At 67.1% G+C, this 57323-nt stretch carries 51 protein-coding genes and 2 pseudogenes (1 of these 53 running past the window's edge); 22 read left to right on the plus strand and 31 right to left on the minus strand.

All coding sequences use genetic code 11. The features are described from left to right. Window positions 1-254: 254 nt before the first annotated feature. From thpD to CDO44_RS18685, 6 genes are all read right to left on the minus strand, one after another. Window positions 255-1187, minus strand: a complete 933-nt coding sequence (gene thpD / locus CDO44_RS18660; protein WP_087781989.1) for an ectoine hydroxylase — start codon at window positions 1185-1187, stop codon at window positions 255-257. Between the two features lie 121 nt (window positions 1188-1308). Continuing rightward, window positions 1309-1707 carry an ectoine synthase gene (locus tag CDO44_RS18665; protein WP_087781798.1) on the minus strand — a complete coding sequence of 133 codons (399 nt, stop codon included), beginning with the start codon at window positions 1705-1707 and terminating at the stop codon, window positions 1309-1311. Continuing rightward, a complete protein-coding gene (gene ectB / locus CDO44_RS18670; protein ID WP_087781799.1) occupies window positions 1704-3023 on the minus strand; it encodes a diaminobutyrate--2-oxoglutarate transaminase in 1320 nt (439 codons plus the stop codon). The genes CDO44_RS18665 and ectB overlap by 4 nt, the downstream gene beginning before the upstream one ends. Before the next feature lie 151 nt (window positions 3024-3174). Further along, window positions 3175-3708: a diaminobutyrate acetyltransferase gene (gene ectA, locus CDO44_RS18675; RefSeq protein ID WP_369824695.1), complete on the minus strand. Its 534-nt coding sequence runs from the start codon at window positions 3706-3708 to the stop codon at window positions 3175-3177. Between the two features lie 67 nt (window positions 3709-3775). Continuing rightward, the gene (locus tag CDO44_RS18680) at window positions 3776-4303 is read right to left on the minus strand and encodes a MarR family winged helix-turn-helix transcriptional regulator (RefSeq protein ID WP_087781990.1); all 528 of its coding nucleotides are present in this window, start codon (window positions 4301-4303) and stop codon (window positions 3776-3778) included. A gap of 156 nt (window positions 4304-4459) precedes the next feature. Next, window positions 4460-6712, minus strand: a complete 2253-nt coding sequence (locus CDO44_RS18685) for an acyl-CoA dehydrogenase (protein ID WP_087781801.1) — start codon at window positions 6710-6712, stop codon at window positions 4460-4462. Between the two features lie 136 nt (window positions 6713-6848). On the opposite strand from CDO44_RS18685, the gene CDO44_RS18690 reads away from it, so the two are divergent. After that, a complete protein-coding gene (locus tag CDO44_RS18690; RefSeq protein ID WP_087781802.1) occupies window positions 6849-7922 on the plus strand; it encodes an exonuclease domain-containing protein in 1074 nt (357 codons plus the stop codon). Between the two features lie 64 nt (window positions 7923-7986). Here CDO44_RS18690 and CDO44_RS18695 read toward each other — a convergent pair whose 3' ends face one another. After that, entirely contained in the window at window positions 7987-8190 is a 204-nt protein-coding gene (locus tag CDO44_RS18695) for a hypothetical protein (protein ID WP_087781803.1), read from the minus strand. 105 nt (window positions 8191-8295) lie between these two features. Here CDO44_RS18695 and CDO44_RS18700 point away from each other — a divergent pair, with 105 nt between their 5' ends. The 4 genes from CDO44_RS18700 (at window position 8296) to CDO44_RS18715 (ending at window position 11239) form a co-directional block, all read left to right on the plus strand. Then, complete coding sequence (locus CDO44_RS18700; protein WP_087781804.1) at window positions 8296-9327, plus strand: NADP-dependent oxidoreductase; 1032 nt, start codon at window positions 8296-8298, stop codon at window positions 9325-9327. 41 nt (window positions 9328-9368) lie between these two features. After that, a complete protein-coding gene (locus CDO44_RS18705; protein WP_087781805.1) occupies window positions 9369-9623 on the plus strand; it encodes a metal-sensing transcriptional repressor in 255 nt (84 codons plus the stop codon). A gap of 13 nt (window positions 9624-9636) precedes the next feature. Beyond that, window positions 9637-10632: a CDF family Co(II)/Ni(II) efflux transporter DmeF gene (gene dmeF / locus CDO44_RS18710; protein ID WP_087781806.1), complete on the plus strand. Its 996-nt coding sequence runs from the start codon at window positions 9637-9639 to the stop codon at window positions 10630-10632. Window positions 10633-10777: 145 nt separating this feature from the next. Beyond that, the gene (locus CDO44_RS18715) at window positions 10778-11239 is read left to right on the plus strand and encodes an STN domain-containing protein (protein ID WP_087781807.1); all 462 of its coding nucleotides are present in this window, start codon (window positions 10778-10780) and stop codon (window positions 11237-11239) included. On the opposite strand, the gene CDO44_RS18720 is transcribed toward CDO44_RS18715, so the two are convergent. The 7 genes from CDO44_RS18720 to CDO44_RS18750 form a co-directional block, all read right to left on the minus strand. Further along, the gene (locus tag CDO44_RS18720) at window positions 11226-12569 is read right to left on the minus strand and encodes a sigma-54 dependent transcriptional regulator (protein ID WP_087781808.1); all 1344 of its coding nucleotides are present in this window, start codon (window positions 12567-12569) and stop codon (window positions 11226-11228) included. The two genes, CDO44_RS18715 and CDO44_RS18720, sit on opposite strands and share 14 nt — an antisense overlap. Next, the gene (locus tag CDO44_RS18725) at window positions 12562-14469 is read right to left on the minus strand and encodes an ATP-binding protein (protein WP_233146281.1); all 1908 of its coding nucleotides are present in this window, start codon (window positions 14467-14469) and stop codon (window positions 12562-12564) included. The genes CDO44_RS18720 and CDO44_RS18725 overlap by 8 nt, the downstream gene beginning before the upstream one ends. Before the next feature lie 87 nt (window positions 14470-14556). Beyond that, window positions 14557-15534 carry a tripartite tricarboxylate transporter substrate-binding protein gene (locus CDO44_RS18730; RefSeq protein ID WP_369824692.1) on the minus strand — a complete coding sequence of 326 codons (978 nt, stop codon included), beginning with the start codon at window positions 15532-15534 and terminating at the stop codon, window positions 14557-14559. A gap of 97 nt (window positions 15535-15631) precedes the next feature. Further along, a complete protein-coding gene (locus tag CDO44_RS18735; RefSeq protein WP_233146266.1) occupies window positions 15632-17806 on the minus strand; it encodes a DUF6351 family protein in 2175 nt (724 codons plus the stop codon). A 456-nt stretch (window positions 17807-18262) separates the two neighbouring features. Continuing rightward, window positions 18263-19330, minus strand: a complete 1068-nt coding sequence (locus CDO44_RS18740) for an AI-2E family transporter (protein WP_087781811.1) — start codon at window positions 19328-19330, stop codon at window positions 18263-18265. A gap of 76 nt (window positions 19331-19406) precedes the next feature. Then, window positions 19407-20021: a trimeric intracellular cation channel family protein gene (locus tag CDO44_RS18745; RefSeq protein WP_198951401.1), complete on the minus strand. Its 615-nt coding sequence runs from the start codon at window positions 20019-20021 to the stop codon at window positions 19407-19409. A gap of 127 nt (window positions 20022-20148) precedes the next feature. Beyond that, window positions 20149-21051: a LysR family transcriptional regulator gene (locus tag CDO44_RS18750; protein WP_087781813.1), complete on the minus strand. Its 903-nt coding sequence runs from the start codon at window positions 21049-21051 to the stop codon at window positions 20149-20151. 121 nt (window positions 21052-21172) lie between these two features. Here CDO44_RS18750 and CDO44_RS18755 point away from each other — a divergent pair, with 121 nt between their 5' ends. The 7 genes from CDO44_RS18755 (at window position 21173) to CDO44_RS18785 (ending at window position 28240) form a co-directional block, all read left to right on the plus strand. After that, window positions 21173-22432, plus strand: a complete 1260-nt coding sequence (locus tag CDO44_RS18755; RefSeq protein WP_087781814.1) for a flavin-dependent oxidoreductase — start codon at window positions 21173-21175, stop codon at window positions 22430-22432. 253 nt (window positions 22433-22685) lie between these two features. After that, on the plus strand, window positions 22686-23204 hold the full coding sequence (locus tag CDO44_RS18760; protein WP_087781815.1) for a VOC family protein: 519 nt from the start codon (window positions 22686-22688) through the stop codon (window positions 23202-23204). 43 nt (window positions 23205-23247) lie between these two features. Then, window positions 23248-24222 carry a tripartite tricarboxylate transporter substrate binding protein gene (locus tag CDO44_RS18765; RefSeq protein ID WP_087781816.1) on the plus strand — a complete coding sequence of 325 codons (975 nt, stop codon included), beginning with the start codon at window positions 23248-23250 and terminating at the stop codon, window positions 24220-24222. 33 nt (window positions 24223-24255) lie between these two features. Further along, a complete protein-coding gene (locus tag CDO44_RS18770; protein ID WP_087781817.1) occupies window positions 24256-25956 on the plus strand; it encodes an FAD-dependent monooxygenase in 1701 nt (566 codons plus the stop codon). Next, window positions 25953-26141 (plus strand): DUF2783 domain-containing protein, encoded by a 189-nt coding sequence (locus CDO44_RS18775; RefSeq protein ID WP_087781818.1) that lies wholly within the window; start codon window positions 25953-25955, stop codon window positions 26139-26141. Before CDO44_RS18770 ends, CDO44_RS18775 begins: the two co-directional genes overlap by 4 nt. Window positions 26142-26161: 20 nt before the next feature. Further along, on the plus strand, window positions 26162-27382 hold the full coding sequence (locus CDO44_RS18780) for an alpha/beta hydrolase (protein WP_087781819.1): 1221 nt from the start codon (window positions 26162-26164) through the stop codon (window positions 27380-27382). A gap of 102 nt (window positions 27383-27484) precedes the next feature. Next, entirely contained in the window at window positions 27485-28240 is a 756-nt protein-coding gene (locus CDO44_RS18785) for an IclR family transcriptional regulator (RefSeq protein WP_087781820.1), read from the plus strand. 33 nt (window positions 28241-28273) lie between these two features. Here CDO44_RS18785 and CDO44_RS18790 read toward each other — a convergent pair whose 3' ends face one another. The 15 genes and pseudogenes from CDO44_RS18790 to CDO44_RS18860 form a co-directional block, all read right to left on the minus strand. After that, a complete protein-coding gene (locus CDO44_RS18790; protein ID WP_087781821.1) occupies window positions 28274-29971 on the minus strand; it encodes a TRAP transporter large permease subunit in 1698 nt (565 codons plus the stop codon). Further along, window positions 29971-30597, minus strand: a complete 627-nt coding sequence (locus CDO44_RS18795; RefSeq protein ID WP_087781822.1) for a TRAP transporter small permease subunit — start codon at window positions 30595-30597, stop codon at window positions 29971-29973. Before CDO44_RS18795 ends, CDO44_RS18790 begins: the two co-directional genes overlap by 1 nt. A gap of 111 nt (window positions 30598-30708) precedes the next feature. Beyond that, a pseudogene (locus CDO44_RS18800) lies at window positions 30709-31802 on the minus strand (TRAP transporter substrate-binding protein). Window positions 31803-31962: 160 nt separating this feature from the next. Then, a pseudogene (locus CDO44_RS18805) lies at window positions 31963-33334 on the minus strand (MATE family efflux transporter). A 13-nt stretch (window positions 33335-33347) separates the two neighbouring features. Beyond that, complete coding sequence (locus CDO44_RS18810; protein ID WP_087781823.1) at window positions 33348-34649, minus strand: MFS transporter; 1302 nt, start codon at window positions 34647-34649, stop codon at window positions 33348-33350. Window positions 34650-34661: 12 nt separating this feature from the next. Beyond that, entirely contained in the window at window positions 34662-35267 is a 606-nt protein-coding gene (locus CDO44_RS18815; protein WP_087781824.1) for a TetR/AcrR family transcriptional regulator, read from the minus strand. 100 nt (window positions 35268-35367) lie between these two features. Then, the gene (locus tag CDO44_RS18820) at window positions 35368-38511 is read right to left on the minus strand and encodes a CusA/CzcA family heavy metal efflux RND transporter (RefSeq protein WP_087781825.1); all 3144 of its coding nucleotides are present in this window, start codon (window positions 38509-38511) and stop codon (window positions 35368-35370) included. 62 nt (window positions 38512-38573) lie between these two features. Continuing rightward, entirely contained in the window at window positions 38574-39731 is a 1158-nt protein-coding gene (locus CDO44_RS18825) for an efflux RND transporter periplasmic adaptor subunit (protein ID WP_087781826.1), read from the minus strand. Between the two features lie 41 nt (window positions 39732-39772). Next, window positions 39773-41026, minus strand: coding sequence for a TolC family protein (locus tag CDO44_RS18830; protein ID WP_087781827.1), 1254 nt, complete (start codon window positions 41024-41026; stop codon window positions 39773-39775). Window positions 41027-41089: 63 nt separating this feature from the next. After that, window positions 41090-41434, minus strand: a complete 345-nt coding sequence (locus CDO44_RS18835) for a hypothetical protein (protein WP_087781828.1) — start codon at window positions 41432-41434, stop codon at window positions 41090-41092. Window positions 41435-41524: 90 nt separating this feature from the next. Then, window positions 41525-41941, minus strand: a complete 417-nt coding sequence (locus CDO44_RS18840) for a hypothetical protein (RefSeq protein ID WP_144389552.1) — start codon at window positions 41939-41941, stop codon at window positions 41525-41527. Between the two features lie 54 nt (window positions 41942-41995). After that, the gene (locus CDO44_RS18845; RefSeq protein WP_087781830.1) at window positions 41996-42838 is read right to left on the minus strand and encodes an amidohydrolase family protein; all 843 of its coding nucleotides are present in this window, start codon (window positions 42836-42838) and stop codon (window positions 41996-41998) included. Window positions 42839-42867: 29 nt separating this feature from the next. Further along, complete coding sequence (locus CDO44_RS18850) at window positions 42868-44502, minus strand: (2,3-dihydroxybenzoyl)adenylate synthase (protein WP_087781831.1); 1635 nt, start codon at window positions 44500-44502, stop codon at window positions 42868-42870. A gap of 9 nt (window positions 44503-44511) precedes the next feature. Continuing rightward, entirely contained in the window at window positions 44512-45273 is a 762-nt protein-coding gene (locus tag CDO44_RS18855; RefSeq protein WP_087781832.1) for an SDR family NAD(P)-dependent oxidoreductase, read from the minus strand. 34 nt (window positions 45274-45307) lie between these two features. Further along, on the minus strand, window positions 45308-46309 hold the full coding sequence (locus CDO44_RS18860; RefSeq protein WP_087781833.1) for a tripartite tricarboxylate transporter substrate binding protein: 1002 nt from the start codon (window positions 46307-46309) through the stop codon (window positions 45308-45310). Between the two features lie 116 nt (window positions 46310-46425). Between CDO44_RS18860 and CDO44_RS18865 the strand changes: the two genes are divergently transcribed. Further along, the gene (locus tag CDO44_RS18865) at window positions 46426-47331 is read left to right on the plus strand and encodes a LysR substrate-binding domain-containing protein (RefSeq protein WP_087781834.1); all 906 of its coding nucleotides are present in this window, start codon (window positions 46426-46428) and stop codon (window positions 47329-47331) included. Between the two features lie 18 nt (window positions 47332-47349). Here CDO44_RS18865 and CDO44_RS18870 read toward each other — a convergent pair whose 3' ends face one another. Next, complete coding sequence (locus CDO44_RS18870) at window positions 47350-48237, minus strand: LysR substrate-binding domain-containing protein (protein ID WP_087781835.1); 888 nt, start codon at window positions 48235-48237, stop codon at window positions 47350-47352. 184 nt (window positions 48238-48421) lie between these two features. Between CDO44_RS18870 and CDO44_RS18875 the strand changes: the two genes are divergently transcribed. The 7 genes from CDO44_RS18875 (at window position 48422) to CDO44_RS18905 (ending at window position 55445) form a co-directional block, all read left to right on the plus strand. Further along, window positions 48422-49534 carry a CDP-6-deoxy-delta-3,4-glucoseen reductase gene (locus CDO44_RS18875; protein WP_087781836.1) on the plus strand — a complete coding sequence of 371 codons (1113 nt, stop codon included), beginning with the start codon at window positions 48422-48424 and terminating at the stop codon, window positions 49532-49534. Next, window positions 49531-50043, plus strand: coding sequence for a VOC family protein (locus tag CDO44_RS18880; RefSeq protein WP_233146267.1), 513 nt, complete (start codon window positions 49531-49533; stop codon window positions 50041-50043). The genes CDO44_RS18875 and CDO44_RS18880 overlap by 4 nt, the downstream gene beginning before the upstream one ends. A gap of 40 nt (window positions 50044-50083) precedes the next feature. Then, window positions 50084-51061 carry a tripartite tricarboxylate transporter substrate binding protein gene (locus CDO44_RS18885; protein WP_087781837.1) on the plus strand — a complete coding sequence of 326 codons (978 nt, stop codon included), beginning with the start codon at window positions 50084-50086 and terminating at the stop codon, window positions 51059-51061. Between the two features lie 11 nt (window positions 51062-51072). After that, a complete protein-coding gene (locus CDO44_RS18890; protein WP_087781838.1) occupies window positions 51073-52707 on the plus strand; it encodes a CocE/NonD family hydrolase in 1635 nt (544 codons plus the stop codon). Continuing rightward, on the plus strand, window positions 52704-53669 hold the full coding sequence (locus CDO44_RS18895) for a fumarylacetoacetate hydrolase family protein (protein ID WP_087781839.1): 966 nt from the start codon (window positions 52704-52706) through the stop codon (window positions 53667-53669). Before CDO44_RS18890 ends, CDO44_RS18895 begins: the two co-directional genes overlap by 4 nt. 101 nt (window positions 53670-53770) lie before the next feature. Then, a complete protein-coding gene (locus CDO44_RS18900) occupies window positions 53771-54661 on the plus strand; it encodes an oxygenase MpaB family protein (protein ID WP_087781840.1) in 891 nt (296 codons plus the stop codon). A 61-nt stretch (window positions 54662-54722) separates the two neighbouring features. Next, window positions 54723-55445 (plus strand): MBL fold metallo-hydrolase, encoded by a 723-nt coding sequence (locus CDO44_RS18905; RefSeq protein ID WP_087781841.1) that lies wholly within the window; start codon window positions 54723-54725, stop codon window positions 55443-55445. On the opposite strand, the gene CDO44_RS18910 is transcribed toward CDO44_RS18905, so the two are convergent. Continuing rightward, complete coding sequence (locus CDO44_RS18910; protein ID WP_144389553.1) at window positions 55442-56131, minus strand: hypothetical protein; 690 nt, start codon at window positions 56129-56131, stop codon at window positions 55442-55444. The genes CDO44_RS18905 and CDO44_RS18910 overlap by 4 nt on opposite strands. Before the next feature lie 115 nt (window positions 56132-56246). On the opposite strand from CDO44_RS18910, the gene CDO44_RS18915 reads away from it, so the two are divergent. Both CDO44_RS18915 and putA read left to right on the plus strand, forming a co-directional pair. Further along, window positions 56247-56936: a metallophosphoesterase gene (locus CDO44_RS18915; protein WP_087781843.1), complete on the plus strand. Its 690-nt coding sequence runs from the start codon at window positions 56247-56249 to the stop codon at window positions 56934-56936. Beyond that, window positions 56926-57323, plus strand: the 5' end (the start) of a protein-coding gene (gene putA / locus CDO44_RS18920; RefSeq protein WP_087781844.1) for a trifunctional transcriptional regulator/proline dehydrogenase/L-glutamate gamma-semialdehyde dehydrogenase. The gene runs 3343 nt beyond the window's last position; only the first 398 of its 3741 coding nucleotides appear in the window; its start codon is at window positions 56926-56928; its stop codon lies beyond the right edge, outside the window. The genes CDO44_RS18915 and putA overlap by 11 nt, the downstream gene beginning before the upstream one ends.

Consider the following 57323-nt stretch of genomic DNA (forward strand, 5'->3'; position numbering starts at 1 on the left):
GCAGATTCGTCAGGCTGACGTTGCCGCGCTGTCGCGGCAAACAGTGCTCGATCTGCTGATATTGGGCTTCGGTGATTTCCATACCCGAAGTATACGAGCAAATTCATTTAGTGTGAACACGCCCTAGGAAGCGGCCGCAACCGGCCAGGTGCGTTTATACCCGATCAGGACCGGTTCGCACCAACGGCGGTCCGGCGCCCCCTTCCCGCGACAAGGGCGTCCGAAGACGCCCTCTGGCCAGCGCGCGGAGGCCGTCAGACCGACCGCAGGTAGCCCGGTTCGACCGCCTGGATGGGCGCGAAGCTTTCGCGCGTGGCGATGAACTCCGGCCGGGGATTCAGGCCGTACCTGGGATTGCTCAGGGTATTTTCCACGCTGTTATACACCATGAACACATTGGAGCGCGGATAGGGCGAGATGTTGCTGTTCGACCCGTGCATGATGTTGCAGTCGAAGAACACCACCGAGCCGGCGGGGGCCGACAGCACGTCGATGCCGCCCTGGTCCACCAGCAGTTGCAGGCTCACCGGGTCCGGCACGCCGTACTCCTGCTTCTTGAGCGACTGCTTGTAGTGGTCCTGCGGAGTCTCGCCCACGCACGAGACGAATTGCCGGTGCGAGCCGGGCACCACCATCAGCGGGCCGTTGCTGGCGTCGTTGTCGGTCAGCAGTACCGAGCAGCTCAGCGCCCGCATGGCCGGCATGCCGTCTTCGATGTGCCAGGTCTCGAAATCCGAGTGCCAGTAGAACTCCTTGCCCTTGAAGCCGGGCTTCATGTTGGCGCGCGACTGGTGGATGTAGACGTCGGACCCGAGGATCTGCCTGGCGATCCCCACCAGGCGCATGTCCTGCGACAGGCGGCCGAGCAGCTTGCTCAGCTTGTGGACCATGAACACCGAACGCACCGCGTCGCTGCCTTTCTCGGTGATGGCTTCTTCGCGGCGGCGGATGGCGGGATCGCGCACCAGGCGCTCGACTTCGCGTTTCAGGGCCTGCGTTTCCTGGCTGGAGAAGAAATTCTTGAGCAGGATGTAGCCGTTGCGTTCGTAGCCGCCCAGTTGCTCGGCATCCAGGCCGGTGCCCGGTTCGGTCTTGGCGCTGCCGTAGACCACCGGGTCCCGGCGCTGCACGATGCCGGCCGCGCGGTCGGCTCGTGAAGAATAGATATCGCGTGCGGGAGTAATCATGTTTGCCCTCCTGTTCTCGTCGGCGACCGTCCCGCCCGCCGGCGGGCGCGGCCGCTTGCCATGGCCGGGCGTGGCGCCCGGCCGGAGACGCGCGCCGCGGCGGCGCGCGCCGGCCATGCCGTCAGGCGGCCTTTTCCTCGTCCAGGGGATAGACGCCGTCGGCGTCATGGACTTCCAGGCCGGTCAGAGGCGGGTTGAAGACGCAGATGACGCGCAGCGGCTCCTTGCCGCCGCGCAGATAGTGCTCGTCGTTGTCATTGAGCGCGTAGACCACGCCGGGTCCCAGCTTGTAGACCTTGCCATCGGCCACGGTCTCGATCTCGCCGTCGCCTTCGATGCACCATACGGCCTCGACGTGGTTCTTGTACCAGATGTGGGTCTCGGTTCCCGGATGGATGATGGTCTCGTGGAACGAGAAACCCATGCCGTCTTTCTTCAGCAGCACGCGGCGGCTGGTCCAGGTAGGCGTGGAAACCTCGTTCTCGGTCCCGATTATGTCCTTGATATTGCGTACGATCATCGCGCTTTTCCTCCGAACTTCAATACGCGGGCATTCGACTGTTTCTGGCCGGGCTGCTCGGCGGCCACCACCTCGGCCACGGCGCGGTCCAGCACTTCCAGTGCCTGTTTCAGCTGGGCCTCTTCGATGGTGAGCGCGGGCAGCAGCTTGAGCACTTCGTCGTTGGCGCCCGAGGTCTCGATCACCACGCCGCCCTTGAAGGCTTGCGCCGCGATCTTGTTGGCCAGGCCGGGCACGCCGCTCACCAGCCCCTGGATGAGGCCGCGGCCGCGCACGGACAGGTCGGCGTCGGGGTGGCTGTGGACCATGTTCTCGAGCCAGTCCCGCACCAGCGTTTCCTTGGCCTGGATCTCGCGGGTGAACGTGTCGTCGCTCCAGTAATGCTCCAGGGCCTGGCGGGCCGTGACGAAGGCGAGGTTGTTGCCGCGGAAGGTGCCGTTGTGCTCGCCCGGCTTCCAGATATCCAGCTCGGGCTTGATGAGCACCATGGCCATGGGCAGCCCGAACCCGCTCAGGGACTTCGACAGCGTCACGATGTCGGGCTGGATGCCGGCGGCCTCGAAACTGAAGAAGGTGCCCGTGCGCCCGCAGCCGACCTGGATGTCGTCCACGATCAGCAGCATGTCGTGGCGGCGGCACAGCCGCTGCAGCTCCTGCAGCCAGCGCAGCGTGGCGACGTTCACGCCGCCTTCGCCCTGCACGGTTTCCACGATGACGGCGGCGGGCGCGTCCATGCCGCTGCTGCGGTCCTCGAGCATGCGTTCGAAGTACGCCATGGTGTCGACGTCCGGACCGAAATAGCCGTCATAGGGAATGAAGGTCGTATTGCCCAGGCTGACGCCGGCGGCGTCGCGGTACTTGGCGTTGGCGGTGGCCGACAGCGAGCCGGAGCTGACACCGTGGAAACCATGCGTGAACGAGACGATGTTGGAACGCTGCTTGACGCGGCGGGCCAGCTTGAGCGCCGCTTCGACCGCATTGGTACCGGTGGGGCCGGTGAACTGCAGCGTGTACTTCATGCCGCGCGGCTTGAGGATCAGCCGCTCGAACGCTTCCAGGAACTCCTTCTTGGCCGAGGTGGCCATGTCCAGGCCGTGCACCACGCCGTCCGCCTGGACGTAGTCCAGCAGGGGCTGCTTCAGCGCAGGGTTGTTGTGGCCGTAGTTGAGCGTCCCGGCACCGGCAAACAGGTCGATGTACTGCTTGCCCTCCTCGTCGAACAGCAATGAGCCCTTGGCCTTGCTGAAAACCACCGGAAACGAGCGTATGTAGCCGCGGACTTCCGATTCGAGGCGGTCAAAGATCTTGAGATCCATAAGTTTTCCCTCCTGTTTTGCTTCTAGAAGCGTGAAAAACGTGTAGGCGGACCCGGCGCGAAGCCGGGGCGGACGCGAGGGGCATCCGGCCAACTGGAGAACAGCCCCCGTGGGGGGCAGGGCCAGGGTCGGGGCAGTCCCGGCACCCGGCCTATAACGGACCGATGCGCAACAGCCGTTCGTCCTCGTGCTCGGCATGGCCGAACAGTTCGGGCGGAAACATGGGCTGTTCCACGCACTCGGCGCCGCGATCCTGCGCCAGCGCCGCGAACATGCGCCGCGACGGCTGGTTGGATGGGGACACGGTGGTTTCGATGCTGCGTATGGGCTGCGGCAGCGGCCTGGCAAGCAGGTGTTCGAGCATGCGCTGGCCCAGGCGATGGCCGCGGGCGGCGGGATGGACCGCAACCTGCCAGACGAACAACACGTTGGATTGCTTGGGCGGAAGATAGGCAGAAACGAACCCTGCCAATTGCCCTTGCCGGGTGGCCACTACGCATGTATCGCGAAAGTGCCGGCACAGAAGAAGGTAGGCGTAGGTGGAATTGACATCCAGCGGCGGCGATTCCTGGATGAGCCGCTGGATGCCCGCGGCATCTTCGACTTCAGGCGGCCTCAGGTCGAAATTCTCCAAGGCCGGATTGAACACCGCAGGTTGGATGAGCGTGTCGTCGATCGCTTTCAGACTCCGACCCTCCTGACGTTTCGCACGCCGGCGTGACGGCCGCGGCGTGCTGGTTGATGGCGCCGGGTCAAACCGCCAGGCCTGACTCCGGAGACGTATCCGACGCATTGATGTCCAGGATGGGCGAAGTATCCGTTCCGGGAGTTTCCATCAGGCTCACGATGCGTTCGAGCGAGAGCGTGATCGTGGCCTGCTCCAGTTCCGGCAGCGCGCTCAAGGCATCGGCCAGCGTTTTCTGCAGCGGCGAAGGCGCCTGGCTTGCCACTTCGCGCCCGGCGTCGGTAGCCGACACCAGCACGGTGCGGCGGTCTTCCCTGCTGCGTTCCCGCTTGACCCAGCCTTTTTCCTCCAGGCGATCGAGTATGCCGACGACCGTGCTCGGACTGACCGAGATTTCGCGGCTGATGGCGGTGGCCGTCAGCGGCCCCGACTCGATCACGGCCAGGAGGCAGACCAATTGCGGCGCGGTGATGTGGCTGCAGGCGGCCAACTGCTTGGAGTGCAGCGCAATGTTGCGCGTGATGCGGCGCAGTGCGCGCAAGATGCGCAAGTTGTAATTGACGCCGGTATCCACGGCCGAACCGGTATGGTCCATATCCTTCTGGAAATCAAAAATGCGTGGTCGAAAAAAAATCATTGCTCTCACGCTATGTAGAGCAATGATTTCAACTCAAATAATTTTAGTCAGAAACGCCTTCCCTGTCAACCCTTTGCCGCCGGGAATTTGCGGGGAACGGCTCCGAAATTACCCCTATTCGCCCGGATCAGGCTGACATCGCGCCGTAGCATGCCGTCCGGCAAGATCCGCTGCCGCGAAACTGTCCACTTCCACCACTTCCGCTACGACACGCTCCATTTCTTCGAGCATCGCCGCCTGGCCGGAATCCAGGGCGCCGCTTCCGGCGCCCTCCCGCCAGTCCTTGATGCCGGCGCGGCGCAGCTCGTCGAGCACCGGGGCGCAGTGGGCCGCCAGCTCGAAAGCCCGCGCAAGATGGTCCAGCGCCTCGCCCGCACGCGGCCGGGCGAGGCCGGGCAGCAGGCGATCCCGGGCCGGCGAAGGTTCGAGCAGCAAGGCGGCGCAAGCTTGCGTCAGCGCGTCGGACGGGCCGCGGCGGCGCACGCCCCATGGCAGGCAAATGAATCGCAGCAGGCCGGCGGCCGCTCGCGCCGGCAAGTTGGCCAGCACCGCATCCAGGCGTTCCTCGATGGTCGCGAGACCGCTCTCCATGCACCACTGCACCAGCGGCAGGTCGTCGGCCTGCCGTCCTTCGTCGTGCCAGCGCTTGAGGACCGCAGAGAGCAGGTACAGTTCGGCCAGGATGTCGCCCAGCCTTGCGGACAGCATTTCCTTGCGCTTGAGGGCGCCGCCCAGTGTCGCCAGCGTGACGTCGGCCACCAGGGCGAAGGCCGACGCATACCGGTTCAGTTGCCGGTAGTAGCCCGCCGTCGCGCCGACGGCGCGCGGGGCGGGCGCGAAACGCCCATCGGTCCAGGCTCGCGCGAAGGCGCGCAGGGCGTTGGCGGCAGCATGGCCGGCGTGGCGCCAGAAGGTGCGGTCGAACTCCTCCAGTCCGCGCCGCGTGTCGGGGTCGGCGAGGGCCGACATTTCCTGCATCAAGAACGGATGCGCCCGGATCGCCCCCTGCCCGAAGACGATCAGGCAGCGCGTCAGGATATTCGCGCCTTCGACCGTGATGCCGATGGGAATGGCCCGATAGACGTTGGACAGGTAATTGCGCGGCCCGTCGATCACGCCCTTGCCCGCGTGCACGTCCATCGCGTCGTTCACGGCGATGCGCATGCGCTCGGTGGCGTGGTATTTCATGATGGCCGAGATTACGGCCGGCTTGTGGCCGGCATCCAGGCCGGCGCAGGTCAGGCGGCGGGCCGCGTCCACCTGGTAGGCCAGCGCCGCCATGCGCCCGAGTTTTTCCTGCACGCCCTCGAACTTGCCGATGGGGATGCCGAACTGCTGGCGCACGCGCGCATAGGCGCCGCTGGTGTGCGCCGAGAACGCGCACGAGGCCGCGGCCAGCGAAGGCAGGGAGATGCCCCGCCCCGCCGCGAGCGCGGTCATCAGCATCTGCCACCCCTGGCCCGCCCGCTCGACGCCGCCGATGATGGACTCCAGGGGGATGAACACCTCGCGGCCCCGGTTCGGGCCATTCTGGAACACCTGCATGGCCGGTATGTGGCGGCGGCCGATCTCGACCCCCGGCGTATCGGTCGGCACCAGGGCCACGGTGATGCCGAGCTCTTCGCGGTCCCCGAGCAGGCGACCGGGATCGTAGAGCTTGAACGCGAGCCCCAGCACCGTCGCAACCGGCCCGAGCGTGATGTAGCGCTTATGCCAGTTCAGCCGGATGCCGAGCACTTCCCTGCCTTGCCAGGTTCCCTTGCAGACCTCGCCGCGGTCCACCATCGACGCCGCGTCGGAGCCGGCCTCCGGGCTGGTCAGCCCGAAGCACGGGATTTCCCGTCCGTCCGCGAGCCGCGGCAACCAATAGTCGCGCTGGGCATCGGTGCCGAAATGCAGCAGCAGTTCGCCCGGCCCCAGCGAATTGGGCACCATGACCGTGACGGCGGTCGTGAGCGAGCGGGTGGAGATGCGGCGCACCACCTCCGAATGCGCATAGGCGGAAAAGCCCAGTCCGCCGTACTTGCGGGGGATGATCATGCCGAAGAACTTGCGGGCCTTCAGGAACGCCCAGATGTCGGGCGGCAGATCGTGCAGCTCCCAGTTGATCCGCCAGTCATCGACCATCGCGCAGAGCTCGGTCACCGGCCCGTCCAGGAATGCGCGCTCTTCGTCGGTCAGCCGGGCGGGAGGCGTATCGAGCAGCTTGCGCCACGCGGGATTGCCCGTGAACAATTCGGCATCCCACCATATGTCGCCCGCCTCGATCGCCTCCCGTTCGGTATCCGACATGGTCGGCAGCGCTTTCGCCGCCCAGCGGAACAGGGGTTTGGACAACCAGTCGCGGCGCAATGCGGATACGGCCATCGAGATGCCTCCTTGCAGGCTCTTCTTTCCCCATATAGTACGAGGCTCCCGGCAGGACCGGCGAGCCGCCGGTTTCGCGCTGGTTAACATAGGGGATGAAAGGCGATATTTCTCCCATTGCAAGCAAGGAGCACCCATGACGACCCGGCTGGCCTTCGTCGACCTGGAGACCACCGGCACCACGCCGCAGAGCGACCGCATCACCGAAATCGGCATCGTCCTGGTCGATGAACACGGGCAGCGGGAGTGGAGCAGCCTGGTCAACCCCGGCCGCCCCATTCCGCCCGCTATCCAGTCGCTGACCGGCATCTCGAACGCCATGGTGGCCCAGGCGCCGCCCTTCGAGGCGCTGGCGGGCGAAATCGCCGCCCGGCTCGAAGGCTGCCTCTTCATCGCGCACAACGCCCGTTTCGACTACGGCTTCCTGCGGCAGGAATTCCAGCGGCTGGAGCGGCCTTTCCGGGCCGACGTCCTGTGCACCGTGCGCCTGTCGCGCAGGCTGTATCCGCAGCATCGCCACCACAATCTCGATGCGCTGATCGCCCGCCATGGCCTGCATGTCCATGCGCGCCACCGGGCCCTGGACGACGCGCGGCTGCTATGGCATTTCTGGCGGGAGATCCATCGCGAATTCCCGTCCGAGCACATCGGCGGCCTCGTCGACGCCCTTGCCGGGCGGGTGCAATGGCCCGACCACCTGGATCCGGAGCTGCCCGGCATCCTGCCCGAGGACCACGGCGTCTATGTCTTCCACGACGCCAACGGCCAGGCCCTCTATGTGGGCCGGGCCGATCGACTGCGGGACAAAGTGCTCTCCCATTTCCAGCCCATGCGCTGGAAATCGGCCAAGGCGCGGCGGCTGGCCGAGCAGGTGCGGCGCATCGAATGGCTGGAGACGGGAGGCGCGATCGGAGCCCTGCTGCACGAGAGCCGCCTGTTGCGCGAACTGGCGCCCACGCACAACCGCCGGCCGCGTGCCGCGGCGCCTACGATAGACAGGCATTGGCCTTATGACGGGCCGGTCGGCATACGGGAGGCCCGCCTCATCCACGTCATCGAAGGCTGGCGTTTCCTGGGCAGCGCCACCACCGACGAGATGCTGTACGAACTTCTGGACGGCGGCCGCGCCGGATACGACGCCGAAGTACACCGTCTCCTGCGCGACCGGCTGGCCCTGGTCCCGCTCCTGCGATTGCGCCCTGCGCGCTAGCTACGGGGCGTCCAGTCGCTCTTTTTATTTCTACTTCGCCAGCGAGACTCGGAGATCGCGCCCGCTATTTTCCGCCCGGGCCGGCCACGTCGATGCCGCTGCCCGACAGCTTGTTCGATTTCGGCGAGCGTCCCAGCTCGTCGGCCGAAGTATTGCGGTCGTTCTGCCGCTCGATCTGTTCGCGAGTGAGGGAGAAATCGTCGGCGTCCCCGGCCCGGTCTTCCGCGGACCGGTCATCCGGCGGGGTTTTCTTGGACGAAGGTTTCATAAATGCTCCAGACGGCTTATCGTTGACTCGAACCACCCGCGAGGTGGCCCACGCTTTCCTTCAGCATGAAACGTTCCCGGCCGAGCCGGATGCCAGGAGACCCCGATGCCCCAGTCCGCGTCGATGAATCGCCGGATCGTCATGGTTCGCCGCCCCGCCGGAGCCCCTTCTCCTGCGGACTTCCGCATGGAAACCGTCCCCGTGCCCGCCCCCGGCGACGGCCAGGTCCTGCTGCAGACCGTCTACCTGTCGCTGGACCCCTATATGCGGGGGCGCATGAGTGACGCGGCATCCTATGCCAAGCCGCTCGGAATCGGCGACGTGATGCTGGGCGGAACGATCAGCCGCGTCGTGGAATCGCGCCATCCCGACTTTCCCGCGGGCGAACTCGTGCTGGCCGCGAGCGGCTGGCAGGACTACGCGGTGTCGTCCGGCAAGGGCCTCACCCGCCTGCCCGCCAGCCTCGCCCATCCGTCGTGGGCGCTCGGCGTGCTCGGCATGCCGGGCTTCACGGCCTACGTCGGACTGCTGCAGATCGGCACGCCCAAGGCCGGCGAAACCGTGGCCGTCGGTGCCGCCACCGGCGCGGTCGGATCGGTCGTGGGACAGATCGCCAAGCTCCACGGCTGCCGGGTGGTCGGGATCGCCGGCGGCCCGGACAAATGCGACTACGCCATACGGGAACTGGGCTTCGATGCCTGCCTGGACCACCGGGCCGGCGACTTGCCCGCGCGCCTCGCGGCGGCTTGCCCGGACGGCATCGACGTCTACTTCGAAAGCGTCGGCGGCGCCGTGTTCGATGCGGTGCTGCCGCTGCTCAACCGCCACGCCCGCATCCCGCTGTGCGGGCTGATCTCCCAGTACAACGCCGTCCCGGGCGTCGAGGCCCCCGATCGCCTGCCCATGCTGATGCGGCTGGCCCTGACCAAGAGCCTGCGCATCCAGGGCTTCATCGTGTCCGACTGGTACGGCCCCCTGTATCGGGACTTCGCACGGCAAATGAACGCATGGGTGGCCGATGGCCAGGTCCGCTACAGAGAAGACGTCGTCGAAGGGCTCGAGAACGCGCCTGCAGCCTTCATGGGCCTCCTGGAAGGCCGCAATTTCGGCAAGCTGGTCGTGAAAGTTTCCCGTTGAGAAATTCTGCGATATCCTATCCCCCCCGATAGGATATCGCCATGCATCGCACCCATCCCGACATCGTTCCCCGCCTCAAGCGCGCCGAGGGCCATCTGCGCTCGGTCATCGCCATGATCGAAGAAGGCCGGGACGGCCTCGCCCTCGCCCAGCAGCTGCACGCCGTCGAGGCGGCCGTTGCCAAGGCCAAGCAGGCGCTGATCTTCGATCACATCGAGCATCTCCTGGAAGAATCGCGGCCGGCGGAAGTGCAAGAGGCCTTGCGCGACATGAAGGCATTCGCCAAGTATCTTTGACGCCGCCGCCATCATGTCCGACTTTCCTCCCAAACAGCACGGCCACGTTTTCCTGGGCAGCCGCCACGATGCGCACGAGCGCCGGACCTGGCAGGTCGTGGCGCTCACGGCCGCGATGATGGTCGCCGAAATCGCCGGCGGCACCCTCTTCGGTTCCATGGCCCTTGTGGCCGACGGCTGGCACATGTCCACCCATGCGGCGGCGCTTGCGCTGGCCGCCGTCGCTTACAGAGTGGCGCGCAAGCACCAGCATGACGCCCATTTCACTTTCGGCACCGGCAAGTTCGGCGAGCTGGCGGCATTCGGCAACGCGCTGCTGTTGCTCGTCATCGCCCTCCTGATCGGCTATGAGAGCCTGCAGCGGCTCTTCGCGCCGGTGCCCATCCACTTTGCGGAGGCATTGCCCATCGCGGTGGCGGGACTAGCCGTCAACCTGGCCAGCGCCTGGCTGCTGCGCGACCACGATCATGGCCACGGGCACGATCACGGGCACGATCACGGGCACGGACACAATCACGGGCACGATCATGACCACGATCACGCGCCGGCCGCTCGGCCGCCCGGCCACCACCACGCCCACGACACCAATTTGCGCGCGGCCTATGTGCACGTTCTCGCCGACGCCTTGACCTCGGTGCTGGCGATCGCCGCCCTGCTGGCCGGCTACTTCGGCGGCGTGCAGTGGCTGGATCCGGTCATGGGACTGGTGGGCACGGTGGTCATCGCCATCTGGTCCTGGAATCTCCTGAAGGCGGCCAGCCGCGTCCTGCTGGACCGGGTGCCGGACCCGGCGCTCGCCGCCCGCATCCGCAATCGGCTGGAACAGGACGGCGATCGCGTCATCGATTTCCACCTGTGGCGCCTGGGCCCGGAGCACCTCGGGCTGATCGCGGCCATCGTCAGCCCGCACCCCCGGACGCCGGATCACTACAAACGCAGGCTGGCCGACGTCGCGCACCTGGCCCACATCACCATCGAGGTGCACGACACGGCGCCAGCCGCCGCCTGACCTCGCTACGGGCAGTTGAAACGGCTCGTCAATCATTATGGGTAGCCGCCACAGACCGAATCCGGCCGGCGTGCTACCCTAAAGGCGTCATCGAACAATTACAAGCAGGTCGCGCCCCGGCGCCACACTGCGACAGGAGACTCGTATGACTTGCCAAGTGATTCCCCTGCGGCCTCGCCGCGCCAAGCGGCGGGCGTTTCCCGTAACGGGCAAGTTGTTGATGATCGCGGTGCCAGTGGTCCTGTCCATGGGCTGGCTGCTCGCACTGCCCGGCATGCCGCATGCGCAGGCCGGTCCCGGAGCCTCCGAGGAGCTCCGGCAGGACTTCGCCGTTTCGGCGGGCGACCTGCGCCCCGCGCTCGAGAAATATGCCCGGCAGGCGGGCATCCGGCTCTCGTTCGATCCCGCGAAGGTCTCGGGCTTGACCACGCCGGGGCTGCATGGCCGTTACACGGTCCAGGAAGGGTTGAACCAGTTGCTGCGCGGCACCGGCTACGTGGGCGCGCAGGAAAACGGCCGCTATGTACTGGTGCCGGAACCGCCGGCGGCGGCGGACAAGCGCCAGCCGGCCGCCCCGCGGCTGGCGGGTGCGCTCATCCCTGCTTGAAGTCCTCGGTGCTCAGGCCCAGCCTGTGCATCTTGTCGTAGAGCGTCTTGCGGGGCAGGCCGAGGAGTTCGCTGGCCGCCGCCGTGCGGCCGGAACAGCTCTTGAGCGCGTCTTCGATCAGCAGGCGCTCGAACATCGTCATCTGCTCTTCCAGCGAGCGGCGGCCCGCGGCCGCCGCGCATGCCAGGTTGTCCTTGGCCAGCCCCAATACGAACCGGTCGGCGACATTGCGCAGCTCCCGCACGTTGCCCGGCCAATGGTGCGCCATCAGCGATTGCAACTGCGCGCCCGATACCACCGGCGCCTCGCGGCCATAGCGCATGGCCGCCTGCAGCACGAAATGCTCGAACAGCAGCGGAATGTCTTCGCGGCGCTCGCGCAGCGGCGGGATCTCCAGCACCGCGACACTGAGGCGATAGTAGAGATCCGGCCGGAACGCGCCGCGCTCGGCCTCGGCCAGCAGGTCGCTCTTGGTCGCGGCGACCACCCGGCAGTCCATGGGCAGCGGGTCGTTGGCCCCCAGGCGCTCGAACACCCGCTCCTGCAAAGTGCGCAGCAGCTTGATCTGCAGCACCGCCGGCATAGTTTCGATCTCGTCCAGGAACAGCGTTCCTCCCCGCGCATATTCGATCTTGCCGATGCGCCGCTTGACCGCCCCCGTGAAGGCGCCCGCCTCATGGCCGAACACCTCGCTCTCGAACAGGTTCTCCGGCATGCCGCCGCAATTGAGCGCCGAGAAATGCCGGTCGCGGCGCCGGCTGTAGTCGTGCAGGCAACGCGCCACGAGTTCCTTGCCGGTGCCCGTCTCGCCGACGACGAGCACGTCGGCGTCGGTGTCGGCCAGTTCCTGGACGACACGGCGAAGCGCCTCGATCGACGGCGACCGGCCCAGCAGTACCCCTTCGATGGCGCGGCGGTCGTCGAGCTGGCGGCGCAGGGATTGCACCTCCAGCGTCAATCCGCGCTTTTCCAGCGCGCGCTGCACGACCTCGGTCAGGAGTTCGGACGAGAACGGCTTCTCGATGAAATCGTAGGCGCCCAGGCGCATCGCCTGCACCGCCATGGAAATGTCGCCATGGCCGGTCACCAGGATCACCGGCAGGCTGGGATCGATCTCCAGCGCGCGGCGCAGCAATTCGAGGCCGTCCATGCCGGACATCTTCACGTCGGTCACCAGCACGCCGGGAAAACCGGGGCCGACAAGCTTGAGCGCCTGCTCCGCGGACTCCAGCGCATTGACCTCCAGCCCGGCCAGCTGCAGCGCCTGCTTGCCGCCCAGCCGGACCGCCGGATCGTCCTCGACGAACAGCACCGTCAATCCTTCAAACATCCACAGTCTCCTCCATCCTCGCCGGCCGCAACTGCAGCACGAATGCCGCCCCGCCCTCCGGCCGGTTGTATGCCCTCAGGCTGCCGCCGAAATCCCGCACGATGCCGGCGGAGATCGCCAGTCCCAGGCCCAGCCCCACGCCTTGTTCCTTGGTGGTGAAGAAGGGCTCGAACAGGCGCTGCATGACTTCGTCCGGGATGCCCGGCCCGCTGTCGTTCACCGTGATGGAAACCCATTCGTCGGTCTGCACCGTCACGTCCAGCCGCCGCTCGTCGCTGTGCGCCATGGCGTCGATGGCATTGCCCAGCAGGTTGACCAGCACCTGTTCCAGGCGGTTGCCATCGCAATAGGCGCATGCCTCCTCGGGAACGCTCACCTTGAGCGTGACCCGCTCCTGGCGCAGGCGCTGCTCGAGCAGGAAACAGGCGTCGGAGATCGCCACGGCGATCGAGGTCGGCTTGAGCAGCGCCGGCGACTTGCGGGCGAACTTCTTCAGCTGGCCGGTAATCTTGCCCATGCGCGCGGTCAGCTGCCCGATCATGGTGAGGTTCTCTTCCGCATCGGCCTGGCGGCCGCGCTGCAAGAGCACGGCGGCGTTGTCCGCCAGCGTGCGCAGCGCCGCCAGCGGCTGGTTCAGCTCGTGGGTGATGCTCGCCGCCATCTGGCCCAACGCCGCCATCTTGCCTGCCTGGACCAGCTCGTCCATCGTGGACTTGAGTTCTTCCTCGGCCCGCCGCCGCTCGGCGATCTCGGTATGCAGGTGGCGGTTGGCGTTGCTCAAGGCCTGCGTACGCGCCGCCACCTTGCGTTCCAGTTCGTCGTGTGCCCGCTGCAAGGCCGCGCTGGCCGCCAGGCTTTGCGCGATGGCGCGCCTGCGCTGCTGCAGGTAGAGGCCCAGTATCGCCAGGAACCCCATGGCCAGGGCCACCGCGATGGCGGTGTTGCGCGCCCGGGCATGGATGGGAGCGATATTCGACAGGGCCATGAGACGCCATTGGGTCCCGGGAATCGGCCGGCTCTGCACCAGATAGGAAGGCATCAGGAAATTGCCCCCTTCGCCGCCTCGTCCCGCCTCGCTGGTGAACTGCACGATGGTGGTCCCGTCCGGCGAGCGCCCGACCTCGGTCATGCCCAGCGGTTCCAGCGATCCGGCACGGTGGTATTGCCGGGTCACCGCCAGCTTCTCCAGGGTGCGCGCCGACAAGGGCTCCAGGGTCTTGAACTTCCAGCCCGGCACGGAGGTCAGGAAAATCACGCCATTCTCGTCGACCACCAGGACCTTCTCGTCGGCGCGCAGCCAGGCATCGTCCAGCTTGTCCAGGTCCACCTTCAGCGCCGCGACGCCCAGCATCCGGCCGCCATGGTAGATCCCGTACGAGAAGTAGTAGCCGGGCGACTGGCTCACCGTCCCGATGCCGTAGAAGCGGCCTGGCAATCCCTTGGCCGCGTCGATGAAATACGGCCGGTAGGAAAAGTTGCGTCCGACGAAGCTCGGCGGCCGGTTCCAGTTGCTGGCGGCGAGCGTGAGCCCCTCCATGTTCATGACGTAGATTTCGGACGACCCGGCCTTCAGGTTGACCGTTTCCAGATAGTGGTTGACCCGGGCCAGCCACTCCGGATTGCCGGGATCCTGCAAGAGCGCGATGACGTCCTTGTTCAGCGACAGGATGCCCGGCAGGTAGTCGTATCGGGTCAGCTCGCTCTGCAGGCCGCCGGCGTAGATGTCGAGCCGGTGCTCGACCCCCTGGCGCATGGCCCGGATGCCGGTGCGCTCGCCCCAGGCGTAGGCCAGCGCCACGGCCAGCGCGGCGGCGAACAGGCACGCGCCGCCCCAAACCAGGCGCCGATTGAAGGATCTGCGTGCGTACGGACTGGCGCGCAAGTCTCCACCCATTGTCATTGTTGTCACGCGATCGTCAATGTATCCCACCGGCGCCCGAAACGGCAGCGGGGCTTGCGTCACGTCCCGGCCGCAAGCCCGTTCCGGTCAATCGGCGTAGACTCCCGCGGCCCGGATGATGGGCGTCCATTTGCCGATTTCGTTGCCGAGGTGCTTGCGCAGCGATTCCGGCTTGGCGCGATCCGCCGTCGCCGCCTGGGCCCCCAGCTCTTCCATTTTTGCCCGGAACACCGGATCCTGCACCGCCGCCTGCAGCGCCGCCGACAGCTTCTCGATCACCGCCGGCGGCGTGCCCTTGGGCGCGTACATGGCATGCCAGATCTTGACCTCGATGCCGGGCAGCCCTTGCTCGGATGCGGCCGGTATCTCCTTGAACGCGTCGATCCTGGAGGATTGCATCGCGATGTAGGGCTTGACCACGCCCGCCTTGAGCTGGCCCGCCACATTGGTGGTCTGGTCGCACATCAGGTTGACCTGGCCGCCGATCAGGTCGGTCAACGCGGGGGCCGTACCCTTGTAGGGCACCGTTCCCAGCTGCGTGCCGATGGCGCTCATGAACAGCAGGCCGCACAGGTGCGAGGCCGATCCGATACCGGCATTCGCGAGGAACAGCTTGCTCGCGTTAGCCTTGATGTAGGGCAGCAGTTCCTTGAAGTTCTCCGGCGGCAGGTTCTTGTTGCCCAGCAGCACCATCGGGACGTCGGCGATCTCGCCCACCATCTCGAAGTCCTTGAGCGGATCGAATCCCAGTTGCCGGTAGAGCGCCGGCGCGGTGGACATGCCGATATGGTGGATCAGCACGGTATGGCCGTCGTTGCGCGCGGCGGCGACTTTCTTGGCCCCTATGGTGCCGCCCGCGCCGCCGACGTTCTCGATGACGATCTGCCCCTTCAGGTGCTTGCTCATGATGGCCGTCACGTCGCGCGCCACCTTGTCGGTGGGCCCGCCGGCGGCAAACGGCACGACGGCTACGACGGGGTTGCCGCCAGGATAGTCCTGGGCCTGGACGGTGGTCGCGGCCAGCGCCGCCAGCACCGTCATCGGTATCTTGGAAAGAAGTTTCATGTCTCGTCCATGGAAAAAAAGAAAGCCATACCCGTCCACGCGGTGGCGTGGACGGCCGAGGCCCGCCCTCCGGACGGGCGATGACGAACCAGCCGCATCACGGGCGGGTGACGTCGAACAACAGGTTCTTCTTCGACGGACCGAACGAGATCCAGGTGCTCTTGAGCGGCTGCTGCTCCACGCCCGGCTTGCTCCAGTCGCAGACGCCCTCGGGGAAGATCTGGCGCAGACGGCTCAACTGCCCGGCATCCATCGCGACCTTGTAGTCGGCAGGGTCCACCGGCTTGAGCTGGCACTTGACGATGTTGTCCGCCAACGGCTCGCCGGCTACCAGCCGCGGCGTGGTGCCGGCCGGATACAGCTGGTTGCAGCGGCCATTGCCGAAGGCGGTGGACGGTTCGACGATCTTGGCGCCCGTATCGTCCCAGCAGGCGTCGGCCAGTCCCGCGGGCTTGTGGGCCACGACCTTGCGCGCCTTGGGCTGGTCCGAGGTATCGCCCACGACGCCCATCAGCCACCGGTCCATCAGCTGCAGCAGGTTGTCCCCCACCGGCCCGGGCCCGAGAATCACGTGGTTGTCGAAGTGGCCGTTGGCGGCCTTCAGGCGCTCGCGCACCGAGTACGAGTGGATCTTGTTGTGGATGTCGCCGTTCACGGCGTTGTCGAAGTAGTCCCGGTGCTCCAGGATGGCCGTCGAGGCCAGCCCGCCTCCGCCGTAGGTAATGCGCCCGGACTGGTAGGCCCGGCGGATGGCGTCGACGTCGCCGGCCGTGCGCGCCGCCGTGGGTTTCATGTCCGCGTCCAGCCCGCCGATATTGGCATTGAGATCAAGGAACTCTTCCACCGTGATGGCGCCGTCGTTCAGCGCCTTCAGCCCGTATTGCACGCCCACGTTGTCGATCGGGCGCAGCGCGAACCCGCGCGAGTCCTTGCCGTAGACGTTGACCGTGTGGTCGTACACGGTCGCGCGGACGCCGCCGGGCCGGTTGACGGGATCGTATTTCATGTCCTCCGGGAAGCCCGCGGGAAACGACACCACCGGGTCGAGGCGCCCGGCGCTGCCGCTCATGTTGGCGATGTTGCCCACCTGCAGGTAGCCGGAGATCGCCTTTTTCTTCTCGTCCGTATAGGGCAGCCCGCCCGCGCGGTTGAAATAATTGTTCAGCAGCCGCGAGTCGAAAACCTTGAACAGCGTGGCCGACGTCACGTCGGGAAAGACCATGTTGACGATGATGCCGTCGAACAGCCCCGGATAGTTGTCCGAAGTCTGGAAGCTCTGGTAGGCGCCGCCCGAGCCGCCGGTTCCGATCGTATAGACCGGGAGCCCATAGGCCTCGATGAAGCGTTCCTTGGTCATGGCCACCGTCTCGGACGACAGCAGGTCATTGCAGTTGGAGCCGAAGATATTGAGGGTGGACGTGACCGCGGCGTAACCCTGCTTCATCCACTCGTCGACGATCAGCGTGCCGAAGGTCGCGCCCTGGGTGTACCAGCCGCCCTGGCAGCCACCGCCCAGCGGATACATCAGCTTGCCGTTCCAGGCCTTGGAGCGCTTGTTCGGGCCGATCTCGCCATCGTTGAGCGGGTCGTGCAGCATTGCCGACTGGTAGATGCCGCGGTTGATGGTGCCCGTCTCGAGACGCACCAGATAGGGCACGGTGCGTTCGGTAGGCTTGCCTTCGTCGATGGTGATGTAGGTCATGTCCGCCGGATAGGCGGTGGGAGTGTTCCAGCGGCTGTTTCCCCCGGACTTATTGCGGTAGAAGTAGTCGATGCGGGTATTGGTAGAGCAATGCTCGTCCAGCGGACCGTCGAGCGTGCCGCCGCCCAGCCGGCCGAAGCTCGTCGTCGTGCACAGGAAAGGCTTCTCGTGGGGACCGGAGATCATCGGCCCGGTAATGGGATAGTTGGTGACCTCCAGGGTGGCGGTCGATTCCCCCACCTGTGCGCGGAGCGTGTTCTTGCCCAGTTCCATGCCGCGCACCAGCCCCTGCCAGGTCGAGCTTCCGATCTGCGTGAACGCGCGCGATACGTCGTTCTTGTCGAGTGTCACGACGGGCGTTCCGGTTACGCCGGCGGGCAGGTCGATCCGGACCAGCGCATCGCCGCCGGTCACGTAATCCGGCAGCGACGAGACCGTGGTCAACGTCAGGGCCGATACAGGCGGATCCACGGGCGGATCCACCGGCGGTGCGTTGCCGCCGCCATCATCGCCCCCGCAAGCGGCGGCCAGCACCGCGGCCGCGCCCGCCGCCAAGGTCCATCTCGCCAACCCGAATCCGCCCTTTCGCAAGCGGCCAGTACGCATCTGTCGCATCCCTTCCTCCTCGTCTGTCTTATCGTCGGTACCACATTCGATGACGCGCGTGCCGGCACCGTCATGGCAAGCCATGCGCGCGCCCTTCCCGCCGGGTGGCGGTACATGCATGAACAGCGTGGTGCTGCAGGAAGGCGGCTTCGTGGACCGCCCGTGTCTCCGGACTCGTTGCGCCGGTACGGCAACGCCCCCGTTTTCGATCTTTTTGTTGTTACGGCGACGATGAACTAGCAACCCCTGTGCCAAGGCGCGAGCCGTCCGGGCCCGCCGCGCAGGAGGTTGTTTTCATTGATTTTTTTCGATCGACGGAACGCGGCCGCCGCGCTCGGCGGCCAGAATTCCGCAACAGGAAGAAGGAGCCATTCCGGATTTCCGCAATGGCGGCCCGGCGACGCGCGGGCGCAGGAAAACTCAGGCGCCGTCGGCCGGCGGCGGTCCGTCGATCGACGAGAACAGGTCCCACACGGCCATGAACAGCGCCGCGATCAGCGGCCCGATCACGAAGCCGTTGATGCCGAACAGGGCCATGCCGCCCAGGGTCGAGATCAGCACCACATAGTCCGGCATGCGCGTGTCCTTGCCGACCAGGATGGGGCGTAGGACGTTATCGACCAGGCCGATCACCAGGATGCCGTACAGCGTGAGGATGATGCCCTGCCAGACGGCTCCGGTCAGGATGAAATAGATCGCCACAGGGCCCCAGATCAGGCCCGCGCCCACCGCCGGCAGCAGCGACAGGAAGGCCATTACCACGCTCCACAGCAAGGCCGCCTTGATGCCCAGGATCCAGAAGATGAGTCCTCCCAGCACGCCCTGCGTGATGGCGACCACGATGTTCCCCTTGACGGTAGCCCGCACGACGGCGATGAACTTGCGGAACAGATGACGCTTGTGTTCCTCGGTCAGCGGCAGCGCCTGGCGGATGCGGCCCGAGAGGCTGGGCCCGTCGCGCAGCAGGAAGAACAGCAGATACAGCATGACGCCCAGGCTGATCACGAACTGGAAGGTGTTCTGCCCGATGTTCAGCGCCTGTGTGGCGAAAAACTGGCTGCCGCGGGTGGCGACCTCGGCCAGCTTGGCCTGGATGCTGGAGACGTCGACCAGTCCGAATTTGTCCATCAGACTGCGGACCGTGGGCGGCAGCGCCGCCACCGCCTGCTCGAGATAGGCGCCGAAATCGATGTCGCCGGCACGGATCTGCTCGTAGACCCCCGCCCCCTGGCTGATGATCGCGCCCGCGATGAGGGAAACGGGAATGATGACGATCAGCACGCAGATCAGCAGCGTGGTCAGCGCGGCGAGGTTGCTCCGCCCGCCGAACAGCGTATAGAGCCGGCGCTGCATGGGATAGAAAATGATCGCCAGGATCGCTCCCCAGAACACCGCGCCGAAGAATGGCCACAACAACCAGCCGAATGCGATGGTGACCAGGACCAGCAGGAACAGAAAGGTGCGGTACTGCAAAGAGGTTTGGCTCATGAACCGTCCTTCAGCGGCGAAACGGGCGTGATCAGCAGCATAGCCGAAGCCGGGAAAAGGCCTGCGCCGGCGCCTTCTAGTCGTCCAGGCGCCGCCGGGTCGTGAACACCGGCAACGCGAGCCCCCACTTGATGGAAGCCAGCCGGAACAGGAACCCGGCCACCAGCGCTATGGCCGTGGCATGCTCGTGGCTGGCGCCATAGCGCTGCAGCAGGACATACAGCGTCCCGGTCGCCAGCGCCACGGATGCGTACAGGTCCCGGCGCAAGACCAGCGGCACCTGGTTGCAGAGCACGTCGCGCAGCAGGCCGCCGCAGATGCCCGTGACCATGCCCATCAGGACCACGATGGCCGGATGCACGCCCGCTGCGGCGGCGATATCGCAGCCGATCACGGCGAAAGCCACCAGCCCCAGCGCGTCGAGCAACAGGAAGGCCATGCGCACCCGATGCATGAAACGCACCAGGAAGGCCGCCGACAGCGCGGCGCCGACGGTAAAGAACAAGTACTCCGGATGGGCCACCCAGCCGAGCGGATAGTGCCCCAGCAACATGTCCCGGATGGAACCGCCTCCCAGGGCGGTGACCGTGCCGACCACGCAAATGCCGAATACGTCCATGCGGCGGCGCATGCCCATGATGGCGCCCGAGGCGGCCTCCGCGGTGATGGCGACCAGGTAAATGACTTGCAACAACATGATGGATCCCTCGCGGGCTAGCTCCTGTGCGGGGCGCCCGGCCGGGCGCGCGAACCTGCCGGATTATCGCAGGCCCCCGCCCGGCCCGCCGCGGCGGACGGTGGATCGGAGCCCGCCCACCCTACCCTCCGACCGCCGGCAAAGCCTGCACCAGGGTGGCGCGGAACGCCTCCATGACCGCAGGCACCTTGAAGCCGCGCCGCGTCACCTGGTAGAGATCCACACTCACCGCCGGCTTGACCAGCAGATCGGTGGCCACCCTGTGGCGGTGGCAGGCCACGAGGGCGAAGGTGGGGATGACGGCCGTGCCTGCGCCCGCCTCCACCATGGAGATCAGGGTCTCGAAGAAATTGAAGCAGGGCCGGTCCTCGTTGCCGCGCCCGATCTTTTCCAGGTGCGGCTCAATCAACCGCTGGATGGGATTGCTGGGCGGTAGGCCGATCAGCGGCGCGTCGCGCAGGCTGGTCCAGGGCGCCGCGCCGATGGGACGGCCCGGCCCGCTCTCGTCGGGCGCCACCCGCATCAGCCTGAACTTGCCTACCGGGGCGCGCTCCAGGCCCGCCAGCGGCTTGAAGAAGAAGCCCAGCCCCAGGTCGGCCTCGCCGCCGGCGACCAGCGCCTCCACTTGCTGCAGGTCGGTATCCACCAATCGCAACTCGACGTGGGGGTGGGAATCCTTGAAGCGCTGGAATACCTGCGGCAGGATGTTGGATGAGATCATGGGCGTGGCCGCGATACGCAAGGTCTGGCGCGCGCGCCGGCCCGCAACGCCGAGCTTGGACACCACCTCCTCGAGGTCGCCCACCACGCGCTGGGCCACCGGCAGCAGGTCGCGCCCGGCATCGGTAAGGACGACCATGCGCGTGGTCCGGTCGAACAGGCGGCAATCGAGCTGCTTTTCCATCTCGCGGATCATGATGCTCAGGCCGGCCTGCGTCATGTGGGCCTTTTCGGCCGCGCGGGTGAAATTGCCGATACGCGCGACGTGCAGGAAAACCTGGAGCTGGCGCAAGGATAGATTCATAAAACTCTAATATGTATTCATATCACATCTAAACTTCCAAAATAATACGATCCGGCGCCTAATACCAGCACCGGCGGCCCGGGTGGGCCGTGCAAGACGGATTTTCAAGATAGGTGCGAACATGAGCAGCAAAGAGGACGTCGTCATCGTCGGCGCCGGCATAGGAGGGCTGACGCTGGCCCTGAGTCTTCACCAGGCAGGCATTTCCTGCCGCATCTACGAGGCCGTACCCGCGCTCGCGCCGCTGGGCGTTGGCATCAACATCCTGCCTCATGCGGCGCGCGAGCTCTCGGAACTGGGCCTGCTGCCGGAACTGGACAAAGTGGGCGTGCGCACGCGCGAATCCATTTTCTTCACCGAGCACGGGCAATTCATCTTCCGTGAACCGGCCGGCCTTGCCGCCGGTTTCGACTGGCCGCAATACTCGATCCATCGCGGCGACCTGCAGACCGTCCTGCTCGAAGCCGTCAAGCAGCGGCTGGGCGCGGACGCCGTGGTCTGCGGCAGCCGCTGCACCGGCGTATCGCAGGACGAGAACTCGATCACGGCCCATTTCGTGTCGCCCGAAGGAGAGCGCCTGCCGGACGTGAAGGCCGCGCTGGTCGTGGCCTGCGACGGCGTGCACTCGGCCCTGCGCAAGCAGCTCTACCCGAACGAGGGAGCGCCTCGCTACTCGGGCGTCAACATGTGGCGCGGCACCACTGTCTGGAAACCCTTCCTCAGCGAAGCCAGCATGGTGCGCGCGGGCTGGCTGGACGTGGGCAAGATGGTCATTTATCCGATCCGCAACGACGTGGACGGCAAGGGCAGCCAATTGATCAACTGGGTGGCCGAGATCACCGATCCCAATCCCGCCATCCGCGACTGGAGCCGGCCCGGACGCCTGGAAGACTTCCTGCCGACTTTCGAGGACTGGCATTTCGACTGGCTGGACGTGCCGGCGCTGATCCGCGCCTCCGACTCCATCCTCGAATATCCCATGGTGGACCAGGATCCCCTGCCGACCTGGACCCAAGGCCGCCTCACGCTGCTGGGCGATGCCGCCCATCCCATGGTGCCGCGCGGCTCGAACGGGGCGGGGCAGGCCATCATCGACGCGCGCTACCTCGCCGGCCAGTTGAAGAAGCGCGGCCTGACGCAGGAAGCCTTGCAGGACTACGACACAGTGCGCGTGGCCGCCACCACCCAGGTCGTCCTGACCAACCGCGTCAATCCGCCGGATGCCATTCTGCGCGAGGTCTACGAACGCACTGGCGGCAAGCGCTTCGACCGGCTCGATGCCTTCGTCTCGGAAGCCGAGCTGCAAGCCATTTCCGACAACTACAAGAAGGTTGCCGGATACAGCCCGGCTGCGCTCAAGGCGCGCCCGTCGTTTCTCTAGACCTGGCCGGGGGGCGGCCACCCGCCCCCTCGGCCTTGCGCGCGGCGCGGCACCGCCGCGTTTTCCAGCCGCCTTGTGCGGCTTTTTTGTTGTCGCAAATACAGAAATAATTAATAAACCTTATCGGGAAATTTTCCTAATATTTAAAATCAAAGTATCTGATATTGATACTTTTTTATAAATCCGTAGAATCGCTGCAAGTTCATCGAAAGCCGCCCATCGGACATACCCCGTGGCGGCACAAGGAGACATCATGGCAGCGCTCGTACCCATACAGGGCTTGCATCACTACGCCTACCGATGCAAGGACGCGGAGGAAACCCGCCATTTCTACGAGGACATACTGGGCCTGCCCCTGGCCCACGTGATCCGCGCCGAACGCGTGCCTAGCACCGGCGAATACTGCCCGTACGTGCACATCTTCTTCGAGATGCAGGACGGCTCGTACATGGCCTTCTTCGACCTGGGCGACGGCCAGGCCGCCGAACCGTCCGCCAATACGCCGGACTGGGTCAACCACATTGCCCTGCAAGTCGGCTCCGAAGCCGAACTGCGCCAAGCCAAGGCCACACTGGAAAGCGCCGGCGTCGAGGTCATTGGCGTGACCGACCACGGCTTCGTCAGGTCCATCTATTTCTTCGACCCCAATGGCATCCGGCTGGAGCTGACCACCCGCACCGCCCCCGCCGACCGGCTCGAGGCGTACAAGGCGCGGGCCCACGAGCAACTGGCGGAGTGGGTCCACGCGAAAGCTGCCGCCGCAGCGCGATAGGCCCCGCTTCCCTCGCCGCCTCGCGGCCCCTCGGAGACGCTCCATGAAGATGCTGAAGTATGCGGCAAGCGTGCTGGCGCTTGCGACCCTTGGCATGCAGCCGGCCGCCCGGGCACAGACCTATCCGGACCGGCCCATCCGGCTGATCGTGCCCTACGCAGCGGGCGGCGGCACCGACGTATTCGCCCGAACCATTTCCACCCGCATGGGGCAGGAGCTCGGCCAGCCGCTGGTGGTGGAGAACCGTCCCGGCGCTGGCACCATCATCGGCGCCGAAACGGTGGCGCGGGCCGAACCCGACGGCTACACCCTCCTGCTAGGCGATAGCGGCACCTACAGCGTCAATCCCAGCCTGTACAAGAAGCTGCCCTACGATCCCGTCAAGGACTTCACCCCGGTCACGCTGACCGCCCGCTTCGCCCTGGCCCTGGTCGTCCATCCGTCGATGCCGGCCAAGACGGTGCAGGAGTTCGTCGACCTGGTACGGGCCCATCCCGGCAAATACGATTTCGCCTCGCCGGGAGCCGGCAGCCCGCACCACCTGGCCATGGAAATGTTCCGCCAGAAAGCGCACCTGCAGCTCACCCATGTGCCATACAAGGGCAATGGCCCTGCCTTGCAGGATCTGCTGGCCGGCCGCATCCCGTGCATGTTCCTCGACCTCGTCACCATACGCCAGCACGTCGAGAACAGGCGTCTGCGCGTGCTCGCCGTAGCAAGTACGCAGCGTCTGGAGCAATTGCCCGGCGTACCCACCATCGGCGAATCGGTCTCGCCCGGCTTCGAGGCCTGGGCGTGGCAAGGCCTCGCTGCGCCGGCCAGGACGCCGCCGGCCGTCGTCGCCCGCATCAATGCGGCCTATGCCAGGACCGTGGCCGATCCCGATATCAAGCGCCGGCTCCATGACATGTCGCTCGACCTCACGCCCGGCACGGCGGAGCAGATGGCGGCCCACGTCAAATCCGAGATCGTCAAATGGGCGGCGATCGTGAAGGAAGCCAACATCACGCTCGACTGACGCGAGCGCCATCCATTCACCGCAGGCGGCCCCATGCACCAGCCCGACACGACGCCACGAAAGTCGATATTCTTCGATTACCGGATCCACCCCTTCTCCAAGCCGGCGGACTTCGACGCGCCTGCGCGCCAGCGCGTGATCATCATCGGCGCCGGCCCGGTCGGGCTCGTCACCGCGCTGTACCTGGCCCGTATGGGCGTGCCGTGCGTGCTCGCGACGGCGGACGTGCAGGTTTCCGAAGGCAGCCGAGCATTGGCCTTCACGCGCCGCTCGATGGAAATCCTCCAGCAGGTCGGCGCGGGGGAGCACGTCGTCCGCCACGGGCTGCCCTGGCAATACGGCAATTCCTACTACCGGGGGCGCCGGGTCTTTCGGCTGGAGATTCCTTATGCCGAGGACGATGCGTTCGCGCCACTCACCAATCTCCAGCAGCAATTGCTCGAAGAACATCTGGTCGAGCTGATCGACGCCGAGCCGCTGGTCGACCTGCGCTGGGGCACGCGTTTCGAGGGATTGGAGCAGGACGACGACGGCGTCACGGTCACGCTCGATACTCCCGCCGGCCCATACCGGATGGCCGCCGATTGGCTGGTAGCGACCGACGGAGCCAAATCCTCGGTTCGGCAAAGCATGAAACTGCGGATGGAGGGCGATTCCTACGAAGGCCGCTTCGTCATCGTCGACGTGCGGGTCGACCTGGGCTTGCCCACCGAGCGCCTGGCATTCTTCGACCCCGACTGGAACCCGGGCAATACCATCCTCATGCATCGGCAACCTCATGGCCTCTGGCGCTTCGACTACCAGGTGCCCGCGGAGGAGAGCTCGGAAGCGGCCCTTTCGCCGGACTCGATCCGGGCGCGCGTGAACGCCCAGCTCGCGATGATCGGCCACGCCGGCAAGACCTGGGAAATGGATTGGGCCTCCATCTATTCGGCCCGGGCCATGACGCTGCCGCGCTACCGGTACGGCCGCGTGCTGTTCGCCGGCGACGCGGCGCACATGCTGCCCATCTTCGGTGTGCGCGGGCTGAACACAGGCTGGCAGGACGCGCAGAACCTGGCCTGGAAGCTGGCGCTGGTGGCGAAGGGCCGGGCGGCGCCGGCGCTGCTCGACAGCTACAGCGCCGAGCGCGTGGCCGCGGCCCGCGAGATCATCGACGAAGCCAGCAAGAGCGCCCGCTTCATGACACCGCCCACGCACGGATTCCGCCTGTTGCGCGACGCCACCCTGTCCCTCTCGCTCTCGCAGGCGTTCGTGCGGCCGCTGCTGCATTGGCGCACCTCGCGGCCGCACGAATACACCCGTTCGCCGCTCAACACGGCGGCGGACGAGGAAAGCTTCGCCGAGGGGCCGCGGCCCGGCGCGACGGCCCCCAACGTCAGGCTGGACTCGGGCGGCTACCTGCTGGACCGGCTGGGGCCGGCGTTCCATCTGCTGTGCTTCTGCCAGGACGGCCGCGTGCCGGCGGTGCTCGCAGCCGAGGCGGCCGGCCTCGCGCGGGACGGCATCCCGGTTTCGGTCACCGCCCTCGCTCGCGCCGAGGCCCCCCTGCCCGCCGAGGCCATCGACGATCGCTCGCAGCGGGCCCACCGGCTCTATGGCGCGGACGGCCGGGACGCCGTCTATTTGCTGCGGCCCGACCAGCACGTCGCGGCGCGCTGGCGGCGCCCGCCATCCGGCGCCCTGACACGGGCGGTCCGGCACATGCTCGAATGCGAAGAGGTTCCATCATGACCGTGAACGACCTGCCCATCTCCCGCCTGGAGGCGTTCTACGACCAGCTGGCGGTGGCCCTGGACCGTGCCGGTCCGCAGAAAAGCGAGATCCTGCTGGTCAAGCTCGCCCTGCTGCTGGCCAACCAGACCGCCGACCCCGACCGCCTGGAAGCGGCGATCGAACTCGCCGCTCAGGATCTATGACTCTTTCCGGAGACCGCTACATGCCCACGCCCCCCAAGCACGAGTTCGACCGTATCCCCGTCATCCTGCAGTTCCGCGAACCCGTCGAGATGGTGGAGACTTACGGCTTCAACGGCAGCCAGGGCTATACCGTCCTCGAAGGCCAGCGCCTGGTGCCGAAGAACTCGCCATCCAAGGTCGTCTTTCTTTTCATGCATCCCGCATCGACGCTGCAGCTGCTGCCCATGCCGGTCGCCCTGGCCGAATCGGGCATGCACGTGCTGTGCGGCGGCAGCCGCTACGCCAAGAACGACTCGGCGCTGATCATGGAAAAAGTGGCGGCCGACCTGGGCGCCTACATTCGCCACGCGCGCGAGGAACTCGGCTACGAGAAGGTCGTTCTCGTCGGCTGGTCGGGCGGCGGCGCACTGTCGCTGTTCTACCAGGCCCAGGCCGAAGCGCCGTCCATCACCCATACCCCGGCGGGCGATCCTTACGACCTGACCCAGGCGGGACTCACGCCGGCCGACGGCATCATCTTCATCGCCGCGCACCTGAGCCGTCCCGAGACGCTCACCGAATGGATGGATCCGTCGCTGCGCAACGAACTCGATCCCGACGACCGCGACCTGGAACTCGACATCTACGCGCCCGACTGCCCGAACCGGCCCGCCTTCGAGCCCTCGTTCGTCGCTCACTTCCGTGCGGCGCAACTGGCCCGCAACCGCCGCATCAGCGCCTGGGTGCTGGAGACACTGGAGCGGCTCAAGCGCTCGCCGCAAGGCGAACGCGAGCGGGGCTTCGTCGTGCACCGGACCATGTGCGACGTGCGATGGATCGATCCCACGGTCGATCCCAATGGACGCAAGCCCGGCTGGTGCTACCTGGGCGATCCGCGGGTGGTCAACTCCGGCCCGGCCGGCCTGGCGCGCTTCAGCACCCTGCGTAGCTGGCTGTCGCAATGGTCGTACGACCACTCCAACATCAAGGGCCCGGTGAATGCGGCCCGCATACGGCGCGTGCCGGTGCTGCAGATCGAGAACGAGGCCGACGACGCGGTGCCGGCCACGCACAACCCGGCGATCCATGCGGCGCTCGGCACCCCGGACAAGGAATTCGTGCAGATCCGCGGTGCCACCCACTACTACCTGGGACAGCCCCGCGAGCTGGCGGTATGCATCGCGACCATCGTCGACTGGACCCGCCGCAAGATCGCTCCGGACTTCGCACCGGCGTCCGCTTTCCTGCCCGTGGAGGGCTGACGCGGCAATCCGGCCCGGGATTGATTACCATTGAACACGCCCGGCCGGGCGCATCCGGGCCGGGCGTTTCGATTCCTGCCGTGCTCCGATCCCGATCCGACAATGTCACAGTTCGCAAAAGTGCTCAAGGTCCTGGACCTGTTCTCCGAGGACAGGACCACCCTGGCAGCCGAGGAAATCGCAGACCTGCTCGAGGTCTCGCGTCCGACGGCCTTTCGCTACGTCAAGCAGTTGTGCGAAACCGGGCTGCTGGCCAACATCGCCGGCCGCTACGCGCTGGGTGCGAAGATCATCGAACTCGACTACCGCATACGGCGCTCGGAGCCCATCCTGCAAGCCAGCCGGGCCAGCATGAGAGAGCTGGCCCAGCGCACCGTCATGACGGTCGTGCTGTGCAATATCTATGGCGACGAAATCGTGCACAGCCATCATGAACTCGCCGGCGAGCTGGCCCCCATGAGCCTGGACCGCGGCCATCCCATGCCGCTGTTCAAGGGCGCCTCCTCGGCGGTGATCCTCGCCAACCTCCCCGCCGCCAGGCTCAAGCGGCTCTACGAGCGCAACAGGACCCACCCCGACCTGCCCGCCGACGCCGGCGACTGGCCCTCGTTCGCCAAGCACTACAAGCGGATCCGCAAGGACGGCCACTACGTCTCGCGCGAGGAAATCGATCCCGGGCTGATAGGCATCGCGGCGCCGATCTTCAACGATGGCCGGCACGTGGTGGGCGCCATCACGCTGGTCTACGAAAAACGGCGCGAAAAGCTCGTCAACGAGGAGGGCTATGCGGAACTGGTGCGCGGATGCGCGGCGGCGATCACGCAACAGATCGCCGCCGCGGCCGCGCGCTCGGACTGAAGCGGCGGGGGCCGCGGCCGCCCCCATCCCGCGTCACTTGAAGTCGGCGTTGGGATCCTGGCCGCCCTGCCCCTGGCCCTGGCCGTAGGCTCCGCCCCCGCCGTAGCCCTCGCCATACGAGCTCTCGACGTCGATCTTGATGGTGCTGGGATCCACCGCCGCCTGGTCGCCCTTGTAGTGCATGACCAGCCCCGGAAAGAGCATCACCGCGGCCACCATCAGGAGCTGGATGACGATGAACGGGATCGAACCCCAATAGATCTGTCCGGTGGTGACCTTGGCGATGCGCTTGCCGGTCACCTTGTCCGTATAGTCCTCCTTCGGCGCCACCGAACGCAGGTAGAACAGCGCAAAGCCGAACGGCGGATGCATGAACGAGGTCTGCATGTTGACCGCGAGCAGCACGCCGAACCAGATCAGGTCTATGCCCATTTTCTCGGCCACCGGCCCCAGGAGGGGCACGATGATGAACGCCAGCTCGAAGAAGTCGAGGAAGAACGCCAGCAGGAAGGTCAGGATGCTGACCACGATCAGGAAGCCCCACTGTCCGCCGGGTACGGAAGTCAGCAGATGCTCGACCCAGAGGTCGCCGCTCACGGCCCGGAACGTCAGGCCGAACACGGTCGATCCGATCAGGATGAACACGACGAAGCATGACAGCTTGGTGGTGGTGTCCATCGCCTGCTTGAGCAGGTTCAGGGTAAGGCGCCTGCGGATGAGGGCCATGGCGATGGCGCCCACGGCGCCCATGGCGCCGCCCTCGGTCGGCGTGGCCACGCCGATGAAAATGGTGCCCAGGACCAGGAAGATCAGGAACAGCGGCGGAATCATCACGAAGGTGACCCGCTCGGCCAGCGCGGACAGCCATCCCAGCCGCAGCCATTTGTTGGCCAGCGCCATGATGAACGCAGACAGTCCCCACACCAGCATGGTGAGCACGATGCGCTCGTCCACCGGCGCCGTATCGTGTTCGAGATAGTCTCCCACGAACGCGGCGATCACCGCGGAAATCACCATCAGCACCAGCAGCGAGCGGCCGCCGCGCGTGCCGTTGGGTTCCTGGAAGCGGCGGGCCTCCTCCGGCAGGGCCGGCGCGCTCGACGGCTTGATGAACGACATCAAGACCACGTAAACCACGTAGGCGCCGGCCAGCAGGAAGCCCGGCAGCATCGCGCCGCGATAGATGTCGCCGATCGAGCGTCCGAGCTGGTCGGCCAGGATGATGAGCACCAGCGAGGGCGGAATGATCTGGGACAGCGTGCCCGAGGCGGCAATGACGCCGGTGGCGAGCCGCCTGTCGTAGCCATAACGCAGCATGATGGGCAGCGAGATCAGCCCCATGGAGATGACCGATGCGGATACCACGCCCGTGGTCGCCGCCAGCATTGCACCGACGAACACGACGGCGATCGCCAGTCCGCCGCGTATGGAGCCGAACAGCTGGCCGATGGTCTCGAGCAGGTCCTCGGCCATGCCGGATCGCTCCAGCACCAGCCCCATCAGCGTGAAGAACGGTACCGCCAGCAGCGAATCGTTGGTGATGATGCCGAATACCCGCTGAGGCAGCGCCTGGAACAGGACCGGCGTGAGCAGCCCGAGTTCGATGCCGATCAGCGCATACAGCATGCCATTGGCTGCCAGCGCGAACGCCACCGGGAATCCCAGCAACAGGAATATCACCAGGTTGGCGAACATGATCGGCGCCAGGTTGGCAATCAGGAAGTCGACCATCAGCGTCCCCCGGCGTTGTTGGCTTGGGCGGCCGCCGCCTCGCGCGCCTGCGCTTCGCGGGCGATTTCCTCGGCCAGTTCTTCTTCCGCGGTCTTGCCGCGTTCGCGCTCGCGCGGATCAGGCCCCCTGCCCGTCAGGAAGGCCACGCACTTGATCAGGTGCGAAATGCCCGCCAGCACCAGCAGCAGGAAACCGGCCGGTATCAGCAGCTTGACCGGCCAGCGCACCAGCCCGCCGGGGTTCGACGACTGTTCGTTGGTCACGTAGGAGTCCACGAATACCGGCCAGGACAGCCACATGATCAATATGCACGCGGGCAGCAGGAAGAACAGGACACCGAATATCTCTATCCAGATCTGCGTTCGCTGCGAGAGCTTCTGCGCGACGATGTCCACGCGCACGTGCTCGTTCTTCAACAACGTATAACCGGCCGCCAGGAGGAAGATGGCGCCGAACAGATACCACTGCAATTCAAGCCAGGCGTTGGAGCTGGTATGGAAGACCTTGCGCACGATGGCATTGCCCGCGCTGACCAGGACCACCACCAGGGTTAGCCAGGTGACGGCCTTGCCGACAAGCGTGTTGAGCTTGTCGACCAGGCGGGAAAAAGCGAGGAGAGCATTCATGGTTGTGGCCCGATGCTGAACGAAAAACGCCTGGCACCGAGCCAGGCGAACGATTCCTGCTTACGATGCGTGGCAGGTACCTGATGGGTGGCTGCCACGCTTTCCGGTCGATTACTTGCGGATGGTGGACATGTAGCCGTCGAAGTTGCCTTCGGCTACGCGGAACCACGGCAGGACGTTGCCGCGGAACGCCACCATGCTGTCATAGACCTTTTCTTGAACTCGGGGCTCTTCGCGCTCATTTCGGCATACAGCTTGTTGGCCTCCGCGTAGCAGGCATCCATGACCGGCTTGGGGAAGGCCCGCAGCTGGGCACCTTGCGAAACCAGGCGGCGCAGCGCAGCCGGGTTCTCGGCGTCGTACTTGGCGATCATGTCGTTGGTCGCCGCGGCGCATGCCTGGTCCAGCGCCGCCTGGTAATGCTTGGGCAGCTTGTTGTAGGCGTCCTGGTTCACGTAAAGCGATACCTGCAGCGTGCCTTCCCACCAGCCAGGGTAGTAGTAGTTCTTGGCAACCTTGTGGAAGCCCAGTTTCTCGTCGTCGTAGGGGCCGATCCATTCGGCGGCGTCGATGGTGCCCTTCTCGAGCGCGGGATAGATGTCGCCGCCCGCGATCTGCTGCGGCACCACGCCCAGGCGGGACAGCACTGCGCCGGCGAACGCGCTGACGCGGAACTTCAAGCCCTTGAGGTCCTCGACCGACTTGATCTCCTTGCGGAACCAGCCCCCCATCTGGGTGCCCGTGTAGCCGCACGGGAAATTGACGACGTTGTATTTCTTGAAAACTTCGCGCAACAACTTCAGGCCGTCGCCGTGGCGCATCCAGGCGTTCATCTGGCGCGTGTTGAGGCCGAAGGGCACGGCGGCGTCGAAGCTGAGCGTGGGATCCTTGCCGTAGTAATAATAGGAGGCGCTATGGCCGCACTCGATGGTCCCGTTCTGCACGCTGTCCAGCACTTGCAGGGCCGGCACGATCTCGCCGGCGGGAAAGGCGCGGATGGTGAACTTGCCGCCGGTCGCCTCGGAGACGTACTTGGCCACGGCCTCGCCGCCGCTATAGATGGCGTCGGCGCTGCGCGGGAAGCTGGACGCGAGGCGCCAGGTGACGGTGGGCGAATCCTGGGCGAATACCGGTGCAGCCAGCGTCGTGCCGCCTGCGGCGGCGGCGCCCACGGTTGCCTTGGTCAGGAAGGAACGGCGGTGCATGTGCAGGTCTCCTGGGATGGGGTGGGAATCCCATGCGTGGCACCGGTCCTGGCAGGGCGTCACGAGCCTGCAATCGGTGCAAAACAAGTGCCACCCATAGGTAGGGCAAATACATGATAACGGCCAGCGCTTGAGCTGCGGCCCTGCGGTAAACCCTGATTCACCGTCGAGGGAATCCCGGCGGCATGCTCGTTCCGGCGCGAGGCGAACGCGCGGCACTCGGCGCCTTGAACCAGACACCGCGCGCAATGGCGCCGGCGTTGATCGCGCCGTAGACCACCAACGCCAGCGCCTGCGCACCGAAGACCCCGGCCAGGCCCAGGCCGGCAGCGATGGCGGCCATCCCGCCGGCCGCGCTCAGTCCCAGCCGGACCACGCTGCCGGCAACGGGCCAGAACAGCCGCCCGGCCCCCTGTGAAGCGAAGTAGAGCGCGAGCCCGGCCCCGAAGAAGCCATAGGCCGGGCCGACGATGCGCAGGTACATCGATCCCGTGGCCAGCATGCCGGGCTCGCTGCCGAACATCGACAGCCTCGGCCACGACGAATGCGCATCCCGCTCCCACCCAGGCAATGCGCAGCGCGCGATCGTGCCGGCCGGCGCCCATCGCGGCGCCGACCATGGCGACCATGGGGCCGCCCAGCCCGAACACCAGCGGCACCAGCAGGTACTCGAGGCGGGATGCGGTTCCGTAGCCGGCGATGGCCGCGGAGCCGAAGTGGCCGGTCAAGCCGGTGGCGATGCTGATGGCGACATTGATCGCGGCCGTGGATATGGCCGCGACTAGCCCCACGCGCAGGATGTCGCGGAAAAGAAGCCAGCGCAGCGTCCAGCCGCGCCAGGAAAGCCGGACGACGCCCCGGCCGGAACAGAGGAAGGCCAGGAGCGCGACGCTGCCCGCCGCGTAATAGACGAGCAGCGCGATGGCGCCGCCGGCGATGCCCAGCCCCGGCAGCGGCCCCCAGCCGAAGATGAGCAGTGGCGACAACGGCACCAGCATGGCGGTGCCGGCACATGTGACCACTGCGGGAAGGTTCATGTTGCCCGTGCCGCGCACGGCGGAAGCCAGCGAGTTGAACAGCCAGACGAGCGCCGCGGCGCCGAAGATCCAACGCGAATAGACCAGGGCCGCCTCGAGCGATGCGCCGGTGCCCCCCATGCTGGCGTACAGCCAGCGGCCGCCGGCCAGGCCCGCCACGGTAAAGCACAGGCTGAACAACAGGCCGACCAGGATGGCGTGATAGACCAGGGCATTGGCGTCTTCTCGCCGGCCGGCGCCCAGCGCCCGGGCGATCGACGACGAAATGCCGCCCCCCACTGCCCCGCCCGACAACATCTGCATCAGCATGATGGTCGGAAAAACGAGCGCCACGCCGGCAAGCGCGTCGGTGCCCAGCCGGCCGATGAAATAGGTTTCGATCAGGCCCGCGCTCGCCTGGGCGGCCAGCACCAGCGTATTGGGCACGGCCAGGCGCAGCAGGGTCGGTACGATGGGTGCCTCGATGAGGCGGCGGGTACGCGGATCGATGGACATGGCGCGGCTTGCGTCAGGCTGTCCCGGATGCGGGGGCCGCAACCGGAGCCGCCGCCGGCCGGCGGATCAGGAAGACGATCAGCGCAGCCACGAGACATGCCGCGCCGGCCGCGTACAGTGCCGGCGTATAGGTCAACATCTGCGTGCGCACCACCCCGGCGCCGTAGGCGGCGATCGCCCCGCCTATCTGGTGGCCGGCGAACACCCATCCGAATACCATGCCCGCCCTCTCCTTGCCGAACTCGGCCGCCGCCAGCTTCACGGTGGGCGGTACGGTGGCGATCCAGTCCAGCCCATAGAACATGGCGAACAGCGACAGTCCGTAGAGCGTGAATTCCGAATGCGGCAGCCAGAACAGGGAGAGTCCGCGCAAGCCGTAGTACCAGAACAGCAGCTTGCGGTTGTCGAAGCGGTCCGAGAGCCAGCCCGAAAGTATGGTGCCGACGAAATCGAATGCTCCCATCATCGCCAGCACCGAAGCGGCGGGCACGGCGGCCAGGCCGAAGTCGCCGCACAGCGAAATGAAATGTGTCTGGATCAGGCCGTTGGTGCTGAGGCCGCATACGAAAAAGGTTCCGAACAGCACCCAGAACGTCTTGCTGCCGGACACGCTGCGCAAGACCGTCAGCGGTGCCAGGAAGGAAGGCCGCGACGGCGCGGCCGCCGGGGCAGGCGCATCCGGATCGGCCCCATAGGGCAGCAGGCCGAGATCCTGGGGACGGTTGCGCGCCAGCAGAAACGCCAGCGCGGCGACGGCAAGGCAGCAGACCACCACCGGCACGACGGCGGCGCGCCAGCCGAAATGATCGATCAGCCACGCCGCCGCGGGCAGGAACACCAATTGGCCGGTGGCCGCGCTGGCCGTCAGCAGGCCCAGCACCAATCCGCGCCGCCGGTCGAACCAGCGGGTGGCGACGACCGCCCCCAGCACCACCGCCGTCAGGCCGGTGCCGAAGCCCAGCAGCAACCCCCACAGCGCCACCAGGTGCCAGACCTCGGACATCTGCGTGGCCAGCAACAGGCCCGCCGCGACCAGGATCATGGCCGCGCACATGATGCGGCGCAGGCCATAGCGTTCCATCAGGATGGCCGAGAACGGTCCCATCAGGCCGAACAGCGCGAACCGCACGGCCAGCGCGGACGAGATCTGGTCGACGTTCCAGCCGAACTCCCTGGCCAGCGGCTGCAGGAAGGCGCCGGGCAATCCGAGCGCCGCCGACGACGACAGCATGGTCAGGAAAGCGAGGGCCACCATGACCCACGAGAAGTGGATGCCCCGCCGGGCCAGCCAGCGGGAGACGGGATAGGCGAACACGATGGGATCCTGTCAGGGATGGGGAAGGGAGTCGCCGTCGGACAGCAGGTGCCTGCGGGCAGCGGCAAGGATCCGGTCGGAAACGGGGTCGGGCGCGGTGGCCCGGGCGATCAGCAGCGCCCCGACCATGGTGGAAAACTGGGCCAGCGCCCGGTCGCGATCGGCCTCGGCATCGCCGCTGGCCTGCAGCTCCGCCAAGATGGAAATCAGCTCCTGGATGCCGTCGACGTAGCTCTGGCGCACGGGCTTGCCGCGCGCCTCGCGGGCCACGTCGGTGACCAGCGAGGCCGCCGGGCAGCTGTTGCCGGGGTTGTCCCTGGCGCGAGGGCCGAGAAATGCCTCGATGATGAGGCGCAGCGCGGCGCGCGGATCGCCGGCATCCGCGATCCGCTGGCGCCAGCGTTCGGACGACAGCGCGAAAGCTTTCGAGCACGCCGTTGCCGCCAGGGCGTCCTTGGACTCGAAATGCCCATAGAACCCGCCATGCGTGAGGCCGGCGGCCGCCATCAGGTCGGCGACGCTGACGCCATGGATGCCTTGTTCCCGGAACAGCCGCGCCGACGCTTCTTCGATGGCGGCGCGGTTCTGCTCGGTCTGCTGTCGCGATACGCGGGGCATGCGGCCCTCCTTCTTGCGAACGAGCGCCGATAATAAATGATGTTCATCATTTATTCAATACATGTTGTCCATCATCTATAGGAGCGTGGGGGCCCTCCCGTCATGAAACGCCCTGCTCCAGCGCCGCCCTCCGGTGCGCCAGCCGGTACAGGACGGGCAGGATGAGCAAGGTCAGGGCGGTGGACGAGATGATGCCGCCGATGACCACGGTCGCCAGGGGCCGCTGGACTTCCGCCCCGGTGCCGGTCGCCAGCGCCATCGGCACGAAGCCGAGCGAGGCCACCAGCGCTGTCATCAGCACCGGCCGCAGCCGGGCCGAGGCCCCGAGCCGGATGGCGTCGTCCAGTCCGTGGCCTTCCGACCGCAGCGTCCTGATGAAGGAAAGCATGACCAGTCCGTTCAGCACCGCCACGCCCGACAGCGCGATGAAGCCGACCGCGGCGGAGATGGAAAGCGGGATGCCGCGCAGCCACAGAGCCAGCATGCCGCCGGTCAACGCGAACGGGATGCCGGTGAATACGATCAACCCGTCCCGCAGATTGCCGAACATGGCGAAGAGCAGCATGAACACCAGGAGCAGCGCCGCCGGCACGACCCATTGCAGGCGCTCGGCCGCCGATTGCAGCTGTTCGAACGTGCCGCCCCAGGTGATCCAGTATCCGGGGGGAATCCGAACCGATGCCGCAACGCTCTCCTGGGCGTCGGACACGAACGAAGCCAGGTCGCGGCCTCGTACGTTGGCGCTGACCACGATGCGCCGCTTGCCATCCTCGCGGCTGATCTGGTTGGGGCCGGGCGCCAGTTCGAAATGCGCCAGCTCGGCCAGCGGCACGAAGGCCACGCGCGGCTGGCCCTCGCCGCGCGGCAGCGCCACCGGCAGCCGCCGGAGGGCGCCGATATCGCCGCGGACCTCGTCGGGCAGGCGCACCAGGATGTCGAACCGGCGGTCGCCCTGGAAGAAAATGCCGGCCTCGCGGCCGCCCACCGCGGTGGCGATGGTTTCCTGCACCTCGGCCAGGCTCACGCCGTAGCGCGCCGCCTTCTGGCGGTCGACCGAGATCGTCAGCATGGGCAGGCCGGCAGTCTGTTCCGCCTTGACCGACTCGGCGCCCGGCAGGCGCGCCAGGGCCGCGGCGATCCCGGCCGCCGTCCGCTCGAGCTGTGCCATGTCGTCGCCGAAGACCTTGACCGCGACGTCGCTGCGCACACCGGATATCAGCTCGTTGAAGCGCATCTGGATGGGCTGGGTGAACTCGTAGTTGCTGCCGGGAACGCCGGCCACCACCGCCTGGATGGCGGCCACGACCTCCTCGTGCGATCGGCGCGGCGCCGGCCAGTCCTGGACCGGCTTGAGCATGATGTAGGTATCGGCCACGTTGGGCGGCATGGGGTCCGAGGCAATCTCCGCCGTCCCGATCTTCGCGAAAACACGCTCCACTTCGGGCACCTTGGCGATCTGCCGCTCCAGTTCCTCCTGCATCGCGATGGCCTGGGTCAGGCTGGTGCCGGGAATGCGCAAGGCCTGTACGGCCAAGTCGCCCTCGTCGAGGCTGGGAATGAACTCCGCGCCCAGCCGCGTGGCCAGGGCCAGCGCGAACGCCACGGCCACCGCGCCGAAGGTCAGCACCACCGGCGCGTTGGCGAGCGAGCCGCGCAGCAGCGGCACGTACAGGCGGCGTGCGGTGGCCATCAGGCGATTTTCCTTTTCCTGCACGCGCTGGCCGAGCAGCAACGCGACAGCCGCCGGCACGAAGGTGATCGACAGGATCATGGCTCCCAGCAGCGCCAGCACCACCGTGATGGCCATGGGATGGAACATCCTGCCCTCCACGCCGGTAAGGGCGAAGATCGGCAGATAGACGATCATGATGATGAGCTGGCCGAAAATGAGCGGCCGCCGCGCTTCCCTGGAGGCCGAGAACACCTCGCGGAAACGTTCGTCGCGAGTCAGCGCCCGGCCCGCTTCGGCCTGCGCGTGGGCCAGCCGGCGCACGCAATTCTCGACGATGACCACGGCGCCGTCGACGATGATGCCGAAGTCCAGCGCGCCCAGGCTCATCAGGTTCGCGCTGACCCGGTAGGCTGCCATGCCGGTGAAGGTGAACAGCATGGACAGCGGAATGACCAGCGCCGTGATCATCGCTGCGCGGATATTGCCGAGGAAAAGGAACAGCACCACGATGACCAGGATCGCGCCTTCGAGCAGGTTCTTCCTGACGGTCGCGATGGCCTTGTCCACCAGCACCGTGCGATCGTAGACCGTCACCGCCTTCACGCCCTCGGGCAGCGTCTTGTTCACGGCGGCCAGGCGCTCGTGCACGGCCCGCGCCACGGCCCGGCTGTTCTCGCCGATCAGCATGAATACGGTGCCGAGCACTACCTCCCTGCCGTTTTCGGTAGCCGCGCCGGTCCGCAACTCGCGCCCTATTCCCACGTCGGCGATATCGCGCACGCGTATCGGCTGGCCCTGCGCCCGGCCGACGATCACGTCGAGGATGTCGTCGACAGAGCGGACCTGGCCGGGCGCGCGCACCAGGTACTGCTCGCCGCCGCGTTCGATGTAGCCGGCGCCCACGTTCACGTTATTGCGGTCGAGCGCGGCCACCACCTCGGCCAGCGTCAGCCCGTGCGCGGCCATGCGCTCGAGATTGGGCGCGATCAGATACTCCTTGGCGTAGCCGCCGATGGTATTGACCTCGGTCACGCCCGGCACCGTCCGGAGCTGGGGCCGCACCACCCAATCCTGGATTTCGCGCAGGTCGGCCAGGGTATAGGGCGTACCGTCCTCCTTGCGGGCGTCCGGCTCGGCCTCCACCGTCCACATGTAGATCTCGCCCAGGCCGGTGGAAATCGGCCCGAGCGTGGGCGTCACGCCGGCCGGCAGGGCCTCGCGCGCCTCCTGGATGCGCTGGTTGACGAGCTGGCGCGCGAAATGGATGTCGGTGCCGTCCTTGAAGATGACGGTCACCTGCGACAGGCCGTATCGGGACAGCGAACGCGTCTGGGCCAGCCCCGGCAGGCCGGCCATGGTGGTTTCTATGGGATAGGTGATGCGCTGCTCGGTCTCGAGCGGCGAATAGCCGGGCGCCGCGGTATTGATCTGCACCTGCACGTTGGTGATGTCGGGCACGGCGTCGATCGGCAGGCGCGAGTAACTGTACGCGCCCAGCGCCGCCATGCCGAGCACCGCCAGCATGACCAGCCATCGCTGCCCGATGGCGAAGCGGATGATCCGTTCGAACATGGAAGATTCCTGTCTGTGCGCGCCGGCGGCCCGCGTTCCGCGACATGCGCCGGCGCACGGGTCTAGTGGGCGTGTTCGGCGCTCGCCTTGCCGAGCTCGGCCTTGAGCATGAAGGTGTTGGCCGCGGCGTAGCGGGTCCCGGGCTCGAGTCCTTCCAGCACCTCCACTTGGGCATCGTCGCGGCGTCCGGTCTTCACCGGCTGGGCCTTGAAGCCCCCGGGAACGACGGTGAACACGACGCTGCGCTCTCCCACTGTCTGGATCGCATCGGCGGGCACGGCAAGCGCGACCGGCTCTTCGTCGCGCAACACCCGGACCGTGATGAACAGTCCCGGCCTCCACGCCATGCCCGGATTACGCAGCGTCACGCGCGCCGTGGCCGTGCGCGTCTGCGCGCCCAGCAGCGGCCCGACGTAGGAAACCCGCCCCTCGGCGGTCTCGTTCAGCACGGACGAGGAGATCGTCACGCGCTCGCCTACCCTTACCGCGGCGAGATCCCGGGGAGCCACGATGAACTCGGCCCATACCGCGCTCAGGTCCGTGATCGTGAACACCGTTGCGGTATCGCCGACGGCCTCGCCCATGGCCATGTGCTTTTCGACCACGGTGCCGTCGAACGGCGCCCGCAGCTCGTACTGGTTCAAGGCGGGAGCCGAACTGGCCGCGCCCACCGCCTGCAGCTTCTGGGCGGCGTTCTGCACCGCGATCGCGGCTTCCTCGCGGGCTGCGCGCGCCTGCAGGTAATCCTGCTCGGCGGAAATCCTCTCTTCCCACAGTTTCCTTTCGCGCGCGAAGGTCTCATTGGCCAGATCGAGGCGCTTGCGGGCGGCCAACAGTTCGCTGCGCATGTCCGACAGCGCCGTGCTGGCGATCACGGCCAGCACTTGTCCCTTCCGCACTTCCTGACCGAGGTCCGCCGAGACCCGCTCGACGACGCCGGCGAGCCGGGGCACGACGTGGGCCGTCCGGTCCTCGTTGAAGCGGATCTCTCCCGGGAACTCGCTGCCCGGCCGCAGGATGCCGGGCCCTGCCTCGGCCGTCCGTATGCCGGCAGCCTGGACCTGGGCCTCGGTCAGCCTCACGATGCCGTCGTCGGCGTGGTCGCCCGCGGCTTGTCCAACAGGCCCTCCATGGGCGTGGCCGTCGTCCTCGGCATGCCTGCCGGACGTGAACAACACGGCGGACACCGCGAGCACGCCCGCGGCCACGATCGCCGCCATCGCGGCCTTCTGTCTTGTGGTTATCGCATGTTGCGAGTCCTTCAGCGGCCGAGCACGCGATCGATCGCGATGGCGGCCTGGTAGGTGTCGGCCATGGCGGCCAGATAGCGGATGCGTGCCTGGAACAGCGTGCGCTGCGCATCGAGCACGTCCAGAAAGCCCGACTTGCCCGTCTCGAAGCCTCGGGTGGCGGCCTCGTAAGCGCGTTGCGCGCCGGGCAGCACCGCATCCCGGAGCGTTTCCGCGCTCTTGCGCGCGAGCGCCAGCCGCGACGATGCCTGCCGGAGCTCCTGCTCCAGCCTGACCTGCAGCGCCCGGTGCAAGTCGCGGGCTTGATCGGCGCGCACGGTGGCCTCGTACAGGTTGCCTTGGTTGCGGTCGAACAGCGGCAACGGGATGGCGACGCCGAGCAGCGTCTGCCGCCGCCCCAGCTCGTTGTTGCGCTGCGACCCCGCGGTCAGGCGCACGTCCGGATACTGTTTGCTTCGCTCTACCTCGATCACGGCCTTGCGGCGCTCGACCTCCAGTCGGTGCGCGGCCAGCTCGGGAGACTGCGCGAGATCGCGGAGCAACGCCTCGATCGGAGGCCTGGCCGGCAGCGCGTCGATCATGCCCACGGCCTCCCCGAACCCCGCATCCGGGTCTCCCCAGAGCGAACCGAGCGCCTGCCGGGCTTGAACCAGCTGCGCGCGCGCCGCCTCGGCGTCAAGCTCGGCATTGGCCCGCTCGACCTGCGCCCGCGTTTCCTCCAGCGGCGCCACCTTGCCGGCGGCAACGCGGCGCGCCGCGATGTCGGCGGCACGGGCCGCCACTTGCGCCGACCCGTCCGCAAGCCGCTTTCGCTCCTGCGCGACCAGTACGTCGAAGAACGCGCCGACCGTGGCGGCGCGCAGCGCGGCACGCGCGGCCACCAGCTCCGCCACCGCGACACCCTGCGCTTGTTCGGCGGCCAGCATGCGCGCCGACCGCTTGCCTCCCAGTTCAATCGGAATACTGAGCTCGGCAGCCGTGGTGCGCGTGTCGCGGCGCGTATCCTCCACGCTGAACGAGATTTCGGGATTGGGAAGAAGGCGCGCCTGAATCGTGCCGCCTTGCAATGCCTCGGCCTCCCTGGCGGCGGCGGCGAGCGCCGGATTATGCGCGGCGGCCAGCGCCAGCGCGGTATCCAGCGTCAGCGGCCCGCCGGCGGCCGGCACCTGGTCGAGAATGGGAAGGGGGTCCGGCCGCGGTTGCGCCGCGGCCAAGGGGCTGGACAATGCGGCCGCCAGCCCGAGCGGCCATAGAAGTCTGCGCATCGAATTGCACCTGGAAGTGGATCAGCGAATTCGGCGAGACGAAAGGAAATCGCGTCCCGCCGCTCAGGCGAGCGCGAACCACTGCGGGCGTTCGGGAAGCGAGACGGGCGCGGCGGCCAGGAATTCGGGCAGCGCGGGAGACCGGGGGTGTGCGGGGGGGCCGATCGAGACGGCGTGCGGGCCGTTGAGCACGGCCTGCAGCGCGATCATGTGGCAGACGGTGCAATCGGTATGCACGGCCTTCTTCGCCTCGGCCTTGTCCGCTGTGTCGTGGTGGACGTGCTCATGATGACCGAAATGGTCCTGGACCACGGCGCCGGTTTCATGCAGGCAATACGCGGCGGCCGCCGCCCAGGTGGCCTGGAACGGCAGAAACGCGATGAGCAGCAGGATGAAGAGACGGCGCATGCGCCTATTGTACCCGCGCGCGATTGCCGCCGAAGCGACCGCCCGGGACCTGCGTGGACGCGGCCGCGTCGAGGCGAAGCGCCCCGGATGTCAGCGCAGCATCCGGCTGCCGCTGCGGTTCGAGCCGGACCGGTCGCCCGTACCCGACGACTCCGTCCCGGTGGATCGGTCCTTGCCCGTGGCCGGGTCCTTGCCCCCGGGATTGGCGGCTCCCCGGTCCGCGGGCCGATCCTGGGCGCCGCCGTGCATCGTGCCGCCCGGTTGCCCGGCGCCGCCCGGGCCCGGCTTGCCCTGCGTGGACCCGCTCTGCTGGGCATTGCCCGACGCACCGGACGGACCGGCATTCGAGCTGCCGCGCGTGGGGCTCTCTGAACTGGAGCCGCTCGGCTGGTTGCTGCCCCCGCTCTGGCCGGTGCTCGCGCCGCTGCCGGTCTGGGCCGCGGCCATGGGGGCCGCAACGATCATTCCGGCGGATAGAAGAAGTCTTCCCAGTGTCGATCTGCGCATGGCGTTCTCCCTGACGAGGCGCCATGCGCAGCAGGATCCGTTCCCGGCTCCGGCCTACAGGCCCAGCACGCGTTCGGCATTGGCATGCATGACCTTCTCCATGACCGCGTCGGTGTAGCCCAGCTCTTCCCATTCCTTGAGGATGCGCGCGTAAGGCAAGCTGGGGTAGTCGCTGCCGAACATGATCTTGTCCTGCAGCCGGCCGCGGATGTCCACCTTGAGGTTGCCGGGAAAGTACTTGGGCGCCCAGCCGGACATTTCCCAGTACACATTGCCCTTGTGCAGCGCCACCGCCGTGGTCTCGTCCACCCAGGGCCAGCCTGGGTGGGCCATGATGATCTTCAGGCCGGGAAAATCGGCGGCCAGCTCGTCGATGGCCGAAGGGTGGGCATGGCGTATCCGCGCCCCCATGCCCCCCGGCAATCCCGCTCCCATTCCGGTCGTACCCACGTCGATCATCACCGCCGCGCCCAACGACGCGATTTCCTCGAACAAGGGGTAATAGCGCCGGTCGTTCACGGCGAAGTGCTGCATGATTGGGTGGAAATGAAAACCCATGAAACCCAGTTCGCGCACCGCCGTGCGCGCCTGGCGGATCGCGATCTCGCCCTTGGCGGGCTCCAGTGCGCCCCAGCACTGGATGATGCGGCCGGCGTGGCGTTTCCACATGCCGTGCACGTATTCGTTCGTGCATGGCGGCGTCGCGACGGTGGTCTCGAGGTCGAGTGCCACCAGGCACGCGTCGACGCCGGCGGCGGCGAACTCGGCCACGACTTCGTCCTCGGTCTTGCCCACCCACTCCCGCTTCCAGTAGGTGGCCAGGGCGTCGACATAAGGCCCTTGGGCGTCGATCCAGGTCTGCGTCCCGGGGTAGCAATGCAGGTCGATGATGCGCATGGAAATCTCGTCTCGTGTCGATGCGGCGCTCAGGCCGCCTTGGCGGCCACCATCTCGGCCAGGGTCTTCTTCGATACCTTGCCGAAGGTGGAAACGGGAAAATCGCCCATTACCTCGAGCCGCTCGGGCAGCTTGAACTTGGCGATCTCGCGCTCCTTGAGGAATGCGACCAGCTCCTCGAGCGTCAGCGACGCGCCCTTGCGCAGCACCACGCATGCGCACATGCGCTCTCCCATGGCGGGGTCCGGCATGGGCACGCACGCCACGTTCTGTACCGCGGGATGCATGAGGATCAGGTTCTCGACCTCCTCAGCGCTGATCTTCTCGCCCCCCCGGTTGATCAGGTCTTTCTTGCGGCCCTCGACGACGTAATTGCCCGAGGGATGCATGCGCATGAGATCGCCGGAACGGTAGAAGCCGTCCGGAGTGAACTGCCTGGCGTTGTACTCCGGCACGCCGAAGTAGCCGCGCAACGTGTAGGGGCCGCGGCAGGACAGCTCCCCCACCTCCCCCGGCGCGACCTCGCGGCCCTCGTCGTCGATCAGCTTGACCTCGTCGTCGGGACACACGGGACGCCCGCAGGTCTCCATGAGCACATCCTCGGGATCGTCATGGCGCACGAACATCAAGAGCCCTTCCGACATGCCGAAATTCTCCTGCACCAGCGCGCTCGGGATGAGCCGGCGCGTGCGCAGGCGCACCTCCGGCTGCATGCGCTGACCGCCGCTCTGGATGAGCTTGAGCGAAGACAGGTCGAACTTGCCGATGTCCGGGTCGTTGATCAGCCTAATCAGCAGCGCCGGCACGACCTTCAGGTGAGTGACCCGATGCCGCTCGATCAGCGCGAACATCTCGGCGGGCCGCGTGTTGGCGTGCAGCACCACCTTGGCGCCGTTGAGCAGGAAGCCCTGTATGCCGGGGCAGGCCAGCGGCAGGTTGTGGGCGATGGGCAGGACCAGCAGCAGGACCGAATCGGGCTCTACCCGGGTGACCTGCGAGGCGACCTTGGAGTTGTAGGCATAGTCGTTGTTCGTGCGGGGTATCAGTTTCGGAATGCCCGTGGTGCCCCCTGAGAGCTGGAAAATGCACGGGTCCTCGGGGTCGATGCGGATATCGCGCAACGCCGAGCGATCGCCGGGCGCGGGCGTGTCGATGAGCGCCGTCAACGAATGCTCGCCCGGGCCTGCGGGCCCCAGCACCAGCCTGAGCCGCAGGCAATCGTTCTCGCTCTGGACGCGTTCGATCACCGGCCCGAACGCGAAGTCCCCCTGGACGGCCGGATAGACGCAGCAGCGCGCCTGCGCCAGCCTGACGAACTGGCTGATTTCGAGATAGCGATGCGTGACGAGGGCCGCAATGGGGATCGCGCCGATCTTCTGCAGCGCGAAGTACAGGATCACGAATTCGGCCACGTTGGGCAGGGTGGGCACCACGCGGTCCAGCGGCTTGAGCCCGAGCGCCAGCAGGTGCAGCGCCAGGTTGTCGCTCAGCCTGTCCAGATCGGCATACGTGTAGGTCCGCGGGCCGTCGATCAGCGCCACGCGGTCCGGATAGCGCTCGAACATCTGCGCGAACTCCTGCGCCAGCGAACGGTCCTGCCAATACCCCCGCTGGCGATAGCGGCGGGCGAACTCGGGCGGGAATGGAACGAATCCTTCAAGCATGGGAGCTCCTCAGGTCGAGCTGGTGTAGCCACCGTCGATCACGACGATTTCGCCGGTGACGAAACGGTTCGATTGCAGGAGATTCAGCATGGTCTCGGCCACGTCGTCCGCCGTCACGCAGCGCCGCAGCGGCGTGGCCCGGGCGCGCTTGCCCATGAGGTCGTCGTACTTCTCGCCCAGCATGCGCTGCATCCAGTCGCCCTCCATCCATCCGGGCGCGACGGCGTTCACGCGGATGTCGGGCCCCAGGTTCCATGCCAGCGTCTTGGTCAGATTGACCACAGCCGCCTTGCTGGCCGCGTAGGGCAGCGGCTGCGGCCCGGGCCGCAGTCCCACGATGCTGGCGGTATTGACGATGGCCGGATCCTTTCCCTTGCGCAGCAGCGGCACCGCCGCGCGAGTGACCTGGAACATGCCCCGGACGTTGACGGCAAAAGTACGGTCCCATTCGGCCATGTCCAGGCTCTCGAGGTCCCGGATTTTCCACGACGCGGTCGTGCCGGCATTGTTGACGAGCGCGTCCAGCCGGTCGAAGGCCTCGTCGACTGTGCGCATCATTGCCCGCACGGCGGCATCGTCGGCGACGTCGCATTGCACCAGGAGCGTGCGCGCCCCGAGTTCCGCCGCCTCGGCGGCTACCGCTTGCGCCGCCTTCGCGCTCGAGGCGTAGTTGATCGCCACGTCGTACCCGGCCCTGGCCAGCGCCACGACGGCGCTGCGCCCGATCCCCGTCGCCCCGCCGGTGACGAGGGCCTTTCTTTTCTCGGTCATCGCTGCTTTTCCATCTTGGTTGAGAAGAAACCGACTATTGCGGCTGGAGCGCCAGTTCCTGCACCGTGCCCTTCCAGACCGCCTGCTGATTTCGCACGAAGGCCCGCAGGTCGCCGGCGCCGCCATGCATCGAATAGACGCCGAGATCGGCCAGGCGTCCCACCAGTTCCTTGTCTTCAAGCAGGCGGTTGACGTCCGCATTGATGCGGCCGATCACCGCCTCCGGCGTTCCCGCCGGCGCAAAGAGCGCGAACCAGCCTATGGATTCGAAACCTGGCAGCGATTCCGCCACCGTGGGCACGTTCTCCAGCCCCGGCAGGCGGTTCGAGGACGTCACCGCCAAGGCGCGCAGCTTTCCAGCCTTCACGTGCTGGATCAGCGCCGGAATGCCGTCGATGGTCACGGCCGCCTCGCCGGCCAGTACCGCATTGGTGGCCGCCGGGGATCCCGCATAGGGCACGGTGAACATCCGGAAGCCGCCGGCGCGCCCCAGCATTTCGCCGGTCAGGTGAGGCACCGATCCGGCCTGGGCGGCGGCGAAATTCAGCGTGCCCGGGCGCTGCTTGCCTTCGCGCGCCAGCTCATCGACGGAGCGGATGGCGGACCCGCCCGGCACCACGACCATCATGGGACTGGTGCCGATCGCGGCCACCGGGACGATGTCGCGCTCGACGTCGTATTGCGGATTCTTGTAGAGCAGCGGCGTGAGCACGGCTGCCGCCGCGGGCACGAAGCCCACCGTGTAGCCGTCCGCCGGCGCTCGGGCCAGCGCGGACATGCCGGGAATGCCTCCCGCGCCGGGACGATTCTCGACGTAGACGCTCTGGCCCCAGCCGCGCGACAGCCGGTCGGCGATCAGGCGCGCCACCACGTCGGGCGCGGCGCCAGGCGGGAACGGTACGACCAGCCTGACCGGCTTGGCGGGCCAAACCTGGGCCATGGCGTCGCTTGCGGGTACCAACGACAGCGCGACGGCGAACCCTGCCGCCCACGCCGTCGACCGGCCGGGCCGGCACGCGGCGATGATGCGTTGCATGCTTGTCTCCTCTCGCGTTCTATGAAGTTCTTGGTGGACGCGAGACGACTGTAGAAAAGTGGCGGTGCAACGGACAAGATGTCAAAATCCTTCGAGTGATTCGATTTTGATATCCCATGAAACTCACCCAATTGCGGGACCTCGTGGCCATCGTGGAGCATGGCGGGCTGCGCGCCGCGGCGCGGCGCCTGGGCGTGGCGCAGCCTCTGCTCACGCGCAGCGTGCGCAGCCTGGAAAAGGAACTCGGAACGCCCCTGTTCGAACGCCAGGCGCGCGGCATGGTGCTCACGCCGCTGGGCCGCCTGTTCCACGAGCGGGCGCGCGGCATGGTCAACGAACTCCGCAGGGCCCGCGAGGAGCTGGCGCAAGCGCAGGGTTCGGGCGAAGGCACCGTCATCGCGGGACTGTCCATCATGCCGCACATGGGATTGCTGCCGCGCGCCCTCCCGCTCTTTCGCCGGCGCTATCCGAAGGTCTACCTGCAGCTGATCGAAGGCTTGTTCCCCGACCTGGAACCGCAATTGCGCAGCGGCGCCATCGATTTCTATCTGGGCGCCGCGCCCAGTACCGTTGCCGCGGGCTTCGTGGTCGAGACGCTGTTCTCCAACACTCGCGCGGTGGTATGCCGCAAAGGCCATCCGCTGGCGCGCTCGCGCTCGCTCAAGGCCCTGACCGGCGCCGAATGGGCCTTGCCTTCGACCGACTACGACAATCAGGACGACCTGTCCCGCCTCTTCCAGGAATACGGCCTGCCCGCGCCGCGCGTGGTGCTGCAGGCCCGCACGGCGCTGTCCATGATGGTGGCCCTGGCGCACAGCGATCTGCTGGCGCTGCTGCCGGTCCAATGGCGGGATTTCGGCCTGACGCAGAACGCGTTGCAGGTAATCGCGGTGCGCGAGCGGCTGCCCGCGCCCGACATCGTGCTGATCCGCCGCGCCGAGATGCCGATGACCCCCGCCGCCGAGCACCTGTGCGACTTGATGCTGCGCAACGCCCCGCGCCCGGGCCGCCCCGCCGCGTAACGCGCGGACTTCCTCCTGCTACTGGACGTAGCGCCGCATCAGTTCGCAGAAGCGTTCGGCGGCCGGGGTCATCGGCAGTTCGGCGCGGCGGATCAACACCACGTCGGGCGCGGCGAGCACTTCCTTGACGGCGATGGCCGCGAGCGCATCGGGATGGATGAGCGCCGATTGCCACTGCACCGGCAGCAGCGCCAGCAGGTCGGTATTGGCCAACGCCGTCATGATGGTCATGGACGAATGGGCGTGCAGCGTTACCTCCGGCGCGGGCAGCCGATGGCGCGCGAACAGCCGTTGCAAGTCTTCCTCGGCATTGACGTTGATCGAGGTCACGGCCCATTCGGCCCGCGTCAGTTGCGCGAGCGACTTCGCACCCGACAGCGGATGCCCCCGCCGCCCCACCACCGAACGCAGGTTGTGGCCCAGTACCTCTGTCAACAGCCCCGCGGCAGGCGTCGTGTACGGGCACGCACCGACGTAGAAATCGATGCTGCCGTCGCGCAGCCCGCGTTCCATCACCGGGTACAACCCTTCGATGATCTTGAGCCGGATGTGCGGGAACTCGGCCTTGAAGCGGGGCAGCACATGGGGCAGCGGACCCATGTGGGGCATGATCGAAAGCCCTGCGACGACAGTGCCGCGCATGTCGCCCCGCCGTTGCGCCAGTTCGTCCTGGGCGCGCTTGAGTTCGTTCAGCACCGAGCTGGCGCGTTGATGGAACAGCCGCCCGGCCGCCGTCAGGGTCATGCCCTTGGCGGTCCTTTCGAACAGCGGTTCGCCCAGTTCGCGTTCGAGCGCATGGATGCTGCGCGTCAGCGCCGGCTGCGGCTGCCCCAGGTGGCGAGCGGCCGCCCGCAGGCTGCCGCGCTCGACGATGGCCATCAGGTCACGCAGCTGGGTCAACTTCATGGTGTGCTCTCCCGCCCTGGCCGCGTCGACCTCCGCGACCGCCCCGCCGCCTTACCCGTACCGGCCGCGGCACGATATCAAAAAATGCATCGGCTAGAAGATTTTGCCATCTTATTGGCATCCCGGAAATTGCATAGAGTCGGCGCAAAGCCGCCCGGATCCGGGCGGAAAACCGGAGACTTCGATGCCAGAAGGCTTTGCCGTTCCCGCGGACGCCGCTTCGCCGGCCAAGAGCGACGCACGTCCCGCGGGCCACACCGTGCGCTTCCATCCCAGCGGCAGGTCCATACACTGTCCGGACGGGATCACCGTCCTGGCGGCGGCCCTCGCCCAGGGCATCACACTGCCTTTCAGCTGCAGGTCGGGCGTATGCCGGACGTGCCGCGGACGGGTCCTGCATGGCGAGGTCGATCCGGGATTCGTCCACCCGTCCTACCTGAGCGCGGACGAACGCCGCGCCGGCCATGCGCACCTGTGCCAGGCCAAGCCGCTGTCGGACTGCACGATCGAAATCGCGGAATTCGAGGGACGCACGTTTCCGGTCCGCCAGTTGCCCGCGCGCATCCTGGCGTTGCGCCGCGCGGCGCCCGACGTGGCCATCGTGCGTATAGGCCTGCCGCCCAACGAACCGCTGCACTACCACGCCGGCCAATACCTCGATGTCGTCCTGGAACACGGCCTGCGCCGTTCCTACTCCATCGCCACGCCGCCTCGTCCCGATGGCGTGCGCCAGCTGGAACTGCACATAAGGCACTTGCCAGGGGGCCGCTTCACCGATCGGGTCTTCGAGTCGATGCAGGCCCGCGACCTGATCCGCGTCGAGGCGCCGAACGGGCAGTTCTTCCTGCGCGAGGACAGCGACAAGCCCATCATCATGCTGGCTTCCGGCACCGGTTTCGCTCCCATCAAGGCCATGGTCGAACACAGCCTGGCTCGCGGCTCGCGCCGCCCCATTCTCCTTTATTGGGGCGCCCGCCGCCGCAGCGACCTCTACCTGGACGAGCTGCCGCGCTCCTGGGCCCGCGAGCATCCGCACATCCGATACATCCCGGTGCTGAGCGAACCCACGCCCGCCTGCGCGTGGAACGGACCCACCGGCCTGGTCCATCTCGAGGTCCTCTCGCAGCTGGGGGACCTGCGCGCCTACCAGACCTATGCCTGCGGAGCGCCCGCCATGGTCGAGGCGGCGCGGCGGGATTTCACGGCCGCCGGACTGCCCGCCGAGGATTTCCTGGCCGACGCATTCGTCAACGAAAGCCACAGGGAAAGACGGTTCCCCACGGAGATTCCATCATGATCGACAGCAGCATTCTCGAAACCCCCATGCCGGCGGACTGCCGGGTACCGCCACGGGCCCGCACCTCCATCCTGCGCCCCTACTGCCTGGGCCATGGCACGCTGGAATGCCGCAACCTGGCCGCCTCGCGCCGGTTCTACGAAGAATTCCTGGGGCTGGAAGTCGTGCAGCACGCGGTCAGCGCGGCCTCCGTCAGGCTGGGCATGCGCTTTCACATCGTATGCGTGGAAGTAGGCGACCAGGTGCATCCCTGCAACGTGCTGAATCACTGGGGGCTGGACGTGGCCACGCGGGCCGAGGTGGACGCCGCCCACGCGCACGCGCTCGGGCACCGCGATCGATATGGCATCCGCCAGGTCCTGGACGTGCAGGACATGCACGGCGTGTATTCGTTCTACCTGGAGGACCTGGACCACAACTGGTGGGAGATACAGCATTACGAGAATGGCTTCTGCCACGATGACTTCTTCGACTTCGGAGACCGCTTCGGTCCAGCGTCGGCCGCTTGATGGCCGCCGGCCCGAACCATAACGACAAAGGAGACACACCATGCACGCAACGCGCCGCGCCGCCCTCGCCCGCCTGGGTGGCATCGCCGCCGCTCTTTCCGCGCCACTGGCCAGGGCGCAAGACCAAGTGGAGTCATCCCTTCGGCTGGTCGTTCCGCTGCCGCCCGGCTCGGGGGGAGACAACATCGCACGCATCCTTGCCTCCCGTCTGCGCGCGCAGCTCGGCCAGCCGGTGCTGGTCGAGAACCGGGCCGGGGGCGACATGATGATCGGGACCGCCCACGTCGCCAAGGCCCCGGCCGATGGCCGGACGCTGCTGATGGGCCACATCTCCTCCATGGTGCTCAATCCGTTGGCCTACAGCCAGGTGCACTACCACCCGCAGCAGGACTTTCTCCCTATCGGCAAGATCAGCGAAAGCACCGCCGTCATGGTCGTCAATCCGGCGGTTCCTGCGCGCACGCTGGACGAGTTCGTCGCGCTGGTGCGCCGCCAGCCGGACAAGCTCAGCTACGGCACGGCCATCCTGATGGTGCAGGTCTCCGGCGAACAGCTCGTGCATACCCGGGGCCTGCAGATCGCCCGGGTTCCCTACAAGGGCGGCGCGCAGCTGATGCAGGACACGGTGGCGCACCACATCGACATGTCGATCGCCGACACCTCGTCCTATCTGGCCTTGATCCGCGCGGGCAAGCTGCGCCCATTGGCCACTACCGGCGCACGGCGCAACCCGCTCCTGCCCGACGTCCCCACCGTTCGCGAAGCTGGCTATCCCGAGATGGAAGTGGTCGGCTGGTGGGGCCTGTTCGCTCCGGCCGGGACGCCGCAGGAGGTCGCGAACCGTGTCGGGGCGGCCTTGAGGGCCACGCTCGGAATGCCCGACGTGATCGAGCAATTGCGTGCGATAGGCGCCGAGCCGAACTGGATGGCGGGCCAGGAGCTCGCCCGGGAGATGACCGCGCAGTCGCAGCACTGGGGCGCCGTCATCAAGACCCTGAAGATCAACGCCAGCGAGTGAGCCGCGCAACCATGCCACAGGTCAACGTCACCCCGTTCGAGATCTCGTTCATCGACCGCCACGGCAACCGGTTGTGCGCCGATGTCTACCTGCCGCGCGGCTGCGATGGGCCCCTGCCTGTCCTGCTCGCGGCCTCGCCCTACCAGAAGGCGCTGCGGCACCTGCCGACCACCAGCGTATTCCCTTTCGTGGAATACGGTCCCATCCAGTTCTACCTGGACCAAGGCTATGCCTACGTCATCCTCGACCTGCCCGGTTCCGGCATGTCGGCAGGCACGTGGGACCCGTGGGCGCGCTCGGAGGGCGAATCCACGCACGACGCGATCGAATATGTCGCCGCGCAGCCGTGGTCGAACGGCCGCGTCGGCATGATCGGCCAATCGTATTACGCCATGAGCCAATGGAACGCGGCGCGTACCCGGCCTCCCCACCTGAAGACCATCGTCCCCTACGATGGTTCGAACGATCCCTACCGCGACTGGATGTACCAGGGAGGCATCCCTATCCAGGGCTTCCTCGGCTCCTGGCTGATCGGTTCGGTGCTGCTCCAGCACCATGCCCAGGGGCACGACCCCCGGGGCGGCGGACGCGGCGAGGTGTTGGCCGAGATGCTGACGCACACGCTGGACGACGAGTGGCAACGCAGGCGCGCGGCCTTCTGGGAGCTGGACGCCATCGACATTCCGGTCTTTTCCATCGGCCTGTGGGGCAAGATGTCGCTGCACCTGCGCGGCAACGTGAATGGTTTCGAGCGAGTCAAGGGCCCGCGCCGGCTGCTCATCGAGCGAGCCGGCACCTTCCATGCAGCCCAACATCTGTTCGCGCAGGAGGATTTCCACCGCGAAGAGATCCTTCCGTGGTACGACCATCATCTCAAAGGCGTCGACAACGGCGTCATGAACCGCCCCGCCGTGCGCTACTACGTCAACAACGCCGACCGCTACGCCGACGCCAGCGGCTGGCCGCCCGATGACGTCAGGGCCAGCGCGTTCTATCTCTCCTCCGCGCGCAGCGGGCAGGTCCGCTCGCTCAATGATGGCTCGCTACGGGAAGAGCCGGCCGCCACGACCGGCGACGCCACCTCATGGAGCTATCCCGACGAGCAGTGGAACGCCGGCGTCACGGTCTTCGTCGACGGCCGGCCCGACCATACGGCCCGGGTCAACACCTATACGACGCCTGCCTTCGGCGCCGCGCGCGAATTCGCGGGCCAGGGCGCACTGGTGCTGCACGCGTCCACCGACCAGACCGACATGGACGTGATCGTGAAGCTGTCTCTGCTGCCTTCCGGAGGAGGCGCGGCGCTCAAAGTGAGCCAAGGATGGCTGCGCGCATCGCACCGTGCGGAAGACCCGGCGCTCAGCCGTCCTTTGCGGCCTTTCCATGCGCATCGCCAACGCGAGCCGCTGGTGCCCGGCGAGATCTATGAAATGCGCGTGGAGCTGATGCCGATGGCCTTTGCCGTGCGGCCAGGCGACCGCTTGCGCCTGGAGATCAGCAACCACGACTCTCTCATCGCCGATGCCCCCATGACCCATTGGTACGGACAGAAGGTCGGCACCGACACGTATTACCACGACGCGCTGCGGCCGTCCCGGTTGCTGCTGCCGGAACGCGCGGCCGGCCGCGCGGGAGAAACCCCATGAGGCTGGTCTCCATCGACGAAGGCGAGCATGGTGCCTGCGGCGCGCTGCTGGCGGACGGCCAGATCCTGCACCTGCGACGCGCCGCGCGCCGGGACGGCATCGAGGCCTGGCTGCCCGGCACCATGCGGGAATTGCTGGCGGCCGGTCCGGATGGCCTGGCGGTGGTGGCCGAGGTGATCGCCCGGGCCGCGCATCCGGGGGAGCGCGCGCGTCTGCGTGAGCTCGGCGCGCTGCTGCCGCCGCACGCCCGCCTGCTGGCCCCTGTACCGCGTCCAGGCCTGGTCGTCGCTGCCGGCCTGGCCTATCGCTCGCACCTGGCCGAGATGGCCGGCACGCCGGCCCCGCCCTACCCCACCGCCTTCATGAAAAGCCCGCATTCCATCGCCGCCCCGGGCAGCGCCGTAGACTTGCCCGCCGCTCATGCGGAATGCGTGGACTACGAAGGGGAATTGGCCGTGGTCTTCGGTCGCCGCTGCCATGGCGCCGGGCGGGACGAGGCGCTCGACTACGTGGCCGGCTACACCCTTGCCAATGACATGTCGGCGCGCGATTGGGTGCGGGACGTCTGGTCCGCCAAGACACCGTGGGAGGCACGTCTGACCTGGGAAGTGAACCTCATGGGCAAGCAGTTCGATGGGTTCACGCCGTGCGGGCCCGCCCTGCTGACGGCCGACGAGGTGCCCGACCTCGGCGCGCTGCACCTGGCGACCCGGCTGAACGGGCGGCTCATGCAATCGGCGCCCTTGTCCGATCTGATTTTCGACTTGCCCGCCACCATCTCGCACCTCTCCCGGTGGTACACCTTCGAACCCGGCGACATGCTGCTGACCGGCACGCCGGCCGGGGTCGGCGTCGGCCGCGAGCCTCCGGTATTCATGCGGGAAGGCGATGTCGTCGAAGTCGAGGTCGAGCGCATTGGCGTCTTGCGCAATACGATCGCCCGAGCCCGCCCCGGGCAGTAGAAGCCGTTTGCTCTCGCACGTTTTTTCGAGTCCAATGGCCGCCGGGACCATGGCGGCGTCGCCGCCGCAGCGCAAGGCGTCCACGACGCCACCGGACCGACATGATTCGCAAGCGCATCGAAGCACAGATACTCGGCCTGACCGGCCTCGCCTTGGGCGGCGTCGATTTCGAGAACCCGCCGGGCGATCCGGGCCTTTTCGGTCCCGGCTCGATCAGCTGGAAAGTCCATGGCGATTTCACTTCCATGCTCATCGGTGGCATCGCTGCCTTGCTCATGCAGATGCTGCACCCGCTCGCGCTCTCGGGGGTGTGGGACCACTCCAATTTCCGCAAGGACATGCTGGGCAGGCTGCGCCGCACCGGACAGTTCATTTCCGGCACGACCTATGGAAGCACCGCCGATGCCGAGCGGCTCATTGCCCGCGTGCGTGGCATCCATGAGCAAGTGCGGGGCGTGGCGCCCGACGGCAGGCCCTACGCCGCGAACGACCCCGACCTCCTGACATGGGTGCACGTGGCCGAGGTCAGCAGTTTTCTCGCCGCCCACCTGCGCTACCGGAACCCGGCGCTTTCCGGGTCCGAGCAGGACCGCTACTACGACGAGATCTCGCTGATCGCCTACCGGCTCGGCGCGCGGGACGTGCCCCGCTCGCGCGCACAAATCGCGGATTACCTCGAACGCATGAAGCCGCTCCTGGCGTGCGACGAGCGCACCCGGGAAATCGCCGACATCCTGTTGTCGCATCCTCCCGCGGTGAGCCCATGGGCACGGCCGGTCAGCAAGCTCATGCTGCAGGCCGGCGTCGCCCTGCTGCCCGACTGGGCGGCGCAGATGCTGGATTTGCGGCAGGCTGCATGGCGCCGCCGCGCGATCGAGCTTTCCATTGACCGCGTGGCCCCCGTCCTGCGATGGGCCGTACGCAACGGCTCGGCCCACCGCGCCAAGCGCCGGATGGGACTGCAGCCGCCGGGAACCGGCCCGCGGCTTTGACGTCCGAAAAGCAAGCGCCTAACATATTCTTTACAGAAATTTGCTTATTTCTTCTAGAAATATGATATTCCGCCAGTTTTTCGACGCCGACTCCAGCACCTATACCTATCTCCTCGCCTCGCGCACGGGGGGAGAAGCGCTGATCATCGATCCCGTCAAGGAACGCCTGGACCAATACCTGCAAGCCATCCGCGAACTGGATCTGCGGCTGGTTCACGCCATCGATACCCATACGCACGCCGACCACATCACCGCGCTGGGCGACCTGCGGGATGCCACGGACTGCACCACGATCATGGGCGAACGGTCGCGCGCCGAATGCGTCTCGCGCCAGGTCCGCGACGGCGAAGTCCTGCGCGTGGACGGCATCGTGCTGCAGGCGCTTTACACGCCGGGCCATACCGACGAATCGTTCAGTTTCGTCCTTCAGCCGGACGCCCCCTCGGCGGTCTTCACCGGCGACGTGCTGCTGATCCGCAGCACCGGCCGCACCGATTTCCAGGGCGGCGATCCGGCGCGATCGTGGGAATCCATCGTGGGGCGCCTGTTCGCCCTGCCGGACGATACCCTGCTTTACCCCGCGCACGACTACAAGGGCTGGACCGCGTCCAGCATAGGCGAGGAAAAGCGGCACAATCCGCGACTCGCGGGAAAGACGCAGGCCGAGTACATCCACATCATGCGCAACCTCAACCTGCCCAACCCGCGCCTGATGGACGTCGCCATCCCCGCGAATCTGGCCTGCGGCCAGCCGGCGCCCCAGACTGGCGCAAACCCGAGCTAACGGCCGCCGCCGCTGCCGGAGCCTCCACTGCTCGAGCCGGTACCTCCCGAGCCCGGCGACCCGGTACCACCCGAACCGGTACTGCCCGGCCCCGTGCCACTCGATCCGGTACCGCCGGAACCCGAGCCGCCGGATCCGGGGCGGCCCGGTCCCATGCTGCCCGATCCGCCCGTGGTCCCGTCCTGGGCGCCGCCGCTCGGGCTGGCGCCGCGATTGATCGGGCCGCCAGGACGCGGCGGCGAATCGGGCGGCACGGCGCCGGGCTGCGCACCCGCGCCGCCCTGTCCCATATTGCCGGTGCCCCCCGTGCCGGACTGGCCGCTGCCCTGCCGGGTGCCCGACCGGCCGCTCGTTCCGTCCTGGCCTCGCGTGCCCTGGCCGGACGCGCCGTAGCCCGGCGTGCCTTCGCCGCCTCCCGGCTGCTGCATGCCGCCGGACGAGGATCCTGTGCCGCCCGGCGTGCCGCTGCCCGCACCCTGCGCGTACGCCGTGGAAACGCCGAAGGCCAATGCGGCCGCCGGCGTCTCGAATCCCTCCGCCCGGATGCCATCGGCATCCAGCAGGTAGGCATAGCGCTCGTCGCGCACGCGCAATTCGCCCAGATCGACGATCTTGCCTGCCACGTTTTCCGCATAGACACGGTCGTTGGCGGCGTACAGGGTGTAGGTGTGCTGCTTGGTGGCCATGGCATGCTCCCATTGATGCACGGCATGCCGAGCAAATTGCGCGCCCGCCACACCGGCCTGTGGCGGGCGGTGGGAAGGCATATCATTGGACATCGGGTCTCGAACCACCTTGCCCATGCCCGCTCTTCTCGCCCGCTATGAACGCAATGAACGCGGCCGCGATTTCGCGGTTGGAGACATCCATGGCCATTTCACGCGCCTGCAGGCGGCGCTGGACCGTATAGGCTTCGACCCCGGCGTCGACCGGCTCTTCAGCGTTGGCGACCTGGTCGACCGCGGGCCGGAGTGCGAGCAAGCTCTGATATGGCTTGCGCAGCCGTGGTTCCATGCCGTCCGCGGCAACCACGAAGACATCGCCATGCGCTATGCCAAGGGCAACCCGGTGGACGTGGGCAGCTACATCGCCAATGGCGGGGAATGGTTCGTGACGCTGGACCCCGCGCGGCGGCCCAGCTTTGCGCAAGCCTTCAGCCAGCTGCCGCTGGCGATCGAGGTCCAGACCGATGCCGGGCCGGTAGGGATCGTGCATGCGGACTGCCCCGTGCGCGACTGGAGCCGTCTGGGCATCGCGCTGCGCCTGCGGCGCGCGGCGCGAGACCGCGCGATGTGGACGCGCGAGCGGCTGCAGCGGGAAGACGCCAGCGGCGTCGCCGGCCTGCGGGCCCTGGTGGTAGGCCACACGCCGGTTGCCGAACCCGTGGTCCTGGGCAACGTGTTCCATATCGATACCGGCGGCTGGATGCCGGGCGGACGCTTCACGCTTCTGGACCTCGATACGCTGGAGGTGGCAACCGATGCTTCCTGAATCCACGCCCGGGCCTTTCGAGGATTTCATCCGCCAGGCCGCGCCGCAATCGGGCTCGCGCGCCGCCATCACGGCCGACTACCGGCGCGCCGAGCAGGACATGGTGGCGGTGCTCCTGGACGAGATCGATACCTCCCGCGACGCGTCCCCGGCCATGGACCTCGCCTATCGGCTCGCATCGGCCCTGCGCCGCCGCGGCGACGCGCCGGCGGCCGGCGGCCTGGCACAGATGCTGTTGCAGGAATTCTCGCTCTCGTCCGAGGAAGGCATCGCGCTGATGTGCCTGGCCGAGTCCATCCTGCGCATACCGGATGCCGCCACGCGGGACGCGCTCATCCGCGACAAGATCGGCAAGGGGCGCTGGGCGGCCCACCTGGGACACAGCTC

Origin of the sequence: Pigmentiphaga sp. NML080357 (genome assembly GCF_002188465.1) — a bacterium.
Classification (GTDB): Bacteria; Pseudomonadota; Gammaproteobacteria; order Burkholderiales; family Burkholderiaceae_B; genus Pigmentiphaga.

Excerpts from the sequence above, each read along its gene's own strand:
- CDO44_RS18780 (WP_087781819.1), top strand. The coding sequence starts at position 26,162 with ATGCCCACGCCCCCCAAGCACGAGTTCGACCGTATCCCCGTCATCCTG.
- CDO44_RS18870 (WP_087781835.1), bottom strand. The coding sequence starts at position 48,237 with ATGAAGTTGACCCAGCTGCGTGACCTGATGGCCATCGTCGAGCGCGGC.
- CDO44_RS18860 (WP_087781833.1), bottom strand. The coding sequence starts at position 46,309 with ATGCAACGCATCATCGCCGCGTGCCGGCCCGGCCGGTCGACGGCGTGG.
- CDO44_RS18730 (WP_369824692.1), bottom strand. The coding sequence starts at position 15,534 with ATGAAACTTCTTTCCAAGATACCGATGACGGTGCTGGCGGCGCTGGCC.
- CDO44_RS18750 (WP_087781813.1), bottom strand. The coding sequence starts at position 21,051 with ATGAATCTATCCTTGCGCCAGCTCCAGGTTTTCCTGCACGTCGCGCGT.
- CDO44_RS18690 (WP_087781802.1), top strand. The coding sequence starts at position 6,849 with ATGACGACCCGGCTGGCCTTCGTCGACCTGGAGACCACCGGCACCACG.
- CDO44_RS18865 (WP_087781834.1), top strand. The coding sequence starts at position 46,426 with ATGAAACTCACCCAATTGCGGGACCTCGTGGCCATCGTGGAGCATGGC.
- CDO44_RS18820 (WP_087781825.1), bottom strand. The coding sequence starts at position 38,511 with ATGTTCGAACGGATCATCCGCTTCGCCATCGGGCAGCGATGGCTGGTC.
- CDO44_RS18890 (WP_087781838.1), top strand. The coding sequence starts at position 51,073 with ATGCCACAGGTCAACGTCACCCCGTTCGAGATCTCGTTCATCGACCGC.
- CDO44_RS18725 (WP_233146281.1), bottom strand. The coding sequence starts at position 14,469 with ATGACAATGGGTGGAGACTTGCGCGCCAGTCCGTACGCACGCAGATCC.
- dmeF (WP_087781806.1), top strand. The coding sequence starts at position 9,637 with ATGTCCGACTTTCCTCCCAAACAGCACGGCCACGTTTTCCTGGGCAGC.
- CDO44_RS18685 (WP_087781801.1), bottom strand. The coding sequence starts at position 6,712 with ATGGCCGTATCCGCATTGCGCCGCGACTGGTTGTCCAAACCCCTGTTC.
- CDO44_RS18885 (WP_087781837.1), top strand. The coding sequence starts at position 50,084 with ATGCACGCAACGCGCCGCGCCGCCCTCGCCCGCCTGGGTGGCATCGCC.
- CDO44_RS18740 (WP_087781811.1), bottom strand. The coding sequence starts at position 19,330 with ATGAGCCAAACCTCTTTGCAGTACCGCACCTTTCTGTTCCTGCTGGTC.
- CDO44_RS18705 (WP_087781805.1), top strand. The coding sequence starts at position 9,369 with ATGCATCGCACCCATCCCGACATCGTTCCCCGCCTCAAGCGCGCCGAG.
- CDO44_RS18795 (WP_087781822.1), bottom strand. The coding sequence starts at position 30,597 with ATGAATGCTCTCCTCGCTTTTTCCCGCCTGGTCGACAAGCTCAACACG.
- CDO44_RS18760 (WP_087781815.1), top strand. The coding sequence starts at position 22,686 with ATGGCAGCGCTCGTACCCATACAGGGCTTGCATCACTACGCCTACCGA.
- CDO44_RS18720 (WP_087781808.1), bottom strand. The coding sequence starts at position 12,569 with ATGTTTGAAGGATTGACGGTGCTGTTCGTCGAGGACGATCCGGCGGTC.
- CDO44_RS18765 (WP_087781816.1), top strand. The coding sequence starts at position 23,248 with ATGAAGATGCTGAAGTATGCGGCAAGCGTGCTGGCGCTTGCGACCCTT.
- CDO44_RS18880 (WP_233146267.1), top strand. The coding sequence starts at position 49,531 with ATGATCGACAGCAGCATTCTCGAAACCCCCATGCCGGCGGACTGCCGG.
- CDO44_RS18875 (WP_087781836.1), top strand. The coding sequence starts at position 48,422 with ATGCCAGAAGGCTTTGCCGTTCCCGCGGACGCCGCTTCGCCGGCCAAG.
- ectB (WP_087781799.1), bottom strand. The coding sequence starts at position 3,023 with ATGGATCTCAAGATCTTTGACCGCCTCGAATCGGAAGTCCGCGGCTAC.
- thpD (WP_087781989.1), bottom strand. The coding sequence starts at position 1,187 with ATGATTACTCCCGCACGCGATATCTATTCTTCACGAGCCGACCGCGCG.
- CDO44_RS18695 (WP_087781803.1), bottom strand. The coding sequence starts at position 8,190 with ATGAAACCTTCGTCCAAGAAAACCCCGCCGGATGACCGGTCCGCGGAA.
- CDO44_RS18775 (WP_087781818.1), top strand. The coding sequence starts at position 25,953 with ATGACCGTGAACGACCTGCCCATCTCCCGCCTGGAGGCGTTCTACGAC.
- CDO44_RS18790 (WP_087781821.1), bottom strand. The coding sequence starts at position 29,971 with ATGGTCGACTTCCTGATTGCCAACCTGGCGCCGATCATGTTCGCCAAC.
- CDO44_RS18855 (WP_087781832.1), bottom strand. The coding sequence starts at position 45,273 with ATGACCGAGAAAAGAAAGGCCCTCGTCACCGGCGGGGCGACGGGGATC.
- CDO44_RS18910 (WP_144389553.1), bottom strand. The coding sequence starts at position 56,131 with ATGGCCACCAAGCAGCACACCTACACCCTGTACGCCGCCAACGACCGT.
- CDO44_RS18815 (WP_087781824.1), bottom strand. The coding sequence starts at position 35,267 with ATGCCCCGCGTATCGCGACAGCAGACCGAGCAGAACCGCGCCGCCATC.
- CDO44_RS18665 (WP_087781798.1), bottom strand. The coding sequence starts at position 1,707 with ATGATCGTACGCAATATCAAGGACATAATCGGGACCGAGAACGAGGTT.
- CDO44_RS18715 (WP_087781807.1), top strand. The coding sequence starts at position 10,778 with ATGACTTGCCAAGTGATTCCCCTGCGGCCTCGCCGCGCCAAGCGGCGG.
- CDO44_RS18845 (WP_087781830.1), bottom strand. The coding sequence starts at position 42,838 with ATGCGCATCATCGACCTGCATTGCTACCCCGGGACGCAGACCTGGATC.
- CDO44_RS18915 (WP_087781843.1), top strand. The coding sequence starts at position 56,247 with ATGCCCGCTCTTCTCGCCCGCTATGAACGCAATGAACGCGGCCGCGAT.
- CDO44_RS18785 (WP_087781820.1), top strand. The coding sequence starts at position 27,485 with ATGTCACAGTTCGCAAAAGTGCTCAAGGTCCTGGACCTGTTCTCCGAG.
- CDO44_RS18770 (WP_087781817.1), top strand. The coding sequence starts at position 24,256 with ATGCACCAGCCCGACACGACGCCACGAAAGTCGATATTCTTCGATTAC.
- CDO44_RS18900 (WP_087781840.1), top strand. The coding sequence starts at position 53,771 with ATGATTCGCAAGCGCATCGAAGCACAGATACTCGGCCTGACCGGCCTC.
- CDO44_RS18835 (WP_087781828.1), bottom strand. The coding sequence starts at position 41,434 with ATGCGCCGTCTCTTCATCCTGCTGCTCATCGCGTTTCTGCCGTTCCAG.
- CDO44_RS18825 (WP_087781826.1), bottom strand. The coding sequence starts at position 39,731 with ATGGCGGCGATCGTGGCCGCGGGCGTGCTCGCGGTGTCCGCCGTGTTG.
- CDO44_RS18700 (WP_087781804.1), top strand. The coding sequence starts at position 8,296 with ATGCCCCAGTCCGCGTCGATGAATCGCCGGATCGTCATGGTTCGCCGC.
- CDO44_RS18680 (WP_087781990.1), bottom strand. The coding sequence starts at position 4,303 with ATGGACCATACCGGTTCGGCCGTGGATACCGGCGTCAATTACAACTTG.
- CDO44_RS18830 (WP_087781827.1), bottom strand. The coding sequence starts at position 41,026 with ATGCGCAGACTTCTATGGCCGCTCGGGCTGGCGGCCGCATTGTCCAGC.
- CDO44_RS18840 (WP_144389552.1), bottom strand. The coding sequence starts at position 41,941 with ATGCGCAGATCGACACTGGGAAGACTTCTTCTATCCGCCGGAATGATC.
- CDO44_RS18895 (WP_087781839.1), top strand. The coding sequence starts at position 52,704 with ATGAGGCTGGTCTCCATCGACGAAGGCGAGCATGGTGCCTGCGGCGCG.
- CDO44_RS18850 (WP_087781831.1), bottom strand. The coding sequence starts at position 44,502 with ATGCTTGAAGGATTCGTTCCATTCCCGCCCGAGTTCGCCCGCCGCTAT.
- CDO44_RS18905 (WP_087781841.1), top strand. The coding sequence starts at position 54,723 with ATGATATTCCGCCAGTTTTTCGACGCCGACTCCAGCACCTATACCTAT.
- CDO44_RS18755 (WP_087781814.1), top strand. The coding sequence starts at position 21,173 with ATGAGCAGCAAAGAGGACGTCGTCATCGTCGGCGCCGGCATAGGAGGG.